The 50,137-nt window shown below is 60.6% G+C and carries 32 protein-coding genes and 2 riboswitches (1 of these 34 running past the window's edge); of the genes, 12 read left to right on the top strand and 20 right to left on the bottom strand.

The genetic code is table 11. The features are described 5' to 3' along the window. Window positions 1–235: 235 nt before the first annotated feature. The 5 genes from KW840_RS25760 to KW840_RS25740 all read right to left on the bottom strand — a co-directional run bounded on the left by KW840_RS25760 (window position 236) and on the right by KW840_RS25740 (window position 4,770). Window positions 236–1,315: an SMP-30/gluconolactonase/LRE family protein gene (locus tag KW840_RS25760; protein WP_218498205.1), complete on the bottom strand. Its 1,080-nt coding sequence runs from the start codon at window positions 1,313–1,315 to the stop codon at window positions 236–238. After that, window positions 1,312–2,457: an SRPBCC family protein gene (locus tag KW840_RS25755; protein ID WP_218498204.1), complete on the bottom strand. Its 1,146-nt coding sequence runs from the start codon at window positions 2,455–2,457 to the stop codon at window positions 1,312–1,314. Before KW840_RS25755 ends, KW840_RS25760 begins: the two co-directional genes overlap by 4 nt. A 106-nt stretch (window positions 2,458–2,563) precedes the next feature. Then, window positions 2,564–3,427, bottom strand: a complete 864-nt coding sequence (locus KW840_RS25750; RefSeq protein ID WP_057714369.1) for a LysR family transcriptional regulator — start codon at window positions 3,425–3,427, stop codon at window positions 2,564–2,566. Between the two features lie 253 nt (window positions 3,428–3,680). After that, entirely contained in the window at window positions 3,681–3,995 is a 315-nt protein-coding gene (locus KW840_RS25745; RefSeq protein ID WP_007946492.1) for an SCP2 sterol-binding domain-containing protein, read from the bottom strand. Between the two features lie 64 nt (window positions 3,996–4,059). Beyond that, window positions 4,060–4,770, bottom strand: coding sequence for a histidine phosphatase family protein (locus KW840_RS25740; RefSeq protein ID WP_218498203.1), 711 nt, complete (start codon window positions 4,768–4,770; stop codon window positions 4,060–4,062). 201 nt (window positions 4,771–4,971) lie between these two features. Between KW840_RS25740 and sohB the strand changes: the two genes are divergently transcribed. Both sohB and KW840_RS25730 read left to right on the top strand, forming a co-directional pair. Beyond that, the gene (sohB, locus tag KW840_RS25735) at window positions 4,972–5,994 is read left to right on the top strand and encodes a protease SohB (protein ID WP_090455662.1); all 1,023 of its coding nucleotides are present in this window, start codon (window positions 4,972–4,974) and stop codon (window positions 5,992–5,994) included. Window positions 5,995–6,179: 185 nt separating this feature from the next. Next, window positions 6,180–10,067: a dermonecrotic toxin domain-containing protein gene (locus KW840_RS25730; RefSeq protein ID WP_218498202.1), complete on the top strand. Its 3,888-nt coding sequence runs from the start codon at window positions 6,180–6,182 to the stop codon at window positions 10,065–10,067. 51 nt (window positions 10,068–10,118) lie between these two features. Here KW840_RS25730 and KW840_RS25725 read toward each other — a convergent pair whose 3' ends face one another. Both KW840_RS25725 and KW840_RS25720 read right to left on the bottom strand, forming a co-directional pair. Continuing rightward, window positions 10,119–10,613, bottom strand: a complete 495-nt coding sequence (locus KW840_RS25725) for a DUF934 domain-containing protein (protein WP_057714377.1) — start codon at window positions 10,611–10,613, stop codon at window positions 10,119–10,121. Next, window positions 10,597–12,255: a nitrite/sulfite reductase gene (locus KW840_RS25720; protein WP_218498201.1), complete on the bottom strand. Its 1,659-nt coding sequence runs from the start codon at window positions 12,253–12,255 to the stop codon at window positions 10,597–10,599. The genes KW840_RS25725 and KW840_RS25720 overlap by 17 nt, the downstream gene beginning before the upstream one ends. 523 nt (window positions 12,256–12,778) lie before the next feature. Here KW840_RS25720 and KW840_RS25715 point away from each other — a divergent pair. Then, window positions 12,779–13,864, top strand: coding sequence for an ABC transporter substrate-binding protein (locus tag KW840_RS25715; RefSeq protein WP_218498200.1), 1,086 nt, complete (start codon window positions 12,779–12,781; stop codon window positions 13,862–13,864). Window positions 13,865–13,870: 6 nt separating this feature from the next. On the opposite strand, the gene KW840_RS25710 is transcribed toward KW840_RS25715, so the two are convergent. Then, entirely contained in the window at window positions 13,871–14,089 is a 219-nt protein-coding gene (locus KW840_RS25710; RefSeq protein WP_057714552.1) for a DUF2970 domain-containing protein, read from the bottom strand. Between the two features lie 271 nt (window positions 14,090–14,360). On the opposite strand from KW840_RS25710, the gene KW840_RS25705 reads away from it, so the two are divergent. Next, the gene (locus KW840_RS25705) at window positions 14,361–20,843 is read left to right on the top strand and encodes an NEL-type E3 ubiquitin ligase domain-containing protein (RefSeq protein ID WP_256353634.1); all 6,483 of its coding nucleotides are present in this window, start codon (window positions 14,361–14,363) and stop codon (window positions 20,841–20,843) included. A gap of 117 nt (window positions 20,844–20,960) precedes the next feature. Here KW840_RS25705 and metH read toward each other — a convergent pair whose 3' ends face one another. Beyond that, window positions 20,961–24,671: a methionine synthase gene (gene metH, locus KW840_RS25700; protein WP_218498198.1), complete on the bottom strand. Its 3,711-nt coding sequence runs from the start codon at window positions 24,669–24,671 to the stop codon at window positions 20,961–20,963. Window positions 24,672–24,827: 156 nt separating this feature from the next. Here metH and KW840_RS25695 point away from each other — a divergent pair, with 156 nt between their 5' ends. Continuing rightward, window positions 24,828–27,137: a fatty acid cis/trans isomerase gene (locus KW840_RS25695; protein WP_218498197.1), complete on the top strand. Its 2,310-nt coding sequence runs from the start codon at window positions 24,828–24,830 to the stop codon at window positions 27,135–27,137. A 195-nt stretch (window positions 27,138–27,332) separates the two neighbouring features. Beyond that, window positions 27,333–27,917 (top strand): Fe-S biogenesis protein NfuA, encoded by a 585-nt coding sequence (gene nfuA / locus KW840_RS25690; RefSeq protein WP_008059275.1) that lies wholly within the window; start codon window positions 27,333–27,335, stop codon window positions 27,915–27,917. A gap of 142 nt (window positions 27,918–28,059) precedes the next feature. On the opposite strand, the gene cobM is transcribed toward nfuA, so the two are convergent. The 4 genes from cobM to KW840_RS25670 all read right to left on the bottom strand — a co-directional run bounded on the left by cobM (window position 28,060) and on the right by KW840_RS25670 (window position 30,208). Further along, entirely contained in the window at window positions 28,060–28,806 is a 747-nt protein-coding gene (gene cobM / locus KW840_RS25685; protein WP_057714560.1) for a precorrin-4 C(11)-methyltransferase, read from the bottom strand. An 81-nt stretch (window positions 28,807–28,887) separates the two neighbouring features. Next, the gene (locus KW840_RS25680; protein WP_057714561.1) at window positions 28,888–29,301 is read right to left on the bottom strand and encodes a cobalamin biosynthesis protein; all 414 of its coding nucleotides are present in this window, start codon (window positions 29,299–29,301) and stop codon (window positions 28,888–28,890) included. Then, entirely contained in the window at window positions 29,298–30,005 is a 708-nt protein-coding gene (locus tag KW840_RS25675) for a CbtA family protein (RefSeq protein ID WP_218498196.1), read from the bottom strand. Before KW840_RS25675 ends, KW840_RS25680 begins: the two co-directional genes overlap by 4 nt. Window positions 30,006–30,016: 11 nt before the next feature. Beyond that, window positions 30,017–30,208 (bottom strand): CbtB-domain containing protein, encoded by a 192-nt coding sequence (locus KW840_RS25670; RefSeq protein ID WP_057714565.1) that lies wholly within the window; start codon window positions 30,206–30,208, stop codon window positions 30,017–30,019. 120 nt (window positions 30,209–30,328) lie between these two features. After that, window positions 30,329–30,555, bottom strand: a riboswitch (cobalamin riboswitch). 205 nt (window positions 30,556–30,760) lie between these two features. Next, window positions 30,761–30,974: riboswitch (cobalamin riboswitch) on the top strand. 102 nt (window positions 30,975–31,076) lie between these two features. Here KW840_RS25670 and cobW point away from each other — a divergent pair. The 4 genes from cobW (at window position 31,077) to KW840_RS25650 (ending at window position 37,815) form a co-directional block, all read left to right on the top strand. Further along, window positions 31,077–32,147, top strand: coding sequence for a cobalamin biosynthesis protein CobW (cobW, locus tag KW840_RS25665; protein WP_218498195.1), 1,071 nt, complete (start codon window positions 31,077–31,079; stop codon window positions 32,145–32,147). Window positions 32,148–32,150: 3 nt separating this feature from the next. Further along, a complete protein-coding gene (gene cobN / locus KW840_RS25660) occupies window positions 32,151–35,993 on the top strand; it encodes a cobaltochelatase subunit CobN (RefSeq protein WP_218498194.1) in 3,843 nt (1,280 codons plus the stop codon). 149 nt (window positions 35,994–36,142) lie between these two features. Continuing rightward, a complete protein-coding gene (locus tag KW840_RS25655; RefSeq protein WP_057714571.1) occupies window positions 36,143–37,150 on the top strand; it encodes an ATP-binding protein in 1,008 nt (335 codons plus the stop codon). Between the two features lie 119 nt (window positions 37,151–37,269). Continuing rightward, the gene (locus tag KW840_RS25650; RefSeq protein ID WP_167362867.1) at window positions 37,270–37,815 is read left to right on the top strand and encodes a VWA domain-containing protein; all 546 of its coding nucleotides are present in this window, start codon (window positions 37,270–37,272) and stop codon (window positions 37,813–37,815) included. A 362-nt stretch (window positions 37,816–38,177) separates the two neighbouring features. On the opposite strand, the gene KW840_RS25645 is transcribed toward KW840_RS25650, so the two are convergent. The 7 genes from KW840_RS25645 to wecB form a co-directional block, all read right to left on the bottom strand. Continuing rightward, complete coding sequence (locus tag KW840_RS25645; protein WP_218498193.1) at window positions 38,178–39,401, bottom strand: NADH:flavin oxidoreductase/NADH oxidase family protein; 1,224 nt, start codon at window positions 39,399–39,401, stop codon at window positions 38,178–38,180. 193 nt (window positions 39,402–39,594) lie between these two features. Beyond that, on the bottom strand, window positions 39,595–40,323 hold the full coding sequence (locus KW840_RS25640) for a hypothetical protein (protein ID WP_218498192.1): 729 nt from the start codon (window positions 40,321–40,323) through the stop codon (window positions 39,595–39,597). 186 nt (window positions 40,324–40,509) lie between these two features. Continuing rightward, a complete protein-coding gene (locus tag KW840_RS25635; protein ID WP_057714580.1) occupies window positions 40,510–41,586 on the bottom strand; it encodes a diguanylate cyclase in 1,077 nt (358 codons plus the stop codon). Beyond that, the gene (locus tag KW840_RS25630; protein WP_218498191.1) at window positions 41,570–42,448 is read right to left on the bottom strand and encodes a DUF4434 family protein; all 879 of its coding nucleotides are present in this window, start codon (window positions 42,446–42,448) and stop codon (window positions 41,570–41,572) included. The genes KW840_RS25635 and KW840_RS25630 overlap by 17 nt, the downstream gene beginning before the upstream one ends. After that, window positions 42,448–45,612, bottom strand: coding sequence for a tetratricopeptide repeat protein (locus KW840_RS25625; protein ID WP_218498190.1), 3,165 nt, complete (start codon window positions 45,610–45,612; stop codon window positions 42,448–42,450). The genes KW840_RS25630 and KW840_RS25625 overlap by 1 nt, the downstream gene beginning before the upstream one ends. Continuing rightward, entirely contained in the window at window positions 45,609–47,783 is a 2,175-nt protein-coding gene (gene nrfB, locus KW840_RS25620; RefSeq protein WP_218498189.1) for a cyclic di-3',5'-guanylate-activated glycosyltransferase NrfB, read from the bottom strand. The genes KW840_RS25625 and nrfB overlap by 4 nt, the downstream gene beginning before the upstream one ends. Beyond that, the gene (gene wecB, locus KW840_RS25615) at window positions 47,780–48,931 is read right to left on the bottom strand and encodes a non-hydrolyzing UDP-N-acetylglucosamine 2-epimerase (protein ID WP_057714588.1); all 1,152 of its coding nucleotides are present in this window, start codon (window positions 48,929–48,931) and stop codon (window positions 47,780–47,782) included. Before wecB ends, nrfB begins: the two co-directional genes overlap by 4 nt. Before the next feature lie 307 nt (window positions 48,932–49,238). Here wecB and KW840_RS25610 point away from each other — a divergent pair, with 307 nt between their 5' ends. Together KW840_RS25610 and KW840_RS25605 are read left to right on the top strand one after the other, a co-directional pair. Beyond that, a complete protein-coding gene (locus tag KW840_RS25610) occupies window positions 49,239–49,628 on the top strand; it encodes a RidA family protein (protein WP_218498188.1) in 390 nt (129 codons plus the stop codon). 171 nt (window positions 49,629–49,799) lie between these two features. Further along, window positions 49,800–50,137: the start of an IclR family transcriptional regulator gene (locus KW840_RS25605; protein ID WP_218498212.1), read on the top strand. Its footprint extends 427 nt past the window's final position; the window shows 338 of its 765 coding nt (coding positions 1–338); it begins with the start codon at window positions 49,800–49,802; its stop codon lies off the right edge, out of view.

Below are 50,137 nucleotides of genomic sequence, written 5' to 3'. Positions count from 1 at the left end.
GGCAGCATGCAGCTTGAACTCGCGTGTATAGACCTTTCTTTCGTTCATGGAACCTCCAAGTTGGCGAAATCATATCGCCCTTAAGAGGTGTCCGGAATTATTAGGCCAGTTCAGCTTGCTCGCGATGGTCGTTAACGATGCCGCGTGTTTACTGACTAAACGCAGTGCTTTTGAGTCCATCGCGAGCAAGCTCGCTCCTACAGGGGGGCTTCGGTGAATTCAGGAAGGGGACTGTTCATTGCAATGCCTTGCTTAGCGGCAATCGCACCATGTTCCGGGCTTTCAGCGAACCGAAATACAACCAGTCCCCATACTCGCGCACGGTGGTGATGGGGGAGTAATTGTCGCTGCTGCCGTCCTGCAGGTTGGCGATCACTTTGCCATCAAGGTCCAGGCCCAGGGCAAATCCGTGTTTTTCCACGGGCTTGGGCAAGACGGTCATGGCCCGCACGATCATCTTGCGCACGAACGGATGCGCCGCCGTGGCGTCGAGCAAGGGGTTTCGGGGGGCATACAGCGCCACCCAGAACCGGTCGTGGCCATTGAACGACAGGTTGTCCGGCAGCCCTGGCAGGTTGTCGATAAACAGGTCGTGGGTGCCGGCCTTCGGACCGCTGAGCCAATAACGAGTGATGCGGTAAGCGCCGGTTTCATTGACCAGTACATAGGCATCGTCCGGTCCCAGGGTCACGCCGTTGGCAAACTCCAGCTTATCCAGCACAACCGAGGTTTTGCCGGTCTGGAAGTCGTAGCGCAGCAGTCGACCGTCGCCGCCGTGTTCGATCACGGCCTCACCGTCGTGGCCATAGCCGAAGCGGCTCGAAGCATCGCTGAAATAAGCGTAGTGACCGGGTTTGTCGATGGCCACGTCGTCGGTAAAACCGAAGGGAACGCCGTCGGCCTCTGTGGTCAAGGCCACCAGGCGTCCCTGGGCGTCGAGGGACAACAAGCCTTTGACGGCATCGGCGATCACCAGCAGGCCATTGGGATGCCGGGCCAGGCCCAGTGGCCGGCCACCGGTATCGGTCAGGATACTGGTGGTCTTGCCGTCCAGGCTCGTACGGATCAGGCGCCCGTCGTGCAGGCCGGTGATGAGCGTGTCGTTTTCCAGCAACAAGGCTTCCGGCCCGTCGATATTGGCGGCGCCGACGCGCTCCACCTCTTTGAGCCGCTGATTGTCGGCGTAGATTCCGCTGGTGAGGGACGGCGCGGCTTGTGGTGTCCAGGCCACCGGCCGCACCTTGGTGGGCATCAGCAGCAGGAAGGCGCCGATGACGACGATGACCAGCAACAGACATTTGAAGGTTCTGCTCACACGCCGACTCCTGTCGCGGCCAGATACTTCTGTGCCATGTCGCGCAATGCCAGCATCGACGCCGCCGATTCCCGGTCGATGCGCCGCTTGAGCAACAAGCGGTTGGCAATGCGCATTGCCAGGCCGCTGAACTGATATTCCAGGGTGCGGACGAAACGTGTGTCTTCGCCTGTGGCATCGCATTCATAGGTCACCACCAGCGACAGGCCGTGGTCACCCCGGGCCTCGGCGCTCCAGCGCCGCCCGGGCAGGTACTCCGCCACCTCCCAGCGCAAGTGCCCGTCGCGCCCGCCGGCACGGATGTCTTCCTCGAAACGTGCGCCGGCATGCAGCGGGCCTTTTGGCCCGTCGATGCGCAGCGACGACGGATGCCATTGCGGCCAAAGGGTCACGGTGCTGGCGTAGGCAAGTACCTGGATCGGGTTTCCGGCAATGACAACCTGATGCTGCATGCGGGTCATGGGGGTTCTCGTCGGGTTGAGCGGCTCAGGTTCCGGCTCCCAATAGAGGGTGCCGAACAGGTAGTCCATCAGCGGGAAAACGATGTTGAAATTACGCGCCTGCATCAGTTCACGGCGGTGGTGCAGTTCGTGCAGCCGGCGCATCTGGCGGATCCACGGCAGCCGTGTGAGCGGGTTGCGCGACGGCAGATGCTCGCAGGCATGAAACACTTCATAAGTCAGGTAGCCGAGGACAAGAAGGCCGCCGACCAATCCGGCGACGTTGGTATTGATGTGCTTGAGCAGCCACCAGAGGGGCAGGGCGACGGCGAGGGTGTGCAGCACGATCAGCCACGCCGGAAACAGAATCACCCGCCAGTCGCGGGCGCTGTCGTAGGTCATGTGGCCGGGGGTGAAAAAGCTGTGGTGGTCGCCTGCGTGACGGGCGTAAAACAGCCGGGCGAAGCTCTTTTTATGATGCCCCAGGTGGCGATGCACCATGTACACACCGAGGTTGAACAACAGCAGCGTGACGGGCACCGCCAGCCATTCCGCTGGCCGCACCTGATGTACGTTGCTCCAGAAGACGCTGATCGCCAGTGCCCCGAACACCAGGACAAACGCGCCATGCAGCCAGGGGTTGTAGAGCGGATGAATGTCGGCGCGGTAACGGCCGCGGAATCCTTCGGTGGTCTGCCTCACTGCAATCACCTGTCGTTTTTGCTATCTCTTTCAGATTAGCCGATCCCGGTGATTTGACGGACCGAACCTTAAGGACACAACGGCCATGATCCGGTGCAAACCGGTCTCAGGTCAGCGGATCCCATCGCTGCGACCAGTCTTCGTCTGAGTCGATGACTTTGCGCAGCAGGTCGAAGGCGCGTTGCAGCGTCGGCGAGTCACGATCGCGCGAGTAGACCAGATAGGTCGGGTAGTTGAATTCCGGCGCCTTGGGCACCCGTTCCAGGGCGCCGCTTTGCAGATAACTCTGCACGACGCGGGTGCGGAAGTAGCCGCTGCCGCCGTTTTCGAGAAGATACTGCAAGCCCAGCGGGCCCAGATTGAAACTCAGCGCAGCCTTGGCCTTCTCCGGCAGCGCGGCGTCGTGCTGGCGTCGAAAATCAGCGCCCCAATCGATGTACACATAAGGATCGGGCTTGTCGGCCAGGCGCACGAGAATCAGTTTTTCTTCGAGAATCTGCTCGACCTGCAGACGCGGCCAATATTCGGGCTGATACACCAGCGCGGCATCCAGAACACCCAACTCCAGCTGGCGCAGCAGGTTTTCGCCGTCGCGGATTTCCATGCGCAGGGCATGGCTGGGGATATTCTTGCGAATTTCGCCGGCCCAGCCGAGCATCAACGGGTTGCACAGACTCACCTCGCCACCGATGTGCAGCACATCGCGATAACCTTCGGGCAACGGCAAATCACGCCGCGCGGCTTCCCAGGTTTGCACCAGCTGATTGGCGTACACCACGAACGCTTCGCCATTGGGCGTCAGGCGGGCGCCGGCACGATTGCGCACGAACAGGGTGCTGCCCAGTTGGCTCTCGAGTTTTTGTACCCGTGCGGTGATCGCGGTCTGGGTGACATGGAGCTTCTCGGCAGCCGCGGCCAGGCTGCCATGGCGGACGATTTCGAGGAAGGTGCGGGCGAGGTCGATGTCCATGGGGTGGCCGGTGGTGTAAGTGCCCGCATTGTAAGAGCACCACCTGACCTGTGGCGAGGGGGCTTGCCCCCGTTGGGCGCGAAGCGGCCCTTGACGTCCTTCCGACAAGTCGAAATCTCTGGTTGTGCAACTTCTTCGCAGTCGAACGGGGGCGAGCCCCCTCGCCACAGGACCAGCAAAAACGACGAATCCCGCCACTAAGGGCGGGATTCGTTTGCAGCAGGCACGCTCCCGAAGTTCGGGAACCAGGTGCTTACGACGGGAACAGCTCGGACAGTTTCATCGCCAGCATCATGTCGCCTTCAGCGCGCAGTTTGCCGCCCATGAACGCTTGCATGCCGTCAGTCGAACCGTCGACGATGCCTTGCAGGGTTTCGCCGTCCATCACCAGGGTCACCTGGGCGTCCGGGTTCTCGCCTTCCTGCAGCTCGCAGGTGCTGTCCTTGACGATCAGCGAGAAGTTCTTGGTGTCGTCGATGCGGAAACCGAAGACCAGGTCCAGACCGGCGGCAGCGGCTGGGTTGAACTTGGCTTTCATTGCTTGTACGGCATCAGCTACGGAGGTCATGGTTCGATCCTTTCTTGGGTAATAAGAGCTGGGTGATTACAGCCAGGGTCACAATAGTCCGGACTCAGCGAAACGTGATGAGTTCCGGGGCCTTCAACAGTTGCAGGTGCGCATGACTGTTGAAGGAAGCCAGGGACACCTCGCGACCACGAAACTTAAGCTGGTTGAGCGAGGTGTTGACGATTTGCCAGTTCAATTCAAAGGCCTGCCGGGCAGGCATTTGCGTAATCAGGTGGAGCAGGGCGGTGATGGTGCCGCCGGACGTGAACACGGCGATTTTCTGGGTGTTGTCGGCCTGGTCGAGAATGCGATGCAGACCGGCCCTCACCCGTTCGACAAACCCCAGCCAGCTCTCCAGGCCCGGTGTGTCGTAGGTGCCGGCCAACCAGCGCTCGATGATCAGGGCGAAGACACGCTGGAACTCACCACGGTTTTGCGCGGCGTTGCGCAGGATGTCCAGGGCCTCGGGTTCGTCCGGCAGCATGGCCGGCAACAGCGCGCGGATCACTGCATCGGCGTCGAACTCATTGAAGGCGGAGTCGGTTTCCAGCACCGGCACCGGCAGGCCTGCCGCGGCGAATTGTTCCAGCGCGCTGTTGGCCGTGTGCTGCTGGCGGCGCAGATCCCCCGCCAGGCAGCGGTCGAAGCTGATCCCGAGTTCGGCCAGGTGCCGACCCAGGATTTCCGCCTGACGAATACCGGTCGGCGACAGCACGTCGTAGTCGTCTGCACCGAAGGAGGCCTGGCCATGTCGAATCAAATAGATGCTGCCCACGTCCGCGTCTTCCCGGTACGTTGAAGGTTTGGCGAGGTTATGAGGATGGCGGTGTGCTGTCAATGAAAAAACATACGCTTGTTTGAAATGCCCGTTACAGGCCTGTTACCAGAGCTTTCACGGCTGGTAGCAAGGTCGACGCATGGGTATGCTGGAGGTATCCCGCGCGCGTTCAAGCCGCGCATCGTTTGAGGAGTCCCTGTGGAGTTTTTTTCCGAGTACGCCATTTTTCTGGCCAAGACCGTGACCCTGGTGATCGCCATTCTGGTGGTCCTGGCCAGTTTTGCGGCCTTGCGCAGCAAGGGGCGGCGCAAGTCGTCGGGCCAGTTGCAGGTCAGCAAACTCAATGATTTCTACAAAGGGCTGCGCGAACGCCTGGAGCAGACGTTGCTCGACAAGGATCAGCTCAAGGCCTTGCGCAAGACCCAGGCTAAAACCGACAAGAAACAGAAGAAAAAACCCGAGGCCAAGCCCCGGGTGTTCGTGCTCGATTTCAATGGCGATATCAAGGCTTCGGCCACCGAAAGCCTGCGCCACGAAATCACTGCCTTGCTGACCCTGGCCACACCGAAGGACGAAGTGGTTTTGCGCCTGGAAAGCGGCGGTGGCATGGTTCACAGCTACGGCCTGGCCTCCTCGCAACTGGCGCGTATCCGTGAGGCCGGCGTGCCCTTGACCGTGTGCATCGACAAGGTCGCGGCCAGCGGTGGCTACATGATGGCGTGCATCGGCCAGAAGATCATCAGCGCACCCTTCGCGATCCTCGGCTCGATTGGCGTGGTGGCGCAGTTACCCAACATCAACCGTTTGCTGAAAAAGCACGACATCGACTTCGAAGTGCTGACCGCCGGTGAGTACAAACGCACACTGACCGTGTTTGGCGAAAACACCGAGAAGGGCCGGGAGAAGTTCCAGCAAGACCTGGACATCACCCATCAACTGTTCAAGAACTTCGTGTCGCGCTATCGCCCGCAACTGGCGATCGATGAAGTGGCCACCGGAGAAATCTGGCTTGGCGTGGCGGCGCTGGAAAAACACCTGGTCGATGAACTCAAGACCAGCGACGAGTACCTCGCCGAACGCGCCAGGCAGTCCGAGCTTTATCACCTGCACTATGCCGAGCGTAAAAGCCTGCAAGAGCGCATTGGCATGGCCGCCAGCGGCTCGGTCGATCGTGTGCTGCTGAGCTGGTGGAGCCGTTTGACCCAGCAACGCTTCTGGTAACGGGGCAGGAGATATTGCAAAACATCCAGCCGGGGCATTAGCCCCGGTTTTTTTGCCTGCGAATACTTGCCTGATGTCCTCCACGGCCCGGCGAAATCTCTGTAGGCAGCAGGCGACCGTTCCTGCTTTCGGTAATGCGGCGGCTGGTTATGTTGGTGTTCCGGAATAATTGCCATGGAACGCATATGAATGACCATCAGACACCGCTTCATCCCGATCTTGCGCCGCTGCGCGAAACACTGACGTCTGTGGTGGGCGCGGCTTTGCCGCAGTCTCCCGAGCAGTTCGGTGCCCAGTTGATCAAGGCAAAATGGGGGCCAGACATCGACCCGCAAAAGGCCCTGTTGGTCACCCTGGATTACCGCTATCGCGGGCATCCGCCGCAGGACGGTATCGAGCAAGGCCAGGTGGCAAACACGCAAACCCTGGTGCAGGCGTTGCTGGCGAACTACCAGACCGTCGGTGACGGGCGTTTTGCCGAAAGCGCATTTGGCTTGTACACACCGCCCGATGTCGGTCCGTCCGTTCGCATCGTGGAGCATGTCGATGAATTCGCCGATCACGGCAATGGCAATCACCACACCTACGAAGGCATTTATCGCCAGACCACGCCCCAGGTGTATGGGCCGGCAACGCAAATTGCCCTGAGCCCTGCGGCGTTCAAACAGTGGGTGTGGGAGCTGGATTTGCAAACCCGCTATCAGGCTTACCTTGATCGCGCGTGGCCCTCCGATAAGCGTATCGTCCAGGCGGCGCCTTACGACCTGAGAACCTCAGTCAAGGCCGCCTTTATCATGAGCGCCTGCCTGCAACATCAGGAGGGCAGTTTGAGTCAGGAAGGCCTGGTCTTGGCCATGCAGGCCGCCGGGTTGCCAGCGCAGCAGACCTGGAATGCACTGACCATCGGCCAGGTGCAGGCGCCCACCCGCGTCAGTGCGCCGATCGAGGTCGGTCGGCTGAAGATCTATCGCTATACATCGGACGATATCTGGTGTTACCGCCACCGTCATAGCGGCCGGGTCTTGCTGAACATTCCCGGCAACTCCTCACCCTTGCATGAATTCGCCGACTTCCGGCACCTGCGCCAATGGATCGTGGACCAAGGCAGGGTTGCCGCCACACGGCAAGCGCTGGTCGCGCATTTTGCCGAGGACGATCGTGAAGACGGTACCTTCCATGCGGGGGTGTCGACGGCGTTGGAGGGCATGGCGGTTTACCCGAAGGAACACTGGCTGAAAAAGAACGCAGGGTTGTTCAACAACGACGGTTTCTGGGACCCGCAGGACTATATCGACCTTGAGCGTGCGCCGACTGACACCGACCCGTTCGCGCAATTGGTGCTGACCATGAAGCAGGCCTCCATGGCCAGCGTCAAAACCATCCGCGACGATGCCCAGGTCAATCGCGACAACCTGAGCGCGGTGGTGGAACCGCTCGTGCAGTGGATCAACCGGCTGGGGCCATTGGCACTGTTCATTCCGGGAGGCGAAGGCGTCCTGGTACTGGCCGGCCTGATCGACGCCGGTTATGGCCTCGATCAGGCCGTCAACGGTAAAACACCGGAGCAGCGCTCCGAGGGCGTGACGCGCACGGTGTTCGGCTTGCTCAATGCACTCCCGCTGGTCGGGGCGGTGGCGGCGCTCAAGGGCGAAGAAAAAATCGCCGGAACGTTGCACGAACCCCGGGAACCCGGGAGCGAGCCGCATCCCGAAACGCCGGCCGAGCCCGCACCCGGATCGGCTTCGGCGCCGGTGTCGACACGTGTGGAGCTGATGCGTGGCGTTTGCACACCCCTTGCTGCCTTCAGTGATGAGGTATTGGCGCAGATCGCCCGGGTCAGTACGGTCGACGACGATATGCTGCGCCTGATGCAGACTGGCCGTCCGCCGACGCCGTTGCTTGCCGACACCATCACACGCTTCAAGCTCGATCAGGAACTCGAAATCGTCGCCGACCCGCAAGCGCGGGCCGGATTGTTCAATGCCCGATATCAGGCGCTCCAGCACTCGGACCAGGAGTGGGTTCGCCTGTTTCAGCGTGAATACCAAGGTTTGCCGAAAAGTGCCGTGGAGCAGATCCTCGACCGTTCGGGAGTTGACATCAATCGGCCCGTCGATGCTGACGAGGCGCTGCTACTGTTCAAGCGCCTGGACAGCAAGTCGCGGGAGTATCAACAACATGCACGACTCAACCGGGCTTATGAAGGTCTGTACTTGCGTTCGATCGTCCATCCGGAAACCGATGTCCTGGCGTTGCATTCCCTGCCACGCCTGCCCGGTTGGCCGAAAGACTTACGCATCGAAGTGCACGACGGGTCAATCAGTGGCCGGGTCCTGGACCGTTGCGGCCCGCCCGATTCGGCGGATTGCCGGCGCTTGATCAAGGTCGGTGATCGTTATCGGTATTCCACGATGGCGGCTACCGACGGCGAGGGTTCGGATCTGTTTACCGCACTGGTCGATCTATTGTCAGGGGAGGAGCGCGCGGCGATGTCGCTGCGCTCCCCAGACGCGGCCAGCCAGTTGCGCCTGCGTATTGGCACACATGCCTTGCCCCGCTCCGAGCTGATACTCGGCTTGAATCGAATGGATTCGCGGTTGTCCTTCGAAGCCACGGGGTTGCGCGGTGGCGGCTTTCCGAATACGCCACAGGCCGCTGCGCTGACCCATGAAATCATGCGACTGCAGGTCAAGAATCTGTATCCGGATTTCACCGATGCCCAGGCGGATGAGCTGCTCCTGATGGCGGGTAACGGCGCTCAAGCGCTGGTGGATCGCCTGATTCTCGAGATGCAGCAGTTGCATGCCGATCTGCGCCAGTGGATCGACCAGGCCGTGCTGGATGTCGATGACATGGACGTGGATTTTCTTGCGGTGGACGATGATGACGCCGCAGGCATGAGCCCTGAGCAGGTGGCGGCACACAATGTCGAACTGCTGCAAACCGTGATTGGCTATGAGCGTGAAACGCGAATTGAATTGGGCGACGAACTGATGGGCATCTGGCAAAAATGCCCGCCCCAGATCAATAGAGTCATGTCCGGCGAGACGTTCTCTGGTTACAGGCTGGATCTGGGCTTCGAGGACTACCATAGGTTGCCAACGATGAACGTGCGCTTCAATGAGGTCGTCGAGCTATCGATGCGGGGCTTGCACCTGGTCGAGCGCGAGAGCCTGAGCGTCTTTCTCGAAAGTTTTCCGAACCTGCGTTCCCTGAACCTGGAACGTGTCGACCTGCGGCGGCTCAACGCAGACGGCGTGCTGGAAGGTGTGTTGCCTCCACCGATTCGGCAAATGCCCCACCTCACTACGCTCAACCTGAGTTCCACCTTTTTGCAGCTTCAGGAGCGCACGGCTTCGCAGTTTCGTGAGCTGGTGAGCTTGCAAACGCTGGATCTGAGTGACAACCCGTTGACTGTACCGCCCGTGGTATTGGGGATGAATGAACTGCGTGTGTTGAACCTGAGAAACACCGGAATCAGCCATTGTCCGATAGGCATCGCCGATCAGCCGTACTTCACCTCGCTCGACTTGCGAGGCAACCGGATCGGTCGGGTTCCCTACTCGATACTGATTCAGGCGGTGTCCCGGGACCGGGTGAAACTGTGGGGCAATCCGCTGACGGATGAAGACACGTTGTTGCGCCTGGTGAGTCATCGTGAGCGCACCGGTATCAATTTGTGGTTGAGTGAGCCGGGTGCCGATTACGGCAGTGCGACGCCCTGGCTGGAGGAGGGTGATGAAAGCGTGCGCGAGGCGCGGCAACAGATCTGGCAACGATTGGCCGTCAAGCCATCGGGCAGTGCGTTGCTCCGGGTCGTGGATGGATTGAGCCTGACGGCGGATTTCCGGGTCGGTTATTGGTCGCTGCAGGCGCGTGTGTGGCGCTTGCTCCACGAAGCGGATGCGTCAGAAGAGTTGTGGGGCTGGTTGCTGCACTGTGTCGAAACGCGGACGGCCGATGCGGACAATCCGTTCAGGCTGTTCGTGGTGCTGGAAGATCGAGTCCGGCTGTACTGCGACTGGGTCGCCATGGGGCGTCCGATTCCGCTGGTGGATAATCCGGTGTTTTAGCGCGAAGGGTAAAACCCCTTGAACCCCGGGTCGGGGTTCAAGGGGTGACGGTCAGCGACGACGGAACAGCGGCAGCGGTTCGTCGGCAGCGGCCTGGTAGGTCACCGAGAAGTCCTTGAGGCCTTCAAGGGCTTCGTGCGGGTCTTTGTCGGCGCGAATGGCGAACGCGTCGAAACCACAGCGATGCATGTAGAACAACTGGTCACGCAGCACGTCACCAATGGCCCGCAATTCGCCCTTGAAACCGTAACGGTCACGCAGCAGGCGGGCATTGGAGTAGTTGCGGCCATCGGTGAATGCGGGGAAGTTCAGGGCGATGACCTGGAATTGCGCCACGTCTTCACCGATTTCCTCGGCTTCTTCATCGGCGTCCAGCCAGATGCCCAGGCCGCCATCGCGGGCCAGGAGCATGCGGCTGTGTTCGCGCCACAGCTGCAACGGCACGATGAGGTCGTCGCAGTTGCTGATCTCGTCGATGTTGAAGTCCTTGGGCAGCAGGTGCCAGGTTTCGTCGACGACCTCGTTGTTCTTAATGATTCGCTGCATAGACACGCTCCTTGAAGAGGTCGATACCAATACGCTGATAGGTGTCGATGAAGCGTTCGTCTTCGGTACGTTGTTCGATGTACACGTCGATCAGCTTTTCGATCACGTCAGGCATGGCTTCCTGGGCAAAGGACGGGCCGAGGATCTTGCCCAGGCTGGCGTCACGGCTGGCGCTGCCGCCGAGGGAAACCTGATAGAACTCTTCGCCTTTCTTGTCCACCCCCAGGATGCCGATGTGGCCGACGTGGTGGTGACCACAGGCGTTCATGCAACCGGAGATGTTCAGGTCCAGTTCGCCGATGTCGAACAGGTAGTCCAGGTCGTCGAAGCGGCGCTGGATCGATTCGGCGATCGGGATCGACTTGGCGTTGGCCAGGGAGCAGAAATCACCGCCCGGGCAGCAGATGATGTCGGTCAGCAGACCGATGTTCGGCGTGGCGAAACCTTGCTCGCGCAACTCGCCCCACAGGGCGAACAGCTTGTCCTGCTCGACGTCGGCCAGGATGATGTTCTGCTCGTGGGAGGTGCGCAGTTGACCGAAGCTGTAGCGGTCGGCCAGGTCGGCCACGGCGTCGAGCTGTTTGTCGGTGATGTCGCCCGGTGCAACGCCGGTTGGCTTCAGGGACAAGGTCACGGCCACGTAGCCTGGCTTCTTGTGGGCCAGGGTGTTGCGCACGCGCCAGCGGGCGAAGCCCGGGTGCTGCTGGTCGAGCTCGGCCAGGGCGGCGGTCTGGTTGCCCAGCGCCTTGTAGTCCGGATCGACGAAATGTGTGGCGACGCGCTGCACTTCGGCTTCGGTCAGCGTGGTCTGGCCACCGCGCAGGTGCTCCATTTCCGCATCGACTTTCTGCGCAAAGACTTCAGGTGTCAGCGCTTTGACCAGGATCTTGATCCGCGCCTTGTACTTGTTGTCGCGACGGCCATAGCGGTTGTAGACCCGCAGGATGGCGTCGAGGTAGCTCAACAGGTCTTGCCACGGCAGGAATTCATTGATGAACGCGCCCACCACCGGCGTACGACCCAGGCCACCGCCGACAAGTACGCGAAAGCCCAGTTCGCCGGCTGCGTTGTGCACCGGCTCAAGGCCGATGTCGTGGACTTCGATGGCGGCACGGTCGGAAGTCGAACCGTTGACGGCAATCTTGAATTTGCGCGGCAGGTAGGCGAATTCCGGGTGGAACGTGGTCCATTGGCGGACGATCTCGCACCATGGGCGCGGGTCGATCAGTTCGTCGGCGGCGACACCGGCAAACTGGTCGGTGGTGACGTTGCGCAGGCAGTTGCCGCTGGTCTGGATCGCGTGCATCTGCACGGTGGCCAGTTCAGCGAGAATGTCCGGAATGTCTTCCACGGCCGGCCAGTTGAACTGCACGTTCTGCCGGGTACTGATGTGGGCATAGCCCTTGTCGTAGTCGCGGGCAATCCTGGCCATCATTCGCATCTGGCGCGAAGTCAATTGGCCGTAAGGCACGGCGACTCGCAGCATAGGCGCGAAACGCTGGATATAAAGGCCATTTTGCAGGCGCAGGGGGCGGAATTCTTCTTCGCTCAGCTCGCCTGCCAGATAGCGTCGGGTCTGATCACGGAACTGCTTGACGCGGTCCTCGATGATCCGCTGATCGTATTCGTCGTATACGTACATATAAGTCCTGTTCTCAGGCTTGGGCCGGTCGGAAACAGCGGCGTTTTTTGGCTTGCTGGCGTCCGATAATACCTCGGCAATTCTGCGCGCACGGCCGCGCACTCCCTACGGAGCCGGGGCACGATACCAGTTTGCAGTTATGCGTAAAAGTGATGTTTGAGCATATGTAAAGAACCAAATCGACTAATGAGGGGCGCTGTTACAAAGACCCTGTTTGTGATGCGGGCAATCGTCGTCTTTACTCTGCTCGAGTCTTTATGCAATCACCGATAAAACCGACAAGAGGCGATGCAATGAGCAACCCAACCAAAGCACGGAAAAGCGATAGCACCGTTGATGCATGGGCCATTTTGTTCCTGATCATTCTGGTCGTGGGGACCGCGGTATTCTGGGTCAGTCATCAGTAAGCGACCCCGTCCGGGCCCGGTTCCGACGATTGTCTGACAAAAACCGGAAAAGTCGCCGTTTTACGGACGTTCGCTGGCTATAATGCGCGGCGAATTTCCGGGGGCTCGGACGACACATGTTGAAGTTTCTAAGTGGTGTATTACTGGCGCTGGGCATGGTCGCGGGACCGTGCGCTCAAGCGGCGTCAGTGCTGTTCCTTAACCCGGGAACCACCAAGGAAGCTTTTTGGGTCAGTTACTCGCAGTTCATGCAGGCCGCCGCCAGGGATCTGGGCATGGACCTGCGGATCCAGTACTCCGACCGGGTGCCTGAAAACATCATCAAGCAGGCGCGCGAAGCCCTCCAGGGACACAATCGTCCCGACTACCTTGTGTTCGTCAACGAACAATCCGTTGCCCCCGAAGTGCTGCGCCTGGCACAAGGCAGCGGGGTGAAGTTGTTTCTGGTCAACAATGCCTTGACTGTGGATCAGGTAAAACTGCTCGGCGCCCGACCCGACAAGTATCCCGACTGGATCGGCAGCTTGGTGCCCAACGATGAGGAGGGCGGCTACCTGATGCTCAAGGAGTTGATTCGGTTGCATCCCCCGGTGGCCCCGGGCCAGATGATTGACCTGCTGGCTTTTTCCGGTTTGAAGGTCACGCCGTCGGCGCAGTTGCGTGAGAAGGGCATGCGTCGGGCGCTGGCCGAACACCCGCAAGTGCGTTTGCGTCAGTTGGTGTACGGCGGCTGGACACGTCAGCGCGCGTACGAGCAAGCCAAACTGTTGTTCACGCGTTATCCGCAGACTTCACTGGTGTGGGCGGCCAACGACGAAATGGCGTTTGGCGTCATGCAGGCGTATGTCGAATCGGGCGGTGTTCCGGGCAAGGATGCATTGTTCGGCGCCATCAACAATTCACCCGCAGCATTGCAAGCGCTGCTCGACAACCGCCTGAGCGTGTTGCTGGGCGGGCATTTCACCTTGGGTGGCTGGGCACTGGTTGAGCTGCATGACTATGACGAAGGGGTCGACATCAGCCAGTACGGCGGTCGGGACCGACAACTTCCGCTGTTGCAACTGATTAACCGGGCGCAAGCCAAACAACTGCTGGCGTTGGGCAGCGCACAGAATTTCGGGGTGGATTTCCACCAGCTGTCGGCGAAGGGGCGACCAGCGTCCTACCGCTATCCGTTCAGCCTGCAAATCCTGATGCACTGAGCCGTTTCAGATCCCTGCCAGCAGCAACACCAGTTTGACGATGCCAAACAGTGTCAGGGCAAACACCGTGGTGAACAAAATTCCCAGGATCACGAAATGACTGGGCTTGCCGTGGGTAAAATCCCGCGCCCGGTTCTTGTTGCTCTGCACTCCGAACGCTGCCGCCATGACGCTGTGCAACATCTGCCAGAAGGTTGGCGGCTTGTTGTCGACTGGATCGTCCATAAATCCCTCGCCTGTCAGTAAGTCCTCAGAGCATAGACAATCCGCCGGCCAGTGGTGCGGCCGGCCTGCGAATCGACGCATTTTGAAATCAGTCTGGGCCGATGCGATAACTATCTACCGCAGATACGGTTCACTGAAATGATGTTCTGTCGTTCCATTTTTCAGGAGCGACACAATGTCTACCCATCCCCCCTCTGTGCCCCGTCAACCTCTGGTTGCGGGCCAAACCAGCATTCACCGCGAACTACTTGAACAGCTGACGCCTGATTGGTTGGTCGATGCCACGCCGCAGCGGCGGGCGGCCATAAAAGCCAGCGGCTCGCTCGCGCCGAACTGGTACACGCGAGCCTCCCGCGAGCAACAGCAGGCACTGAAAGACCGTTTCAACGACAGCCTGGTTTGCCAGACCCTGCTCGACAAAACCATGTCGTCGCTGCCAGATGCCGAAAGCTTTGCCGAGCCGATACTGCAAAAGGCGCTGAAGGATCAGTTCGGGGTCGAGGCCGATGTCAACAAAACCCTGGTGTGCCTGAGGCGAGCGCTGGAAGTCAGCGATCTTGAAATCGAGATCAGCACATTCGAGGTGATGAAGCTTTCGTTATTGCAGGCGGCACTGCATAACTTCGAAGCGTCCGAATGCGAGGCGGGCGCCTTTCATCGCGGCTCGGGCTTTGTAGTCGAGACTTCCACGCCTGGTACGTTCGAGGTCACTGCCCTCAACATGTCGGTCACGCAATTCCTCTCACTCTGCCGCAAGCTGGATATCGGCGCGCAGTATCAAACCCGTGTCGAGGCGTTTTTCCAGGCAACGGCTGCGCAGAAGAAATCGACAGTGTCCGAGCAATTCATTGCCAGTCAGAAAGCGGCAATGAGAGCAGCCGCTGAATTGGCGCTGCTGAAAAAAGACATCGAACCCGACGATTACGCAATGATCCTTTCGGTGGTTAATGGCGAGGTCCATCCCCGTGTAGGCAGCAGGCCAGTCTGGTTTCGTGACCTGAACCTGATGAAGCGCAGGATGACGGGCTGCGTCGTGTTCAGCATCAGTGAACAATATCGTTATACCAACGACTACATCGTCTACATTCCCCACGATCCCGAGCACCCGCTCAAACGCTATACCTCTGAGCAGCTGCGTGAAGAATTCAAGCGTCAGTTCACCGCCCAGGACGCATTGCCCGCCAGTGGCAGTGGGCCGACCGCCCACCAGCGCTTTTTCAGCCAGTTCGTCGCCTACGCCGACCGCCCTTATTACTTCAGCCAGTTCACCCGCAAGGCTGCCGACTCTCCGACTGATCCTTTGCATTCATTCTGGTTGAAGGTCCTCCAGTACGTGCCCCCGTTGTCGTCCGTCGCCCGCATCAAAGAGCTGCCGCCAGAGCCTGCGGGTAAGCGTGAGCCGGTCGAAGATCCTTATCTCAATCCATTCGGGATGATTCGCGAGGGCGTGGCGGGCATCTGGTCCGCCAACAGCGATCTGTGGACTTATCTCTACGAGCAAAACCGCAAGAAAGTCATCGCCGACGCACGCAGCCATGCGGTGCCCACGGCGGACGTCGATGCGCGAGTACGGGCGCAAAAGCTCAACCACCTGCTGGAAATCGGCATGCTCGGATTGAACATGGTGTCGATGTTCGTGCCGGTGCTGGGGGAGATCATGCTGACGGTCATGGCGGGGCAGTTGCTGTACGAGTCGTTTGAGGGGGCGATCGAGTGGAGTGAAGGGGATCGAACGGCGGCCAAGGCGCACCTGGTCGATGTGGCCGAGAATCTGGCGCTGGCCGCGGTGATGGCCGGTGCGGGCAAAGGCTTGGCCAAGCTGACGGCGGTGAAACCCGAACCGCTGGTTGAACGCCTGCAGCCCATCCAGCGCGCCGACGGCAAAACCCGCTTATGGAAACCTGACCTGAGCGGATACGAACGCAACCTCATCCTGCCTCGCCATTCAGTCCCTGATGCGTCGGGGCTGCACCGGATACATGGCAAAACCTTCATTCGGCAGGGTGGCAGGGTCTACGAAACAACCTTTGACCCTTCGCTGAAGAAATGGCGCATCCGGCATCCGACGGATACCAGCGCCTGGCAGCCGATACTCGAACACAACGGACATGGCGCCTGGCGCCATGCGCTGGAGCGTCCCCGGACCTGGGATCGGCTGACCCTGCTGCGGCGCATCGGCCATATCACCGAGGCTTTTTCCGATGAGCAACTGCTCGACATCGCCGAGGCCTGTGGTGTCGAGGACAATGCCTTGCGCAAGATGCACATGGATCATCTTGCGCCGCCGCCGGAGCTGGCGCACGCCTTGCGGCTGTTCGAAGCCGACCCCGGCATTGGCGGACCACTGCTCGAAAAATTGCAACGCGCCAGCCCGGGGCTGAGTAATGCCGCCGCTCGCAGGGTTCTGCTCGATGCCAATGCCGAAGAGCTCACCCGCCTGAAAACAACGAGTCGAATTCCCCTGAAAATGCTGGAGGAGGCCCGTTGGTATGCACAACAGGGGCGTCAGGCCCGGGCTTTCACTGGCCTGCGCATGGAATCCGCGCTGTCCGCTGACAGCCGGTGGCTCGCACTGCATGCCCTGGAAAAAATGCCAGGGTGGTCCGGCGAGGTGCGGCTGGAGATTCGCGACGGCCACATCGAGGGTCCGCTCATCGACGGCATTGGTAGCGAGGCCGCGACAATCCGTAAGTACGTGGTTAAAAACGGCCCGTCCTATCAGGCATTTGATGAGCGTGGCGAGACGCTCAATGGCGTGCCCGCCACCGGCGATAACTTTTACGCCTCGATCATGCACGCATTGCCCGATGAATCCCGTCGCGCATTGGGCGTTCCACACGTGGGCCAAAGCGTCGATCTGAAGCAGGCTGTCATCGACTCGGCCTTCGAGCATCGGGCGCAATTGTCGCAAATGCTGGAACAGCGCAGCGGTAACGGCAAGGCGTTCAAGCCGCCCGTACGCGTAACGGAGCGTCGGGTGGGCTACTACGCCAGCGGGCGCGGGCAAGGTTTGAATCCTTCTCTGGTGTCGCGGGTACAGGACGTGTATCCGGCGCTGACGGATCAGCAGGCCAATGGGTTTATCCTGGCGCAGCTGCGCACGGGTAAAACCGATGCACATATTTATAGCCTCCTGCAGGAGCGTATGCGCGAGTGGGAGACCCTCGAGGCGACGCTCGATCAATGGGTCGGCGAGCCGATAGCGGGTTCTGTCCTGGAGTCGATGCTCGGAGGCAAGGCCTCGGTCGCGCAGAGTCTCAAGCAATCCTGGCGTAATTCGCCGCTGGCCGGGGAGCATCCGCGCTACAGATTGCTTGAGTTGGTCTGTGACGACCCGATCCCTGCGCTGTCGGCGGACTTCTCCCATGTGGGTGATCTGTATGTCCGGGGTCGAAGCATCACCGACGCCAATGTCGATGCGTTGTTGGCGAATTTTCCCAAGCTCAAAAGACTGCGGATCAATGCCACGGGCAACGATTTCGGCACCGTGCCCCAAGTGCTGAGCAGCATGCCGGACCTCAGGGGGCTGAGCCTGTATTCAGCCGCGCCCTTCGCCGCAGACATGCCGTCGAGACTGGGTGCGTTGACGGCGCTCGAAGAGCTCAGCGTGTATTCAACCTGGGGCGTTCCCGTGCCGTTGGACGTAAGCCGGCTGCGCAATCTGCGTCTGCTCGACGTGATCGCGCCGTCAATGGATCAGTGGCCAACCGGGGTTCTGGAACTGCCCCGTCTTGAACGTCTGAACCTCACCGGTACAGCCATCAGTACATTCCCCGAAGGCATTTTCGAAGGGCATGAAAAACTCTGGTCCGGGTTGTCGCTGGATTGGTCGTACATGCCGCGCCCAAACTTCAAGCAGGCCTATGAGTATCTCCGGCGTCAGCCCCGGCACCTTGTTGATCTGGAAGAAATGGTCAGGGATTACTGCAAGGGCGAGTTGAAACGTCTTGCTGAAGGCATCAATGACCCGTCCGCGGGATTATTCAATCAATTTGTCGAACAGTGGCAAGACGCAGGGGCGAGATTCGACGCCGTCGAAGCATTGAGTGAGCAGCATCATCAGCTCAACCGGCATCTTGAGGACTGGTCCCAACGCGCGCTGCGAATGCCTGCAGCGGCCAACGAAATCATCGGACGTACATGGACGGCAGATGCCCTGAGAATCTGCTGGCGCAATGGCGCATTCAAACGCTACGGCTCGACGGCCGATGCCTCGGTACTGGATCTGCCGAGCCTGGCGTTGAGCGAGTTTCCAGAATTGCCGGACGGTGCCTTCCCTGAAGTACGAACCTTGTATCTGAAGGGTAATAGAGCCCCCGTCGAGCAGACTCGCAAGTTCGTCCGCGGTTTTCCCGGGCTTGAAAAACTCGACGTGAGTGGCAGCGGTTTGACCGAAGTGCCCTTTGCGCCCGGTGATCTTGAAAAACTGACTGATCTGGATCTTTCCAATAACCGGATTGTTGGCGACGCCGGGGTTCAGCAGGCTTTTGATGGATTGCAGGCACTGCAATACCTGGACTTGAGCAACAACCCGTTGAATACCTTGGATGTCAGTGCAATGACCCGCCTCAAGTCCTTGAATCTAAGTGGCACGGCGCTGCAAGAATGGCCGACCGGGGCACAGGAGCTGCCAGAGCTGTATTGGCTGGACTTGCGGGATAGCAAGGTCAACGCGCTGCCGGAGCCGCTTGCGGATGAGACGCTGCTCAAGGCCAACCTCACGGGCACACCTTTAACCCCTCAAGCCGTCGCCATGCGCAACGCAGCCCGGCATCGAATGGAAATGGCCAAAGGTCTTCCGGCCGGCGCGCTGGAACGGTTCGACCTGGAGCAGGTGCCACAGGATTTCCCGCCGTTCGAAAGCGCCAGTTCGATCGCACGTCAATTGTTGCCGCTGTCGGAAGTCCCGGCGGGAGAAGGGGTTGCGGTTTTGACAAAGCGCCTGCAACGGCTGAAACCGACACTCGACGATGATGACGCCTTGCAAATGATCGAACAGATGCAGGGCAGCGAAGCTGCGAGCGTGAAAATTGCCGAATGGGAGAAAACCTATGAAACGCTCACGCGCCAATTGAATGGCTGGCTGTTTACCCGGGGATCTCGCGGAAACGGCTGGATGACATCTTCCAGCATTCGCAGGCAGGCTGCCTTGCGGATCGTCGAATGCTGGCAAAAAGGTCTGAGCAGCACGGGCGCGGTGGCTGATGCGGTGCTGGATCTGAACGGTCTGCAACTGGGTGACCTGCCTGAGGTGCCGGCATCGTTCGAGCATGTCGGCACGTTGAAACTGACGAGCGTAAAACTTACCCGGCAAGGTTCCGACGGGTTCCTCAAGGCCTTTACCCGCCTGAAAACCCTGGACCTCAATGGCAATGGGCTGGATGGCGTTCCAGAGCCGGTCTGTGACATGGACAGGCTCGAGCGTCTGGAGTTGTCCTCGAACCGGATGGACGATGCCGAGCTGCTGTATGCCGCATTGAGTAATCTGGAGCGTCTGCGCTGGCTGGACTTGAGCTACAACGAACTGGATACCTTTGATATCGGCGTTTTCGAGCAATTGGAGACGCTGGATCTGCGCAACAATAATTTGACCGAATGGCCGGACGGGGTGTTCGACAGCCAGCACCTGGGCACGCTCAATCTAAGTGGCAACGACATCACGTCGATCCCCGAGCAGGCCCTGAGTGGCGACCATGACGTTTTGACGGCCGGTACGGATTTGAGCGACAACTTCAACCTGTCGCTTGAGAGCCTTGAACGACTCAGGGATTATCGTGAAGCGGGTTTCCACGACAGGGTGCTGGGGATCTCGCGGGCCGATCTTGACGAGTTGATCGATGACGCCAACGGCGATGGCGACGATAGCAGTGAAGGCATCGATACGGATGAGGAACTGCCTGAGACTGAGCCGGATACCGAACAAAAAACACCGTGGTTAACCCATCTTCCTCCCGAGGAAGTGGCCAGTAAAACCGGGATGTGGAATCAACTCGCGGCGGAACCGCACAATGCGGCGTTCTTTCACCTGCTTTCGCGACTGCAGGATACGCAGGAGTTCAGGGTGGCTAACGCCGATCTGACGCGGCGGGTCTGGACGGTCATTGAAGCCGCCGCCAGCAATACCGAACTACGGGAGATCCTGTTTGCCAGTTCCAGCACCCACGGCACGTGTGTCGACGGTCGAATCCTGACGTTCAGTGGGCTGGAAAGCAGAGTCTTCACCCACAATGCCTTGCTTGATATTCCCGTCGGGCGCCCGAGTGTGAAGGGGCATGCACTGCTGAATTTATCCCGGCAGCTGTTTCGACTGGACAAGGTCGACGACCTCGCGAGGAAAATCGCCGCGCAAACCGGGCAGGATGAGGCCGAAATACGCTTAGGCTATCGAATCGGGCTGACACAAGGATGGGCGGACGGCCTGGAGCTGCCAGGGCAACCGAAACACATGACCTATGCCTCGGGAGTGACCGCTCAACAACTGGCGGACGCGCGCATCGAGATCGTCAACGCAGAGCAGTCCGATGGTTTCTTTGAAGACTTGATCCAGCGCGACTATTGGGAAAGTTATCTCAAGGAAAAACATCCTGACGTGTTCAAGGCGCTGGATGAGATGGATGTTCAGGAGGAAGTTGAAAGCGCTGACGATGCGGCATTACTGACTCAGCTTTTCGAGCAGAGGGCGGCGCGCAACGCGAAGATGATCGAATTGTCCCGACAGGAGGTCGCGGAGCTGACGGCTGCCTCAAGCAGGTAAATCACCTGTGGGAGTGAGCTTGCTCGCGATGGGGGCTTGATGTTCAACATCAATGTTGACTGATACGCCGCTATCGCGAGCAAGCTCGCTCCCACAAGGTTTTTTTCAGTTGATCACTCAGTTGTCGTAACCGAGATTCGGCGCCAGCCAGCGCTCGGTAACGCTCAGTTCCTGGCCTTTGCGCGACGTGTAGCTCTGCACCTGGTCCTTGTCGATCTTGCCCACGGCGAAGTACTGCGCCTGCGGGTGAGCAAAGTACCAGCCACTGACCGCTGCCGCCGGGAACATCGCGTAGTGCTCGGTGAGGAATACACCACTGCGGCCTGCGCGCATTTCCTGGGCTTCTGGATCGAGCAGGGCGAACAGCTGAGCTTTCTCGGTGTGATCCGGACAGGCCGGGTAGCCCGGAGCAGGGCGGATACCGCTGTACTGTTCCTTGATCAGTGCCTCGTTATCCAGCGCTTCATCCTTGGCATAACCCCAATAGTCTTTACGCACCTGCTGGTGCAGCCACTCGGCGCAGGCTTCGGCCAGGCGGTCGGCCAGGGCCTTGACCATGATCGAGTTGTAATCGTCGCCGGCGTCCTGGTAGGCCTTGGCCACTTCTTCGGCGCCGATGCCGGCGGTGGTGATGAAACCACCCACGTAGTCAGTCACTTCACTGTCCTTGGGCGCGACGAAGTCGGCCAGGGAGAAGTTCGGTTTGCCGTCGGTCTTGATGATCTGCTGGCGCAGGTGATGCAGCTTGGTCATTGGCTTGCCGTCATCGCCATAGAGCTCGATGTCGTCGTCATGCACCTGGTTGGCCGGCCAGAAGCCGAACACCGCACGAGCGCTGATCAGCTTTTCGTCGATCAATTTGCGCAGCATTTCCCTCGCGTCGTTGTACAGCGAGGTGGCGGCTTCACCGACCACTTCGTCCTGGAGAATGCGCGGGAACTTGCCGGCCAGGTCCCAGGATATGAAAAACGGCGTCCAGTCGATGTATTCGGCCAGCACGTCGAGGTCGATGTTGTCCAGCACCCGCGCTCCGGTGAAGGTCGGTTTGACCGGCGTGTAGGACGCCCAGTCGAATTGCGGCTTCTTGGCGATGGCTGCGCCGTAGCTCAGGCGCTCGGTGCGGGCACTGCGGTTGGACGTGCGCTCGCGAACTTCGATGTAATCCTGGCGGGTTTTCTCGACAAAACCGGCCTTCAGTTCCTTGGACAGCAACTGGGTCGCCACGCCCACGGCGCGGGAGGCGTCGGTGACGTAGATCACCGCGTCGTTGCTGTATTTCGGCTCGATCTTGACTGCCGTGTGCGCTTTGGAAGTGGTGGCGCCACCGATCATCAACGGCAGGTGGAAGTCCTGGCGCTGCATTTCGCGGGCGACGTGGACCATCTCATCCAGCGACGGGGTGATCAGGCCGGACAGGCCGATGATGTCGCACTTCTGTTCCTTGGCCACCTGCAGGATTTTTTCCGCCGGCACCATCACGCCCAGGTCGACGATGTCGTAGCCGTTGCAGCCCAGCACCACGCCGACGATGTTCTTGCCGATGTCGTGCACGTCGCCTTTGACGGTCGCCATCAGGATCTTGCCCTTGGCCTCCGGCTTGTCGCCTTTTTCCAGTTCGATGAACGGGATCAGGTGGGCCACGGCCTGTTTCATCACGCGGGCGGATTTAACCACCTGCGGCAGGAACATTTTGCCGGCGCCGAACAGGTCGCCGACGATGTTCATGCCGGCCATCAATGGGCCTTCGATCACTTCGATCGGGCGGGCGAAGGACTGGCGCGATTCTTCGGTGTCTTCGACGATGTGGGTGGTGATGCCCTTGACCAGTGCATGCTCCAGACGCTTGTTGACGTCCCAGTTGCGCCACTCTTCGGTCTCGGCTTCCTTGACGCTGCCGTCGCCCTTGTATTTGTCGGCGATGGCGAGGAGGGCGTCGGTGCCTTCCGGGGTGCGGTTGAGGATCACGTCTTCCACGGCGTCGCGCAGCTCCACCGGGATCTGGTCGTAGATCTCCAGTTGCCCGGCGTTGACGATACCCATGGTCAGCCCGGAGCGGATCGCGTACAGCAGGAACACCGAGTGGATCGCCTCGCGCACCGGGTTGTTGCCACGGAACGAGAACGACACGTTGGACACGCCACCGGAGGTCAGCGCATACGGCAGCTCGTCACGGATGTAGGCACAGGCATTGATGAAGTCGACGGCGTAGTTGTTGTGTTCTTCGATACCGGTGGCGACGGCAAAGATGTTCGGGTCGAAGATGATGTCTTCCGGCGGGAAGTCCACTTCGTTGACCAGAATGTCGTAGGAGCGTTTGCAGATTTCTTTCTTGCGCGCTTCGGTGTCGGCCTGGCCGGCTTCGTCGAAGGCCATCACCACTACTGCGGCACCGTAGCGCTTGCACAGCTTGGCGTGATGGATGAACTGTTCGACGCCTTCTTTCATGCTGATCGAGTTGACGATGCCCTTGCCCTGGATGCACTTGAGGCCGGCTTCGATCACTTCCCACTTGGAGGAGTCGATCATGATCGGTACGCGGGAGATGTCCGGTTCGCCGGCAATCAGATTGAGGAAGGTCACCATGGCCTTCTTCGAATCGAGCATCCCTTCGTCCATGTTGATGTCGATCACCTGGGCGCCGGCTTCGACCTGCTGCAGGGCGACTTCCAGGGCCTCGGTGTAGTTGTCTTCACAGATCAGGCGGGCGAACTTGGCGGAACCGGTGATGTTGGTCCGCTCGCCGACGTTGACGAACAGCGAGTTGCGATCGATGGTGAACGGCTCCAGACCCGAGAGGCGGCAAGCCTTCGGGATGTCCGGAATCTCGCGCGGCGCATAACCGGCCACGGCCTTGGCGATGGCCTCGATGTGGCCCGGCGTGGTGCCGCAGCAGCCGCCGACGATGTTGAGGAAGCCGCTCTGGGCGAACTCTTCGATGACCTTGGCGGTTTCCGATGGCAGCTCGTCGTACTCGCCGAATTCGTTTGGCAGGCCGGCGTTCGGGTGCGCGGAAACGTGGGTGTTGGCCTTGTTCGACAACTCTTCGAGGTACGGGCGCAATTCGCGGGCGCCGAGGGCGCAGTTCAGGCCGACGGAAATCGGCTTGGCGTGGGCCACGGAGTTCCAGAACGCTTCGGTGGTCTGGCCGGACAGGGTGCGGCCCGAGGCGTCGGTAATGGTGCCGGAAATCATGATCGGCAGTTCGACGCCCAATTCCTCGAATACGCCTTGTACGGCGAAGATCGCGGCCTTGGCGTTGAGGGTATCGAAGATGGTTTCGATCAGGATCAGGTCGGCGCCGCCCTCGATCAGGCCTTTGGTGGCTTCGGTGTAGTTCTCCACCAGCTCATCAAAGGTGACGTTGCGGTAACCAGGGTTGTTGACGTCCGGGGACAACGAGCAGGTACGGCTGGTCGGGCCGAGCACGCCGGCAACAAAACGCGGTTTGTCCGGGTTCTCGAGGGTTTTCGCATCGGCGACCTTGCGCGCCAGGCGAGCGCCTTCTACGTTCAATTCGTACGCCAGTTTTTCCATGCCGTAATCGGCCATGGAAATCCGGGTGGCGTTGAAGGTGTTGGTTTCCAGAATGTCGGCGCCGGCGTCCAGGTAGGCTTTTTCAATGCCGCCAATCACGTCCGGGCGAGTCAGGACCAACAGGTCGTTGTTGCCTTTGACATCGCTTGGCCAGTCAGCGAAGCGTTTGCCACGGTAATCCTGCTCTTCGAGCTTGTAGCTCTGGATCATCGTGCCCATACCGCCATCGAGAATCAGGATGCGCTCTTTGAGGGCGTGCTTGAGAGCTTGAAGGCGAACGCTGCGATCGGACATTTGGACTACTCGGTAAGGCCATGACGAAGGGCCGGGATGATAGCAAACCTGTGCGCTTTTGGAGCGTGACTCGAATTTGCATGAATATCGTTCATGTTGGTAAGGGTGACAGACCGGTAGAATCGCGACGTTTTTTCAGGATTCGGGACCAGGGACATGTCGTATCGCTTCGTCATCGGCACATTGCTGCTGTTTTTAAGCTGGGGCGCCGTGGCGCAAGGCCCGGCGATTTCCTCTGCCATGTCACCTGTTATTTCCTACAGCCGCGACATTCAACCGATCTTCACTGAAAAGTGCGTGGCCTGCCACGCCTGCAATGACGCCGCCTGTCAGCTCAACCTGGGCAGCGGTGAGGGCGCGGCACGTGGCGCAACCAAAGTCCCGGTCTACGACGGTGACCGCCGCCAGGCGGTTGCACCGACCCGACTGTTCTATGACGCTTCCGGCAAACAGGCCTGGCAGCAAAAGGGCTTCTATTCGGTGCTCGATGCCCAGGGCAACCAGGCCGCACTGATGGCGCGGATGCTGGAGCTTGGCCACAAGACTGCGTTGCAACCCAACGCGAAGCTGCCGGAAGACATCGTCCTGGGCCTGAACCGGGAAAACATGTGTGCCATGCCCGCGGAGTTCGACGGCTACGCCGCCAAGCATCCGAAGGAGGGCATGCCGCTGGCAGTGACCGGCCTGACCGACCAGCAGTACCAGACGCTGCAACGCTGGCTGGCGGCAGGCGCGCCGATCGATCAGCAGGCGCTGGCGCCCAGCGCCAGGGAAGCCTTGCAGGTGGTGCAATGGGAAAACCTGCTCAATTCGCCGGGAGCCCGGGAAAGCCTGGTGGGGCGCTGGCTGTACGAGCACTGGTTCCTGGCCCATCTCTACTTCAAGGACGGCGAGCCTGGGCATTTCTTCCAGTGGGTGCGTTCGCGCACCCCGACCGGCCAGCCGATCGACCTGATCAACACCCGTCGCCCGAACGATGATCCGGGCACGCAGTTTTACTATCGCCTGTGGCCGGTGCAGGGCGTGATCGTGCACAAGACCCACATTACCTATCCGCTGGGTCCGGCGAAGCTGGCGCGGGTCAAGAGCCTGTTCTACAGCGGCAACTGGCAGGTCGACGCATTGCCGGGCTATGGACCGCAGAGCCGGGCCAACCCCTTTGCCACTTTCGAAGCGATTCCGGCCCAGGCGCGCTATCAGTTCATGCTCGATAACGCCGAATACTTTGTGCGCACGTTCATTCGTGGGCCAGTGTGTCGCGGCCAGATCGCCACGGACGTGATCCGCGATAATTTCTGGGCGCTGTTCCAGGCGCCCGAGCACGACCTGTATGTCACGGATCCGAATTATCGCGGGCAGGCCACGCCATTGCTGGCGATGCCGGGGCAGAACGATGATGTCGGCAGCGTCCTCAGCCTGTGGCACGACTACCGCGACAAACGTAATGAATACGAAGCCTTGCGCCGGGACAGCTACGCCGATGAGCCAGCACCGAGCTGGTCGACCCTGTGGGCCGGCAACGACAATGCGTTGCTGAGTATCTTCCGCCATTTCGACAGTGCTTCGGTGACCAAAGGCCTGATCGGCGAGGTGCCGCAAACGATATGGCTGTTCGACTATCCGCTGCTGGAGCGCACCTACTATCAACTGGCAGTGAACTTCGATGTGTTCGGGAACCTGTCCCATCAGGCTCAGACGCGCTTGTATTTCGACTTGATCCGCAACGGTGCCGAACAGAATTTCCTGCGCCTGATGCCCGCCGACTCCCGGGATGACTACCTTGACGACTGGTATCAGAATAGTGGCAAATTCAAGATGTGGCTCGACTACGAGACCATCGACGACGACAAGCCGACCGCGCTGAAGCTTGACGCGCTGGACCCCAAGCGCGACTTTGCCATGCAGTTGCTGGCCCGTTATGGCGATCTCAATGCAAGGCCCGACCCGATCAATCGCTGCGACGGCGCTTACTGTTCGCGGCCAAACATCGATCCGGACCTGCAAAGTGCCGAGCAGTCATTGAGCCGCCTGACTTCGCGTCCGGCCGCCGGACTGAAGGTCATCGATCAGTTGCCGGAGGCCACGCTGCTGCGTATTGAAACCGGCAGCGGCAAGCGTGAGGTCTACAGCCTGTTGCGTAACCGTGCCCACAGCAACGTGGCGTTTTTGCTCGGTGAATCATTGCGCTATCAACCTGGGCTCGACACCCTGACGATTTTCCCGGGTGTGCTCAGCAGCTACCCGAACTTCATGTTCAACATCCCGGCCGGGCAAGTGCCGGCGTTTGTGGATGCGATGGAAAGCGCCAAGGACACCGACAGCTTCGAGAAAATCGTCGAACGCTGGGGAATACGCCGCAGTCATCCGCAATTCTGGGCTTATTTCCATGACCTGAGCCGCTACATCCACGAAACCGATCCGGTGGAAGAGGGCGTGCTGGACATGAATCGCTACGAGAACCTCTGAACAATCACCGCCCCCCCTGTAGGAGCGAGCTTGCTCGCGATGATGGATCAGTTGCATTGATGTCGACTGACACACCATCGCGAGCAAGCTCGCTCCTACAGGGGGGTTGTGGACAATCTTTCCCGACAAAAATACTAGGACTTTGTCCGGCGCGTTGATTGGCGTAAACTGCGCCCAAGCCTGCGAGGAGTTTCCATGACCGCTATTACCATCACTGACGCCGCCCACGATTATCTGGCTGATCTGCTCTCCAAGCAGAACACCCCGGGCATCGGCATCCGCGTCTTCATCACCCAGCCTGGCACCCAGTACGCCGAAACCTGCATTGCCTACTGCAAGCCGGGCGAAGAAAAACCCGAAGACACCGCGCTGGGGCTCAAAAGCTTCACTGCGTACATCGACCACTTCAGCGAAGCTTTCCTGGACGATGCCGTTGTCGACTACGCCACCGACCGCATGGGCGGCCAGCTGACCATCAAGGCGCCAAACGCCAAGGTACCGATGGTCAACGCCGACAGCCCGATCAACGAGCGCATCAACTACTACCTGCAAACCGAGATCAACCCGGGGCTGGCCAGCCACGGCGGTCAGGTCAGCCTGATCGACGTGGTCGAAGACGGCATCGCCGTCCTGCAGTTCGGTGGTGGTTGCCAGGGCTGCGGCCAGGCCGACGTGACGCTGAAGGAAGGCATCGAGCGCACCTTGCTCGAGCGCATCCCGGAGCTCAAAGGTGTTCGCGACGTGACCGACCACACGCAGAAAGAAAACGCCTACTACTAAGGTGTTCGCTGCGAACTGAAAAAACGGCGCCCCGTGAGCGCCGTTTTTTTATGGGTGAAATTTGCCAACGCCATCGCGAGCAGGCTCGCTCCCACAGGTGGCCGCATTTCAATGTGGGAGCGAGCTTGCTCGCGATGGGGCCCTACGGGCGATACAAATGAGCATGCCCTGCGCGATACAGCGATGACTCGCTGAAGTGGTCACTGCCCAGCACCCGACCCACCAGAATCAACGCCGTACGACGAAATCCCTTCGATTCAACCTTCCCGGCAATATCTGCCAGCGTGCCCACCACCCAATCCTGATCCGGCCAGCTCGCTCGATGCACCACCGCAATCGGGCAATCGGCGCCGTAATGCGGCAGCAGTTCCTCGACGATCTTCGCCAGGTGACTGACCCCCAAATGAATCGCCATGGTCGCGCCGTGCTGCGCCAGGCTGGAGAATTCCTCTCCGGGTGGCATGGCGGTTTTGTCGGCGTAGCGAGTCAGGATCACGCTCTGCGAAATGTCCGGCAGGGTCAGTTCCGCGCCCAAGAGCGCTGCGCAAGCGGCTGCGGCAGTCACGCCGGGTACGATTTCGAACGCAATGCCCAGTTCACGCAGATAGCGAATCTGCTCGCCAATGGCGCCATACAGGCTTGGATCGCCAGAGTGCACCCGGGCCACATCCTGGCCTTTGGCGTGGGCGGTCTTGATCAGGTCGATGATCTGTTCCAGGTGCAGTTCGGCGCTGTTGACCACCTGTTCGGCACAGTGACCTTCCAGTACGGCGGCCGGCACCAGTGAGCCGGCATATATGATCACCGGGCAACTGCGAATCAGCCGCTGGCCCTTGACGGTGATCAGTTCGGGGTCGCCGGGACCTGCGCCAATGAAGTAGACGGTCATCGTCGGTTCCTGTGGGAAAAAGGGGCTGAACAGGCCTTCAGATGAAGAATGTTCATGATCAAAGGCGGGGATTATCGGTTTTTACGCAGCACCAGCCAATGCCAGGGTTGCCTGGGCATATTTTTGTCGTGGAATCAGCAGTTTTGCCGGGGCCTGGGCCAGTTGTTCGGCCAGGGCCAGTGCGGCGCTTTCCGCAACGCCGTAGCAACCGGTGCGCTCAAACGCTATTTGCGATTGATGGCTGAGTTGCGGTTCATAAGCGGCCAGTTGCTCACTGCTGAAATACGTCAGTTCCAGGCCGAGTTGCTGAGCCAGTTCGATCAGTGCAGGTTCGTCGCGCTTCGAATCGATGCTGGCCAGCGCCTTGATTTCATGACGAGCTATCTGGTGCGCCTCCAGCGCCTGATCGAGCAGCGCCAGCAACGTGCTGACGGGGCAGCCCCGTTGGCAGCCCAGGCCGACCACCAGGGTCGGCGCTGTGCTGACGTCAGTCATGCGTTGTATTGACCATCGCTTTTGCGACGGAACAACCAGGCGCTGATCAGGCCCAGGGCCAGCCAGAATGCCACGTTGGTCAGTTGCGAAGCGATTTTGAACCGGGTTTCCAGCGCCTCTGGAGCAAGCATCGAATGCACCTCCGGTTGCGGCGCGCCAATCACATGGGGAACGGCGAGGATCGCCGCGCCGAGGACTTTCATCAGCCAGTGACGGCTGAACACGATCAGCGCAATACCGACGGCGGTGGAGGCGGCGGTCCCGATCCACCACAGTTGCCGTTGTGCCAGGTCGGCGGCGGCAGTGCCTGGCAATTCAGGTGGCAGGCCTAGGGTCGGCGCGAGCACGAAAGTCGCGTAACCAGCCAGGCCCCAGAGCAGGCCTTGAGAGGTTTTGGTCGGCGCACGCAAGGTGTACAGGCCGGCCAGCATCAGGGCGAAACCGACCGCCACCACCAGGTTGCCACCAGTGGTCGACAGCACGCGCTGCCAGCCATCTTCCGGCTCCCAGGCTTGTGCATCATGAGTGTGAGCAGCCATCGCACCGTCGGCGTGTTCATGCATTTCAACAGCGGCCGGTTCGGCTTTTTCGTAGGTCTCGGCCTGCAAAATCAGCGGGGCGACCCAGAAACTTTGCAGCAGGGTCAGCAACAGGGCGGCCAGCAGCCCGGTGAAACCTGCGGTTTGCGCAATACGCTTGATCATGTCGACAGCTCTCAATGGCACGGGAACGCGGAGCTGTGGCGGGTATCGTGGGCGGCGTTGTGCACCGCTTCGATGTGCGAGAAACCGGCGAAATACACAAGGCACGCGCCCAGGATCGACGCGCAGACGGCAGCGGCCAAACGTTGGGTCAGGGTTGACGTGGTGCTTGCGGCTGTGTGTTCGGCGCTGCTGATGATCGACATGGCGTTTCCCTCTGGTCTGTCAGCGGGGAATAAGAGCGCATGCAAAAACCCGCACGACCAGGCGCGCAAGGTTTCAAACAGCGCCCGCCCACCGCGGGTTTGTTGGTTCAGTGATCGTACTGGTCACTTTGTGTTGCGGGCCGGTCTCCGGGCTCACGAGGGGCAAAGGCTTGCGCCTGGACCTGAAAACATCACCTTCCCATGCCGCAGTGGCACAGTGGATCTGACGCTTCGCTCGCTTACCGTTGCGGGGGCAGCACCGGACTGACATGGCTTAAGAGTAAAGCACATGATTCACCGGTTTCCCGTTTCACCCTGTGAAGGGCACCCGTAACAAGGTGTGTAGGAGAGCATGGGCGGGGGTTGGGCGTCAATTGGCAGGGGTTCTCAATTCGGAACCGGGTCGACCCAATCGCGAGCGAGCTCGCTCCTACATTTGACCGCATTTTTCTCAAAGAACCCCATCCCCTGTGGGAGCGAGCTTGCTCGCGATGGCGTCGTTACAGGCGCTACAGAACTCAGCATGAACATTGACCCGCCCCAAGACCATGCGTAGCCTTGCGCTTTCGAGGTTCTTCGGCGTTTGTCGAAGCTAAGAAGGGAACGCGGTCAATGCCGCGGCTGCCCCCGCAACTGTGAACGGTGATGTTCGTTGCCACGCCACTGCTGACTCAATTCATGAGGCCGGCGGGAAGGCGCAGCGAATGCCAGGCTCAAGCCCGGCACACCGTCAGCCAGGAGACCTGCCTCGTCACAGATTCTCACTTTCAACCGGGCGGGGTGATCCGGTGGCGAACTCTTCAGGCACGCGCGTGCGCGTTGCCGGTCGTCGTCCCGTATGCCCGCCAGCTTAGCCATAGGGCATCCGATGAAAACACTGGCCAAACTCCCCGTCACCATCGTTACAGGCTTTCTCGGCTCGGGTAAAACCACGCTGCTGCGCCACATGCTCGACAACGCCCAGGGTCGCCGCATCGCGGTGATCGTCAACGAATTTGGCGAGTTGGGCATCGACGGCGAAATCCTCAAGCAATGCTCCATCGGTTGTACCGAAGAAGAAGCCAACGGCCGTGTCTATGAACTGGCCAACGGCTGCCTGTGCTGCACCGTCCAGGAAGAATTCTTCCCGGTGATGCGCGAACTGGTGGCCCGTCGCGGCGATCTGGACCACATTCTCATCGAAACGTCCGGTCTGGCATTGCCCAAGCCGCTGGTGCAGGCCTTCCAGTGGCCGGAAATCCGCAGTGCCTGCACGGTGGATGCGGTCATCACCGTGGTCGACAGCCCGGCCGTGGCCGCCGGCACCTTCGCCGCGTTCCCGGATCAGGTCGACGCCCAGCGCAAACTCGACCCGAACCTGGACCACGAATCGCCGCTGCACGAACTGTTCGCCGACCAATTGGCCAGCGCTGACCTGGTGATCCTCAACAAAACCGACCTGATCAACCCGACGGACCTGGCCCGTGTGCGCCTGGAAGTCGCCGAAGAGTTGCCGCCAGCGGTGAAAATCATCGAAGCCAGCAGTGGTCGCCTGCCGCTGGACGTGCTGATCGGCCTGGGTGTCGGCTCCGAAGAACACATCGACAGCCGCCACAGCCACCACGACCATCATCACGATGGCGACGACGATCATGATGACCACGATCACGACGCCTTCGATTCGATCTCCATCGAACTGCCGCAAGCCGACGAAAGCCTGCTGCTGGACGCGCTGACCCAGTTGGTGGTCCAGCACGGCATCCTGCGCGTCAAGGGGTTTGCGGCGATTCCGAACAAGCCGATGCGCCTGCTGATCCAGGGCGTGGGTACGCGTTTTGACAAGCATTTCGACCGCCAGTGGGGCGTCGAAGAAACGCGAGTCACCCGTCTGGTGCTGATCGGCCAGGAACTGGACGCCACTGTTCTCGAAGCGCAATTGCGCGCCGCGCTCAGCGTGTAAGCCATGCACCTGCTCAGGACCCAGGCCGGCGGTTTTGTGTCGGATGACAACATTGCCGACCTTGGACAAACTCCTGCCGAGCTAGTGGTCCTGTGCAGCGGCGATTCCAGCCTGGCGCTGCTCGCCGAAGCGGCGCAGCAGTTGCCCGACGATTACCCGAGCGTGCGCCTGGCCAATCCGATGCAGGTGCAGAACCATGCCTCGGTTGACCTGTACGTCGATGAAGTCTTGCGCCACGCCAAGGTCATTCTGATCTCGCTGCACGGCGGCATCGCCTATTGGCGTTATGGCATCGAGCGTCTGGTCGAGCTGTCGCAGCGCGGCGTGCAGCTGATTCTGGTGCCGGGTGATGATCGCCCGGACCCGGAGCTCAGCGACTTGAGCACCGTCGGTGCCGAGGATCGCGACCGGCTCTGGCAGTTTCTGCGCCAGGGCGGCATGGGCAACGCCCTCGACTTCTTCCGCTGCCTGGCCAACCGCTGGCTGGCGCGTGATTACACCTGGGGTGAGCCGCAAACCCTGCCGCGCACGGCGATTTACCATCCGCACAAACATTCTGCCGCACTGAGCGACTGGCAGGCCGACTGGCACGCCGATCAACCCGTGGCGGCGGTGCTGTTTTACCGCTCGCATTTGCAGGCGGCGAACACCGCGTTCATTGATGTTTTTTGCCAACGTTTGCAGGCAGCGGGGTTGAATCCGTTGCCGATTGCGCTGGCCAGCCTGAAAGAGCCCGGCTGCCTCTCGGTGGTCGAGGACTGGCTGGATGAAGTCGAAGCTTCAGTGATTCTGAACACCACTGGCTTCGCTCAATCCAGTCCGGAAGCACCTCATCTGCGCCCGTTTCGCCGCAATATCCCGGTGATCCAGGCCATTTGTGCCCAGGACAACGAACCGGGATGGCGCGCCAGTGAACAGGGCCTTGGCCCGCGTGATCTGGCGATGCACATTGCCTTGCCGGAACTGGACGGGCGCATCATCAGCCGTCCGATCAGCTTCAAGGACCTGGCGTGGCGGAGTGAGCGTAGCCAGTCGGATGTGGTCTGCTACCGGCCGCAGCCGGAACGCATGGATTTCGTTGCCGAACTGGCGCGGTGCTGGATCGATCTGGCGCGGGTGCCCAATGCTGAAAAACGTATTGCCTTGATTCTCGCCAACTACCCGACCCGCGACGGTCGCATCGGCAATGGCGTCGGCCTCGATACCCCGGCAGCGGCGCTGAATATCCTGCGGGCGTTGCATGCCGAAGGTTATCCATTACCGGCTGAGTTACCAGACAGCGGCACCGCGCTGATCCAGCAGTTACTGGGCGGCGTCAGCAACGACCTCGAGACCCTTGACCTGCGTCCGTGCCAGCAAAGCCTGGGCATGGATGATTATCTAGTGATGTTCAACGCCCTGCCTGAAGCCAATCGCGCGGCGGTGCTCGAACGTTGGGGTGCGCCGGAAAGCGACCCGATGTATCGCAGCGGGCGGATGATGATCGCCGGCCTGCGTTTTGGCCTGACCTTCGTCGGCATTCAGCCGGCCCGGGGTTATCAGGTCGACCCGAGCGCGGTGTATCACGACCCGGACCTGGTACCGCCCCACGGTTACCTGGCGTTTTACTTCTGGCTGCGCAACACCTATGGCGCCCACGGCGTGATCCACGTCGGCAAGCACGGCAACCTCGAATGGCTGCCGGGCAAGGGCGTGGGGCTGTCGGAACATTGCTGGCCAGACGCTTTGCTCGGGCCGCTGCCGAACGTCTATCCGTTCATCGTCAACGACCCGGGCGAGGGCGCCCAGGCCAAGCGGCGTACCCAGGCGGTGATCATCGATCACCTGATGCCACCGCTGACTCGCGCCGAAACCTACGGCCCGCTGCGTAACCTCGAGCTGTTGGCCGACGAATATTACGAAGCGCAGCTGCTCGATCCGCGCCGCGCCCGAGAGTTGCAGCGCGACATCCTGCAACTGGTGCGTGACACCCACATCGACCGTGAACTGCAACTGGACGAACAACTCGACAGCGATGCCGACGCGGCGATCTGGTTGCCGCGGCTCGACACTTACCTGTGCGACTTGAAGGAGTCGCAGATCCGTGACGGCCTGCATGTGTTCGGCGAATCGCCCACCGGGCGATTGCGCATCGATACCTTGCTGGCGCTGTTGCGCATTCCACGGGGCGATGGCCGGGGTGCGCAGTCGAGTCTGCCGCGGGCGCTGGCCAAGGCCTTCGGACTAGGATTCGATCCGCTTGATTGCGCCTTGGCCGAGCCGTGGATTGGACCACGACCGAATGCCTTGTCGTTGATCAGCACTGAACTGTGGCGCACCACCGGCGATACCCGCGAACGCCTCGAACTGTTCGCCACACAACTGATTTCGCAGGCATTAGCTGACCACTGTGGGAGCGAGCTTGCTCGCGATGGTGTGTCAGTCGACACCAATGTGGCTGACACACCATCGCGAGCAGGCTCGCTCCTACAGGAGGCGGGTTGGTCTGAGGTGCAAGCCATCCTCGACAGCCTGCGCGAAGTGGTCGCACCAAGGCTGGACGCCTGCGGTCCGGCGGAAATGCGCGGATTGCTCGACGCGCTTGGCGGTCGCTTCGTCCCGGCCGGTCCCAGCGGCGCGCCCAGTCGTGGTCGTCTTGACGTGCTGCCCACCGGGCGCAACTTCTATTCGGTGGATGTACGCAACCTGCCGACCACCACGGCGTGGCGCATCGGGTTCCAGTCGGCCAACCTGATTCTCGAACGGCACCTGCAAGACCACGGCGATCATTTGCGCCAGCTCGGCTTGTCGGTGTGGGGTACCGCAACCATGCGCACCGGTGGCGATGACATCGCCCAGGCGATGGCGCTGATGGGCGTGCGCCCGGTCTGGGCCACCGGTAGCCAGCGGGTCGATGATTTCGAGATTCTGCCGTTGAGTTTGCTCGACCGCCCGCGGGTGGACGTGACCTTGCGTGTGTCCGGTTTCTTCCGTGATGCCTTCGCCAATCTGATTCGTTTGTTCGACGCGGCGGTGCAAGCGGTGGCCGATCTCGATGAGCCGGACGACCTGAACCCGTTGGCGGCCAAGGTACGCGCCGAGCGTGCAGCCTTGCTGCAGGCGGGGCTCGATGAAGACGCAGCGCGACGTCAGGCCGGCTGGCGGATATTCGGGGCCAAACCCGGTGCCTACGGCGCGGGTGTGCAGGGCGCCATCGACGGTCGCCTGTGGCAGAGCCGCGAGGACCTGGCCGAGGTCTACCTCAACTGGGGTGGCTACGCTTACGGCGGTTCCGACGAAGGCACCGCCGCCCGCGAACAGTTCAGCCAGCGCCTGAGCCAGGTACAGGCGGTGCTGCAAAACCAGGATAACCGCGAGCACGATCTGCTCGACTCCAACGATTACTACCAGTTCCAGGGCGGCATGCTCGCGGCGGTGGAAAGCCTGAAAGGCGAGGCGGCGGCCAGCTATCATGGCGACCACAGCCAGCCGGATCTGCCGAAGATTCGCACCTTGAAGGAAGAGCTGAACCGGGTGATCCGCTCCCGGGCGGCCAACCCGAAGTGGCTTGAAGGCGTTAAACGTCACGGCTACAAAGGTGCGTTCGAAATGGCTGCGACGGTCGACAACCTTTTCGCCTTCGACGCCACCACGCAATTGATCGACGATCACCAGTACGCGTTGCTGGCCGATGCCTATTTGCTCGATCCGGGCACCCGGGATTTTGTCCGCGAACACAATCCCCATGCCTTGCGCGACATGACCGAGCGCATGCTCGAGGCGCAACAACGGGGAATGTGGAAGGAGCCCGGCGAGTACCGCGAGGCGCTGGAGAATCTGTTGCTGGATATAGAAGAAGATGGCTGACGCACTTAAACCTGTGGGAGCGAGCTTGCTCGCGATGACATGCGTTCAGTCGACAAAAATGTTGCCTGACATTCCGCCATCGCGAGCAAGCTCGCTCCCACAGGGATTGGGGCGCCTGTGAGATCACCGACCATGACCGAGATAGAACAATGACCGACACCCCGCATTTCCCGCTCTGCGCCGTGGTCGGCGCCGACGATTTGAAGCTGGCCCTGTGCCTGACCGCCATCGACCCGAAAATCGGCGGCGTCCTGATCGAAGGCCCGCGGGGCATGGCCAAGTCGACGCTGGCCCGCGGTCTGGCGGATCTGCTGGCCAGCGGTCAGTTCGTCACCTTGCCGCTGGGCGCCACTGAGGAGCGGCTGGTCGGCACCCTCGATCTCGATGCGGCACTGGGCGAAGGTCGCGCACAGTTTTCCCCCGGCGTACTGGCCAAGGCTGACGGTGGCGTGCTCTATGTCGACGAGGTCAATCTGTTGTCCGATCATCTCGTTGACCTGCTGCTCGATGTAGCCGCCAGCGGCACCAATCTGGTGGAGCGTGACGGCATTTCCCATAGGCATTCGGCAAAATTCGTGCTGATTGGCACCATGAACCCGGAAGAGGGAGAACTGCGTCCGCAATTGCTTGACCGTTTCGGTTTGAACGTCGCCCTCGGTGGTCACACCGCGCCGGTCGAGCGCGGTCAGATCATCCGTCGTCGCTTGGATTTCGACGCCGACCCGCAAGGTTTCTGCGCCGAATGGGAATCCGCACAGGCGACTCTGCGTGACCGTTGCCAGAACGCACGCAATGCACTGGCAAGCATTCCCCTCGACGACCAGGCGCTGGCACACATCACCGAACGTTGTTTCGCCGCTGGCGTCGATGGTTTGCGCGCCGATCTGGTCTGGCTGCGCGCTGCCCGGGCTCACGCTGCCTGGCGCGGGGCGAACGCCATCGCCGAGGAAGATATCGACGCAGTCGCCGAGTTCGCCTTGCGCCATCGCCGTCGCGAACATTGCGCACCGACGCCTCAGTCATCCCAGGCGACGCAACACTCGGTGCCGCAGCACGCCAACCCGGGCGAAGGGCAGGGCCAGTGGGGCGAGTTGCCTGCCCAGGCGCTGGCGGTCGGTGCACGACGTGAAGTGCCGAGCTGGCCAAAAAAGCCCTAGGCATTCGCCCACGCTCCGATGCGGGGGCGAATGCCAGACCCCGAGCCGGGCGGCTGGACCACGGCAAACAGGGTAAGCGTCATACGGCCCGTAGCGGCTCGGTCAACTGGCCTGGCACATTGCTCAATGGCCGACCGCGTCAGCGCGACGACCTGTTGTTTCAGCTGCGCACTCGCTCGCCCCACGAACTGTGGCTGGTGATCGTTGATGCCTCTGCATCGACCCGCCGTCATCAGGCATTGAGCGATGCCAAGGGCTTGCTGGCGCAGTTGTTCGACGATGCCTATCGCCAGCGTGCGCGTCTGGCGCTGCTCACAGCCAGCGGTGCTACACCGAAGTGGCAGGTGCAGGGATTGAAGGCCTCGACCGGGTTGCGCCATTGGCTCGATGGCCTTGGCGCCGGGGGCGGCACGCCGTTGCTGGCCGCGTTGGGCGAAGCGGGGCGATGGCTTGGTGCACGGCAAAAGCGTTTTCCGGCAGAGCAGCAGCGGTTGTTGCTGGTGACCGATGGACGGCTGAAGGACTGGCCGTTGTTGCCCGTGCTGGAGTGCCCGGGGGTGCTGATCGACATCGAGCGCGGGCCGATCCGGCTCGGGCGCAGCAGGGTGTTGGCGACGCAGTTGCAGGCCGAGTATCGGCACATTGACGAGCTGCTTCCTGGCTGAAGTTTACTTTGTCTGCACGGGCCTCATCGCGAGCAAGCTCGCTCCCACATAGGTCCGGGTGAACACAAAGTCTGTGAACACCGAATGATCCCTGTGGGAGCGAGCTTGCTCGCGAAAGCGGAGGGTCAGTCAACATCAATTTCGGATTACTCCCACATTGGTCCGGGTGAACACAAAGTCTGTGAACACCGAATGATCCCTGTGGGAGCGAGCTTGCTCGCGAAGGCGGAGGGTCAGTCAACATCAATTTCGGATTACTCCCACATTGGTCCGGGTGAGCACAAAGTCTGTGAACACCGAATGATCCCTGTGGGAGCGAGCTTGCTCGCGAAAGCGGAGGGTCAGTCAACATCAATTTCGGATTACTTGCCCATCGCCTGCCGATACTGCCGGGTGCGCTTGCCAATGTACAACCGGTCGAGAATCAACGCCCACAACGCCGAGACTTCAGGCCGGGTTTTGCGTCCACGGCTCAAGCGATGCAGCTGGAATTTGACCACCGCCATGCTCGCCAGCGCCGTCAAGGGCTTGCGTTTCCAGCGGATCGGCGGCAGTTGCGGATGGCTGTCCTGGCCTTCGCGCCAGTGCTTGACCAGGTGTGGTTCCACAGCGAGCGCGGTGCCGATGCCGGCCATGGCAAGGCCGCTGTCGAGGACCTGTTCGACGATTGCCAGACGCCGGATCCCGCCAGTCACCATCACCGGCATCCGCGCCACGCTGGCCAGTTCGCCGGCCATTTCCAGAAAGTACGCCTCCCGCGCCAGGGTTCGGCCGTCGCGCGCCTCGCCTTGCATGGCAGGTGCTTCGTAACTGCCACCGGAGAGTTCCAGCAGGTCGATCGGTTGTTCGTTGAGCCACTGGATCACTTGCCGTGCATCATCGGCATCGAAACCACCGCGCTGGAAATCTGCTGAGTTGAGTTTTACCGACACACAAAATTGCGGCGACACCGCTTGGCGAACCGCCTCGACGACGGACAACAGCAGTCGCGCACGATTTTCCAGGGATCCGCCCCATTGATCGGTGCGCCGATTGGTCAGCGGCGAAAGGAACTGGCTGATCAGGTAGCCGTGGGCGGCGTGGATTTGCACGCCGGTAAAACCGGCTTTCTCGGCCAGTGCGGCGCTGGTGGCGAAACGTCGGATCACCTCCTCGATGTCGTCCGCGTTCATGGGTTTGGGTTCGGCGAACATCCTCGAGAACGGGCCCAGATCCAGCGCAACCGCCGACGGCGCCAGAGCTTGTTGGCCAAGGTTGGCCATGGTCTGGCGGCCAGGATGGTTGAGCTGCACCCAGAAATGCGCACCGCCGGCCCGACCAGCGCTGGCCCACTGGCGGAAGCGCTCCAGGTGGCGCTCGTCTTCCAGCGCTACTCCGCCGGGACCGGTCATGGCGCGACGGTCGATCATTACATTGCCGGTCAGCAACAAGCCGGCCCCGCCCTCGGCCCAGGCCTGATACAGACGAAGCAGGGCCTTGTCGGGTACTTGATCGGTATTGGCGAGGTTCTCTTCCATCGCGGCTTTGGCAATGCGATTGCCGATGGTCTGGCCGTTGGGCAAATTCAACGCTTGAAAGGGCGACATGCTTGGCTCCTCGTAGTGATGAGCAGAGGCTAACCTTAAAGTTAACTTTAATGTCAAGCAGATAAATGGGCCCGCAATGAAGATCGGTGAATTGGCGCAGTTGAGCGGGTTGACCGCATCTCGGATGACCCATGGCAAGGCGCAGTTGCCGGGCTGGATCGACACCCTCCAGGCCCGGCCCGAAGGGGGATTTTTACTGTTGAGCGGGCAAAACAGTTTGAGTGACAGGGTAGGCAAAAGACTCAGTGTTATCGATAGTCGCAAAAACGGTTTGCTCCTCTCCCGGCTTTATGGGAGCAGAAACGTTTCGTAAGAAGCTGATGTATCGGTCTGGCCTCCAGCGGGTTGTACTTAAACCCATGAAAGACGGGAGCAAGGTAGCCCCAGTATAAAATTCCCCAGGTGAAACAGAGAAAATGGTGGTAACGGAGGTTTTGATTGGAAAAAAGATCGCGCCGGGATAAGTGCCACATAACGGATAGCCCGGAGCTCCTTGTGAACATTTTGACGGTGGCTCCTGGCCGACTACCAGTTTGGTGGGCGGTGAACTTACACCCGTTACCACAACCGAAAATGAAATGCCCTTGCCTGGCAGGTTTTGCAGATTCAATTGTGACATCGTGAAGTTACCGTTAGACAGCGTGGATAGCTGCTTCAAAATGACGTCATCGCTGGTTTTCGCCGTTACCATGAACGGGCCTGTAGCCGTGGTCCCAACGATCGTGCCCGAGATGGATGTGGCACTTTTTGAAAGCGGTGTCGTGATGCAAACTTCAGGGCCATTCTGGCCGATGTACTTTCCATTGACCAAGCTGCTGCACTCTTCGCTGACCGTGGAAACAGTCGCGTCCGGATCAATATTACAACCCGTTAAACCCATCCCCAGCGTCGCGCAAACAAATAAAGTTCTCGCCGTATTCATGTTCGATCCCCTTTGGTTTCGATAGTCAGATGCGGCGCCAGTATTTCCTTGCCTACTCAGAAGCGTCTACTGTCATATTTGACAGTAGCAAGCAGATTGGTCGGGTTTAAACAGATCTTTTTTCGATGGCACACATCGCTCGGTTAGCGATGAGGAGGCGCTTTGCAGTAGGTGGGATAGATAGCTTTATTGATGAAATGTGTAGCGATCCTTCCCGGTATGTTTTGACTCATACAAGGCCGCATCGGCCTTGATCAGCGCCTGGTTCAGTGTGTCACCGTCGAGCACCCGGGCCAGGCCGATACTGATGGTCACCGGGTGTCGAGTGGGTTGCTCGCGTACCACTCGACACAGGTCGCCGGCCAGCGTCTCGACGTCTTCGCGGCTAACCCCGGCCAGGTAAATCGCGAACTCCTCGCCACCCAATCGCGCATATTCGTGGTGGGCCGTCACCGACTTGATGTCCTGCGCGATGCGCTTGAGCACCTCATCGCCAATGTCGTGGCCGTAGACGTCGTTGACCTTCTTGAAGTTGTCGATGTCGATCATCGCCAGGTAGTGGTCGTTTTCCCGGGGCACGCTGTTCAACTGCAGGCTTGCGCGGGTCATGAACGAACGGCGATTGGGGATTTCGGTGAGGGTGTCGATGTAGGCCTGGTCCAGCAGCAGCCTGGACATGATGAAGTTGTTGAGCTTGGCCTTGTGCAGCGTCAGGAAGCTGTAGAGGGTCAGGCCGCAGATAAATGTCGTGTAACTGAGGGCCATCACGCCCCCCAGTTCAAACTGTTCGATACCGGTGTTGTAGAAGGGATTGAGAAACCACCAGGTCACCAACTGCGCGGCAAAGAATGACCAGCGGCTCAGCGGCAACACCGAGGCTGTGAACAGGGTGGCCGAAGCCGCCAGCAACAGCCAGGCCGGTTGGTGGTCGTTTCCCAGGCCTTCGATGAGCAGCCGCGTGCCGAAGGCAATGGTGAGCACAAACAGCAGGTTGAGTTTCTGGAAGTGCCGGGCGTCGCGGATAAACAGCAGAATGATGACAAGAATCGTGAAGACCCCGAAGAACACCAGCGAGCGCCAGGTGAATGGCTGCCCGCCGATGAAACTCAGGATCAGGTCGTAAGCAACCCAGACCACGATGCTGGCGATGTAGATCAGTACGCAAAATGTGTGCAGCCGATCGAATTCATGTTGGAGGAACTCGGCCTTGAGCTCAGCCGGCGCCGATTTTTTCAGCACTTCGTCTTCAATGGTTTTGTACATCGCCGACCTTGCCCTTGTGCTGGTTGTCGAGAATCACCTTGCCCCAGGGTCGGTAGCGCAGGGAGAAAACCGATGTCGGGTGGCAACCCGGTGAAGAGGTTTGTGGCGGCATCGGTTCGGCACGGAAGGGTTGTCCGGCAGCGCTGACTTGCCGGAAGGCTTCCCTGACGATGCCGATGGAGCAGGGCAGCGCATTGGCGTAGCCATTGCGAATCAATGGTGGCAAGCGTCCGGTGCCGGCACCGTCTTGCCACCACACCTGGATTCCGGCGTTCGCCAATTCCCCCAGCCATTGGCCATTCACTTGTGGCGCGAGTTTGCCGACGTTGAACACGCTGATGTGCAATGGTGCGTCGAGCTTGCCGGAAAAATCCTTGAGCTGGCGTTGCAATCTTTGTCGGCGATCCAGCGCCAGAAAGTGCAGGTCATCCAGTTCCATGGGCAGATACCAGCCGCTGACGGGGAGTTTCCAGTCCTTGCGCAGTTTCTGCTGCCGGGCCAGCGACTGCCCCAGTTGCGTCTGCCAGTACGTTGCCAGCCCGGCACTGTCAAGCTCATTGATACGCTGGTAATAGGCCGGGTCCATGTACAGGCCCAGCACCAGTTTCAGGCCTTGGGCCTGGGCCTGTTTCAGGCTGCGGGCAAGCCAGCCGTCGGCACCGCCGAAGTCCGAATCGCCGTAGGCCGTCCACTGTACGATCACCGTGTGCACGCCCTGGCGGGCGCTGTCCTGCCAGATCCGCTGCCATTGCGCCTGGCTCAGGTTGGCATCGACATTGAGCGGTTGATAGAAAATCCGTTCGTCGGCATGGGTCGCCGCGGCGCCCAGCAACAGGCACAAAGCCAAAAGAAGTCGCTTCATCAGAAATTCAACTCCACGCCCACCAGCACGCCGTTGCCGCCTTCATACAGATTGCCACCCAACGCTTGTTGATACTCGGTGCGCACCGTCAAGTGCGCGCGATAGGCGTTGTAGACATCGTCGTCGAACCACCATTGCCAACGCAGGCCCAGACCGGTGCGCAGATCCTGGCGCCAGTCGTTGCTCGGGTCCTGGGTAGCGAATTCGAGAAAGCCGTACGGCATGATCGTTTGTGCGCCGTTGAACGGAAGTTTCCAGGTGTGCCCTTGCTGGAAGCGCGACAACCATTGATGGTCGCCGGCCTTGGTCCACCACGCCGCGTCGAGGTAGAGGAAGCGCTCCTCCCAGTCGCTTTCATCGACCCGCCAATCGTTGCGGAATCGACCCTGATCAAGGAACGACGCGGTTGTCCGCAGCAGGTAGTCGGTGGTGGTGTGGCCATCATTGCGGTGATCCTCGGCCTGATCGGACACCTTGTCGGGGACCAGCATCTGGCCGAGGCTCAGGCCATGGTTGTCCTGGTCATCGAACTGGCTTTGTTTGTAGATCTCGCCATAGAAGTTGATGTTGGCGGTGCCCCAGGGCTTGTAGCGCAGGCCGACGCCGGTACCCAGGGATTCGGCATAGCTCGACCTGCCCACGCCGCCAAGCAACACGCGGCCATAGACCGACAGCGTGCTGCCGGCGCGGCTGGGTTCATCGCCCAGTGCGTGGTCCCACATGGCCAGTTGCACGTTCTGTGAACTGGAGCGTCGCTGTGTGCCGATGCTGTCGTCGGGACGCAGGATGTCGTTGGTCGATATCCCGGCCGGTGACCAGGTGCTGGCGATGGTGACTGTGTCGCGACGGGACAGGCTTTCGTGGGCGCGACGCTGGCGATAGCGGCGCGCTTCCATGCTGCCATCCTCGTCATCGGCGGCCACCGGGTTCTGCTCCAGATCGATCACCCGGCGCAGTTCCTTGCGCGCCGAAGCGCTGTCTTCGACCTCGTCATAACGCCAGGCCAGGGTTTCGCCGAGGCGATAGTCTTCCGGGAAATCCTGGGTGGCGCGTTGCAGATACGGGATGGAACCGGCGCGTGCTGCCTTGGTCTCGGCACCGGCCAGGCGCACGCCGTAGTCGGCCCGATAACGGGGATTGTCCGGTTCGCGGCGCGCCGCTTCGGCAAGCCATTCGGTACTTTGTTGCAGGTCGCCGGCCTTTTGCGCCGTGACCGAGGCCGCATAGTAATGCTCGGCATCCGGTACCAGCTGCAGGGCGGACCGCTGGCGTTGCAGCGCGAGGGTGTGATCGCCCTGGGCATCGGCAATCGCCGCGCCCAAGGTCCACTCATTGGCACCACGGGTGCGGCTTAGTTGCCAGTAGCGTTCAGCTGTTTGCGTGTCGCCGATATTCAGGGCGCCGCGGCTGGCGGTGAGGCGGGCATTGTCGCTGAGTTCGGCATCTGGAATGCTGCGCCAGATGGCCAGGGCACCGGCCGAGTCTCCGGCCGCCTCCAGGGCGTAGGCGAGTGGCAGGCGAGTGTTCTGGTCACCCATTTTTTCGGCGGTCTGGTAATACACCACTGCTTCGCCGGGGCGCTCGGGCATTGCACAACGGCCGAGGGCGCGGTAGTCGCCCGCAGCTTGCGGGAGATCACCGATGGCCTGTTGAACCGCGCCGCACTGGCCGTTTTCCGCCAGTTGCGCCAGCAGTTGCCCGCGAGTGGCGGGGTCGACGCGCTTGAGCAGCGAAACAATGCGTTGCTGTTGTGCCGCGGTCGGTGTCGACGCGGCATACAACCCCGCCAACCTTTGCAGCAGGGGCGTCGGCAGCTTGCCGCCGTGGCGGTCGAAGGCGCTCTCGAGCAACTGTTGCGCATGTTCACGATGGCCGGCATTCAGCGCCAGGTAGGTAGCCTGGTTGAGCGAATCGAGGTTGCCGGTCTGCTGGTAATGCCGCTCCCAGAATGCCGCCGCTTCGGTATCGTGATCCGATGCCTGGAGCAGTTCAGCGCGGCGTTTGACCACGTCGGCGGTCTGCGGCTGGCTGGCGAGGTAGGCCATGACTTTGTCGCTGCGGCCTTCCTCCTGCCAGACGTCGAGCAGGTGTTCGCGGCGTCGCGTGTCCCAAGGCTCCGGTAGACGGGTCGTTTGCAGCAGGTCGGTGGCTTGCAGGCGCTGGGCGAGGACCAGCCAGGCCTGCGGGTTTTCTTCGGGTTGGCAACTTTTCAATTGGCTCAGCGCAGCTTGCGGATCACGACGCGACAGCCAGTCGGCGGTCTCCAGGCATGGCCGCTGCAACTCACCACTCAAGCGTTGTACCGTGGCGCTGTCGCCGGTTTGCCGCGCCAGTTCCCACAGACGCTGGCGTTGCGCCGGGTCGGCAAGATCGGCAGGCGGCAGCGATTGCATCCAGCGCTGCGCCTGCTGGACCTGGCCCATGGCAATCGCCCGGTCGACCATGGCCAGCCGGGTCTTGCGCGCGGCTTCCGGGCTTGGCGCTGTTTGCAGCAGTTGCTGCAAGGATTGCTCGTCGAGGCGTTGCACGTAGGCGTTGGCCAGGCGTTGCCAGCTTTGGGCATCGAGTTGTTGGTTAGCGGCCAGTGGCGCCAGTTCCTTGATGGTGCCATCCCAATCGCGCAGTTGCTCGGACCAGTTGGCCCGGGCCTGTTGCAGCGCTTGCTCATCACCCTTGGGTGGCAGTTGCGCCAGCCAGTCATGGGCCGAGGCCGCGCCGCCGCGCTTGGCCAGGCTCGCGCTGTAGGCCTGCCACAGGCGCACGCGATGCTCCAGATTGCTGGAGGCTATCCATTGCTCCACCTGTTTTCTGTCCGGCGGATCCTGTTCGATCCAGGCCAGGCGCAGGTTGAGCAGGCTATCGCTGTTGGACGGGGTATCCGGCAGCGCTTGCAGGGCATCTTCGTAGCGTTGCTGCTTGACCAGCGATTGCACCAGTAACGCCCGTGCTTCATCGTTTTGCGGCACTTTGCTCAGCAGGTGGCGCATCAGCCGTTCGACTTCCTTCCAGTTGCCGTTTTTCGCTTCGCGGTAACTGCGGTCCATATAGGGGTAACTGCGGAACTGATCGAAATCGGTCAAGGGTTCGGCTTGCACCCACGCCGTGGTGTTCAGGCAGAGCAACAGGCTACCGGCCATCAAGGTCTGACGATGGACAGGCTTCATGCGGCCTCCCGGGCAATGCAGTACGCTGCGTGCTGCTCGCTCGTCTGATCGACCAGGGCCTGCTCGAGGATTTCCTGTGTGATCATGCCGCGTTCAATCAAGTGTTCACCGAGAGACATTTTTTCCGCATCGAAATCGATCAGCGCCTGATTGAACAGGGTTGGCGGCACCATGCCGCGTACTTGCAACAGATTGCCCAGCAACACTTGGTGATGGCTGACGCGCTCAATCAGGTCTTCGTCGTCCTGATTTTGCTCAAGCACCTCAAGCATCTGATGCACTTCCTCGCTTTGACGAGGGCTGGCGTACCAGTAGCGGATCCCCAGCGTCACCCGGCCTTGTGGTGCAAGGCGGCAACGCACCGGGCGTTTCAGTTGACGGCTGATGGCGCCCAGGGACACCTGGCTCACCGGACCTTCGGAGGCCAGCACCAGGGTTTCGTTCTCCTCGGCGACCGGCAACACGCCGTAGTGTGTAGCGATTTTGCGCGGCACGGCGTCGATCAGGCGTTTGTCGAGCTTGAACGGATTGAGTGGCGCCCATTCCAGGTCCAGTTGTTCGGCCAGGGCCTGCACCAGTTGCGTGGTGTCGATGTGCCCGCGCAGCAGCAGTTCCTGACCCAGGCGTCGGCGTACCGGGTTGGTGATCGCGGCTTCGAGTTGATCTTCAGACAGCAGGCCTTTTTCCACCAGGCGATGGCCCAGCGGGGTGCGCTGGGCTTCAGCCAGGGCCGGAAACTCATGGGTGGTCTTGTCCCAGGCGACGCGACGGGAATCGCCCATTTCCATCACCTGGCGCAACGCCCGAACGTTGGCGAAAAAATTCACGAAATTGCTCCACACCATCCGGGGCGCCGACAGCAGTCCTTCGCCGAGTCCGTAAAAACGGGTGACAAACCAACCGCGCTGGAATAGCCGGTTGAGCAGCATGAAGCCATTGAGCCACAGCAGGCCCGCCAACAACGTGCTGTCAGAGAGGATCGACGGGAACCGCCAGGCGGTCGGCGCGATCACGGTGACCAGCCACATCGCCAGCAACACCACCAGCAGTATGTTCACCAGGAAGCTCAACAGGTACGCAATCAGGCCACGGCGGTCGCGCCACAGAAAATAATTGAGCAGGCCTTTGCTGCTCCAGCCCAGATTCTTGGTGCCCTGGAACACGATGCCGACGATCCAGCGCGACTTCTGCCGGATCGCGTACTGCAAGTCCCGGGGAAAGTGCTCGCGCACACAGATCACCTGGGAAAAGGCGCGGTCCATGCCGAACACCCATGGTTGTTCCAGTGCCAGTTTCGGGTCGGTCACCGAATAACGGGCAAAGATGCACTTCATGCCTTTTTGCTTGAGGCGGAAACCGATGTCGTAGTCTTCGGTGAGGCTCTGCACGTCGAAGGCGATACCGTCACCGTCTTCGAGCAGGGCACTGATGGCCTTACGGCTGAAACAGGTGCCGACCCCGGCGCTGGGCACTTGCCCGGTCAGTGCTTCACGCACGATGACGTCCTTGCCATGGTTCTCGGCGAACTCGTCGACGTAGTGCCCGGCAGTGAAGCCATGCCATTCCGGCGCGTAGGGATAGACCGGAATCTGGATCAGGTCCTTGGCCGGCAGCAGGTAGTTGAACAGGCGCAACTCCATGGGTGAAATCACGTCCTCGGCATCGTGCAGGATGAAGCCGGCGAACTGGATCTTTGCATCGTTTTCAAAGCGCAGGATGGCGTCGATCACGTTGTTCAGGCAGTCAGCCTTGCTGGTAGGACCGGGACGGGCGCACACCACTTTGTGCACGTTGGGATAATGCAGGCACACCGCATCGACGTCGGCCTGGGTCTCGGCATCGTTGGGGTAGGTGCCGACGAAAATCTGATAGTTCTCGTAGTCGATGGTCGAGGCGGCCAGGCGCGCCATTTCACCAACCACGCCGACTTCGTTCCACGCCGGCACCATGATCGCCAGGGGTTTTTCGCCGATGGAATACAGCCGTTGCTCATCGGCTCGGTCGAATTTTTCATAGATCCGCCAGCGCCGGATCAGCTTGCGGGTCCAGTACACCAGGTCGATGAACAGGTCATCGAGGCCGAGTATGAACATCAGCAGGGCCAGGGTAATCGCGAGGTATTTGAGACCGAACAACACATAGGCAAAGAAGTCGACAAACACCAGGCTCATACGGCTTTACCCGCCGTGCGGTGTTTGAGCCAGATGCCGAGGCGATTGGCGATGCGTTCGCTGGCGTGTCCGTCGCCATAGGGGCTATGGACCCGGCTCATTCGCTGGAAGGTGGCTTCATCATCGAACAACAGGCTCGATTCCCTGACGATGCGGTCGGTGTCGGTGCCCACCAGCACCACGGTTCCGCCTTCGAGCGCCGATGGCCGCTCCGTGACATCGCGCAGCACCAGAAGCGGCTTGCCAATGGCTGGTGCTTCCTCCTGGATGCCACCGGAATCGGTGAGAATGAAATAGGCGCGGTCCATCAGCCAGACGAAATGCTGGTAATCCTGCGGTGCCACCAGATAGATATTGGGTTTGTCCGAGAGGACGCTGTAGACCGCCTTTTGCACCTGCGGATTGAGGTGCACCGGGTAGACGAATTGCGCATCGGGATAACGTTCGGCAAGGGTGGCCAGAGCCAGGCAGATGTTGCGAAAACCGCCGCCGAAATTCTCCCGGCGATGCCCGGTGATCAGCACCATGCGCCTGTTGTCGTCGAGCACCGCCAGCGGCGAGTCGGCGGCCGGGTGCCAGTGGATTTCCTGTTGGTGTTTGCGCATCCATACCAGCGCATCGATCACCGTGTTACCGGTGACCTCGATGTTGGCCTTGGACACACCTTCGCGCAGCAGGTTGTCCTGGCTGATGGTGGTCGGCGCGAAATGCAGGTCGGCGATGACACCGGTCAGGTGCCGGTTGGCTTCCTCAGGCCAGGGTGCACGCAAGTTACCGGTACGCAAACCTGCCTCGACGTGGCCGATGGGTATCTGGCGATTGAAGGCGGCGAGGGCGGCAATGAAGCTGGTGGTGGTGTCGCCGTGTACCAGCACGATATCCGGATGCACCCGCTCGTAGGCTTTGTCGAGATGCCCCAGCAATTGTTCGGAGAGACCGTTGAGGGTCTGGCCCTGGGTCATCACCTGCAAGTCTTCATCGACCGTCAGCTCGAACGAGTCGAGGACCTGCTTGAGCATTTCCCGGTGCTGGCCTGTGGAGCAGATGTTCAGGGTTATACCTGGCCAATTGCGCAGGACCCGTGCCAGGGGGGCCATCTTGATGGCCTCCGGACGCGTACCGAAAACCATCATGACTTTAAATGACATCAACCCTCCTGGGACCGCGCACGCCGAACACGTCGCGGCTGCTAAAACCGGTAATTTCCTGAACATAGAATAAAGCAGTCGGGTGGGCGGTTGTCCAATGAAGCTGCTCTGAGTCGCGGGTGTTGCTTCGAGTGGGGTCATGTGCACCCAATTGAGAACCAGATACCCGTCCCTCTGATTCAAAACAAATTTCAATCCCTCTCACATTCCCTCCACATCCTGTGGCACACTTTCTGCCGCTTATTCCGTTATTGCACAATTAATTCCGTTATAGCGGAACAATAACTTCCAGTCAGGAGAAACACCCATGAGCATTACTCGTTACGGCACCGGCAGCACCGCCGGCGGCGGTCAGCCTCGTCCATTCGCCCGCGCTGTCGAAGCCGATGGCTGGCTGCACGTGTCCGGCCAGGTGCCGGCGCTGGATGGCGAGATCATTGTCGGTGGTATCGTCGAGCAGACTCACCAGACCATGAAGAACCTGATCGCTATCCTTGAAGAGGCCGGTTATGGCCTCGAAGACGTGGTGCGCACTGGCGTGTGGCTGGAAGACCCGCGGGATTTCTGGAGCTTCAACAAGGTGTTCTCCGAGTACTTCAAGCCTGAACATGCCCCGGCGCGGGCCTGCGTGCAGGCGAACATGATGGTCGACTGCAAGATCGAGATCGACTGCATTGCGTACAAGAAAAAGGCTTGAACCGAGTCGCGCCCATCGCGGGCAAGCCACGCTCCCACAGGTTTGTGTGCTGCCACAGATTGCAGACACACCACCATTGCCTGTGGGAGCGGGCTTGCCCGCGAAGGCGGCCTAACGGTGAGCGCGGCACACTGGGTAAACTCCAGGCGACCATGAATGGGAACCACTGAAATGACCGAAGACACCATCAAGCGCCGGGCACGCGGGCTGGACCGGGCGTTCGATATCCTCGATTTCCTCAAGGAGATCGGCCAGCCCCTGCGTCCGAACGACATCGCCAGCGGCATCGGCAGCCCCAAATCCACGGTCTACGAACTGGTGGCCTCGCTGCTGGAACGACGCATCCTGGAGCCGGTGGGCAAGGACGGTCATGTCTACCTCGGTCGCCAGTTATACTTTCTCGGGCAGGCACACCTGCGACATTTCGACCTGACTCGCGAGGCCGATCACGCCTTGCAGGAAATCGTCAGCCAGACCCGTGAAACGGCGCAGATGTGCCTGCTCAACGG

Source organism: Pseudomonas sp. PDM30 (assembly GCF_019218985.1).
GTDB classification, from domain to species: Bacteria; Pseudomonadota; Gammaproteobacteria; order Pseudomonadales; family Pseudomonadaceae; genus Aquipseudomonas; species Aquipseudomonas jessenii.
The sequence above is the reverse complement of the archived record's forward strand: the minus strand, read 5'-3'. Positions and strand labels throughout refer to the sequence as shown.

Excerpts from the sequence above, each read along its gene's own strand:
- KW840_RS25640 (WP_218498192.1), bottom strand. The coding sequence starts at position 40,323 with ATGAATACGGCGAGAACTTTATTTGTTTGCGCGACGCTGGGGATGGGT.
- cobW (WP_218498195.1), top strand. The coding sequence starts at position 31,077 with ATGAAAACACTGGCCAAACTCCCCGTCACCATCGTTACAGGCTTTCTC.
- KW840_RS25635 (WP_057714580.1), bottom strand. The coding sequence starts at position 41,586 with ATGTACAAAACCATTGAAGACGAAGTGCTGAAAAAATCGGCGCCGGCT.
- cobM (WP_057714560.1), bottom strand. The coding sequence starts at position 28,806 with ATGACCGTCTACTTCATTGGCGCAGGTCCCGGCGACCCCGAACTGATC.
- nrfB (WP_218498189.1), bottom strand. The coding sequence starts at position 47,783 with ATGAGCCTGGTGTTTGTCGACTTCTTTGCCTATGTGTTGTTCGGTCTC.
- KW840_RS25730 (WP_218498202.1), top strand. The coding sequence starts at position 6,180 with ATGAATGACCATCAGACACCGCTTCATCCCGATCTTGCGCCGCTGCGC.
- KW840_RS25725 (WP_057714377.1), bottom strand. The coding sequence starts at position 10,613 with ATGCAGCGAATCATTAAGAACAACGAGGTCGTCGACGAAACCTGGCAC.
- KW840_RS25710 (WP_057714552.1), bottom strand. The coding sequence starts at position 14,089 with ATGGACGATCCAGTCGACAACAAGCCGCCAACCTTCTGGCAGATGTTG.
- nfuA (WP_008059275.1), top strand. The coding sequence starts at position 27,333 with ATGACCGCTATTACCATCACTGACGCCGCCCACGATTATCTGGCTGAT.
- KW840_RS25610 (WP_218498188.1), top strand. The coding sequence starts at position 49,239 with ATGAGCATTACTCGTTACGGCACCGGCAGCACCGCCGGCGGCGGTCAG.
- KW840_RS25645 (WP_218498193.1), bottom strand. The coding sequence starts at position 39,401 with ATGTCGCCCTTTCAAGCGTTGAATTTGCCCAACGGCCAGACCATCGGC.
- cobN (WP_218498194.1), top strand. The coding sequence starts at position 32,151 with ATGCACCTGCTCAGGACCCAGGCCGGCGGTTTTGTGTCGGATGACAAC.
- KW840_RS25625 (WP_218498190.1), bottom strand. The coding sequence starts at position 45,612 with ATGAAGCCTGTCCATCGTCAGACCTTGATGGCCGGTAGCCTGTTGCTC.
- wecB (WP_057714588.1), bottom strand. The coding sequence starts at position 48,931 with ATGTCATTTAAAGTCATGATGGTTTTCGGTACGCGTCCGGAGGCCATC.
- KW840_RS25680 (WP_057714561.1), bottom strand. The coding sequence starts at position 29,301 with ATGACTGACGTCAGCACAGCGCCGACCCTGGTGGTCGGCCTGGGCTGC.
- KW840_RS25695 (WP_218498197.1), top strand. The coding sequence starts at position 24,828 with ATGTCGTATCGCTTCGTCATCGGCACATTGCTGCTGTTTTTAAGCTGG.
- KW840_RS25715 (WP_218498200.1), top strand. The coding sequence starts at position 12,779 with ATGTTGAAGTTTCTAAGTGGTGTATTACTGGCGCTGGGCATGGTCGCG.
- KW840_RS25745 (WP_007946492.1), bottom strand. The coding sequence starts at position 3,995 with ATGACCTCCGTAGCTGATGCCGTACAAGCAATGAAAGCCAAGTTCAAC.
- KW840_RS25675 (WP_218498196.1), bottom strand. The coding sequence starts at position 30,005 with ATGATCAAGCGTATTGCGCAAACCGCAGGTTTCACCGGGCTGCTGGCC.
- metH (WP_218498198.1), bottom strand. The coding sequence starts at position 24,671 with ATGTCCGATCGCAGCGTTCGCCTTCAAGCTCTCAAGCACGCCCTCAAA.
- KW840_RS25655 (WP_057714571.1), top strand. The coding sequence starts at position 36,143 with ATGACCGACACCCCGCATTTCCCGCTCTGCGCCGTGGTCGGCGCCGAC.
- KW840_RS25720 (WP_218498201.1), bottom strand. The coding sequence starts at position 12,255 with ATGTACGTATACGACGAATACGATCAGCGGATCATCGAGGACCGCGTC.
- KW840_RS25630 (WP_218498191.1), bottom strand. The coding sequence starts at position 42,448 with ATGAAGCGACTTCTTTTGGCTTTGTGCCTGTTGCTGGGCGCCGCGGCG.
- KW840_RS25750 (WP_057714369.1), bottom strand. The coding sequence starts at position 3,427 with ATGGACATCGACCTCGCCCGCACCTTCCTCGAAATCGTCCGCCATGGC.
- KW840_RS25670 (WP_057714565.1), bottom strand. The coding sequence starts at position 30,208 with ATGTCGATCATCAGCAGCGCCGAACACACAGCCGCAAGCACCACGTCA.